At 73.0% G+C, this 57,671-nt stretch carries 44 protein-coding genes and 6 pseudogenes; 25 read left to right on the top strand and 25 right to left on the bottom strand.

Annotated features, from left to right (window positions below):
• Positions 1–241: 241 nt before the first annotated feature.
• From GV126_RS29145 to GV126_RS29130, 4 genes are all read right to left on the bottom strand, one after another.
• Positions 242–928 carry a site-specific integrase gene (locus GV126_RS29145; protein WP_159672321.1) on the bottom strand — a complete coding sequence of 229 codons (687 nt, stop codon included), beginning with the start codon at positions 926–928 and terminating at the stop codon, positions 242–244.
• A gap of 147 nt (positions 929–1,075) precedes the next feature.
• Positions 1,076–1,699 (bottom strand): site-specific integrase, encoded by a 624-nt coding sequence (locus GV126_RS29140; protein WP_159672319.1) that lies wholly within the window; start codon positions 1,697–1,699, stop codon positions 1,076–1,078.
• 270 nt (positions 1,700–1,969) lie between these two features.
• Positions 1,970–2,245, bottom strand: a complete 276-nt coding sequence (locus GV126_RS29135) for a DUF6207 family protein (RefSeq protein WP_236570155.1) — start codon at positions 2,243–2,245, stop codon at positions 1,970–1,972.
• Complete coding sequence (locus GV126_RS29130; RefSeq protein WP_159672317.1) at positions 2,246–2,629, bottom strand: hypothetical protein; 384 nt, start codon at positions 2,627–2,629, stop codon at positions 2,246–2,248.
• Positions 2,630–2,931: 302 nt separating this feature from the next.
• Here GV126_RS29130 and GV126_RS29125 point away from each other — a divergent pair.
• The 3 genes and pseudogenes from GV126_RS29125 to GV126_RS29115 all read left to right on the top strand — a co-directional run.
• Positions 2,932–3,250 (top strand): annotated as a pseudogene (locus tag GV126_RS29125) (oligopeptide/dipeptide ABC transporter ATP-binding protein); the annotation flags it as partial.
• A gap of 120 nt (positions 3,251–3,370) precedes the next feature.
• Entirely contained in the window at positions 3,371–3,757 is a 387-nt protein-coding gene (locus GV126_RS36755) for an effector-associated constant component EACC1 (protein WP_236570154.1), read from the top strand.
• The gene (locus GV126_RS29115) at positions 3,754–6,210 is read left to right on the top strand and encodes a caspase, EACC1-associated type (RefSeq protein ID WP_159672313.1); all 2,457 of its coding nucleotides are present in this window, start codon (positions 3,754–3,756) and stop codon (positions 6,208–6,210) included. Before GV126_RS36755 ends, GV126_RS29115 begins: the two co-directional genes overlap by 4 nt.
• Before the next feature lie 18 nt (positions 6,211–6,228).
• On the opposite strand, the pseudogene GV126_RS29110 reads toward GV126_RS29115, so the two are convergent.
• A pseudogene (locus GV126_RS29110) lies at positions 6,229–6,315 on the bottom strand (IS5/IS1182 family transposase); the annotation flags it as partial.
• On the opposite strand from GV126_RS29110, the pseudogene GV126_RS29105 reads away from it, so the two are divergent.
• Together GV126_RS29105 and GV126_RS29100 are read left to right on the top strand one after the other, a co-directional pair.
• Positions 6,308–6,526, top strand: a pseudogene (locus tag GV126_RS29105) (transposase); the annotation flags it as partial. The pseudogenes GV126_RS29110 and GV126_RS29105 sit on opposite strands and share 8 nt — an antisense overlap.
• Before the next feature lie 414 nt (positions 6,527–6,940).
• Positions 6,941–7,633: pseudogene (locus GV126_RS29100) on the top strand (DDE-type integrase/transposase/recombinase); the annotation flags it as partial.
• Between the two features lie 133 nt (positions 7,634–7,766).
• On the opposite strand, the gene GV126_RS29095 reads toward GV126_RS29100, so the two are convergent.
• Positions 7,767–8,643 (bottom strand): IS5 family transposase gene (locus tag GV126_RS29095; RefSeq protein WP_159672311.1). Its coding sequence is split into 2 segments (ribosomal slippage): positions 7,767–8,447 and positions 8,449–8,643, totalling 876 coding nucleotides; the frame shifts between segments, so codons are not numbered across the junction.
• A 116-nt stretch (positions 8,644–8,759) separates the two neighbouring features.
• On the opposite strand from GV126_RS29095, the pseudogene GV126_RS29090 reads away from it, so the two are divergent.
• The 6 genes and pseudogenes from GV126_RS29090 to GV126_RS29065 form a co-directional block, all read left to right on the top strand.
• A pseudogene (locus tag GV126_RS29090) lies at positions 8,760–9,698 on the top strand (Hsp70 family protein); the annotation flags it as partial.
• A gap of 173 nt (positions 9,699–9,871) precedes the next feature.
• Complete coding sequence (locus tag GV126_RS29085; protein ID WP_159672307.1) at positions 9,872–10,639, top strand: hypothetical protein; 768 nt, start codon at positions 9,872–9,874, stop codon at positions 10,637–10,639.
• Positions 10,640–13,388: 2,749 nt separating this feature from the next.
• Complete coding sequence (locus GV126_RS29080; protein WP_236570308.1) at positions 13,389–14,714, top strand: LVIVD repeat-containing protein; 1,326 nt, start codon at positions 13,389–13,391, stop codon at positions 14,712–14,714.
• Positions 14,715–14,853: 139 nt separating this feature from the next.
• Entirely contained in the window at positions 14,854–15,492 is a 639-nt protein-coding gene (locus tag GV126_RS29075; RefSeq protein WP_159672303.1) for a DUF305 domain-containing protein, read from the top strand.
• Positions 15,493–15,720: 228 nt separating this feature from the next.
• Positions 15,721–16,359 carry an HD domain-containing protein gene (locus GV126_RS29070; RefSeq protein WP_159672301.1) on the top strand — a complete coding sequence of 213 codons (639 nt, stop codon included), beginning with the start codon at positions 15,721–15,723 and terminating at the stop codon, positions 16,357–16,359.
• Positions 16,360–16,442: 83 nt separating this feature from the next.
• The gene (locus tag GV126_RS29065) at positions 16,443–17,363 is read left to right on the top strand and encodes an NADP-dependent oxidoreductase (protein ID WP_159672299.1); all 921 of its coding nucleotides are present in this window, start codon (positions 16,443–16,445) and stop codon (positions 17,361–17,363) included.
• 98 nt (positions 17,364–17,461) lie between these two features.
• Here the strand turns inward: GV126_RS29065 and GV126_RS29060 are convergent, their stop codons facing one another.
• Positions 17,462–17,647, bottom strand: coding sequence for a hypothetical protein (locus tag GV126_RS29060; RefSeq protein ID WP_185946863.1), 186 nt, complete (start codon positions 17,645–17,647; stop codon positions 17,462–17,464).
• A 10-nt stretch (positions 17,648–17,657) separates the two neighbouring features.
• On the opposite strand from GV126_RS29060, the gene GV126_RS29055 reads away from it, so the two are divergent.
• A complete protein-coding gene (locus GV126_RS29055; RefSeq protein WP_328707355.1) occupies positions 17,658–18,263 on the top strand; it encodes an MmyB family transcriptional regulator in 606 nt (201 codons plus the stop codon).
• Between the two features lie 46 nt (positions 18,264–18,309).
• Here GV126_RS29055 and GV126_RS29050 read toward each other — a convergent pair whose 3' ends face one another.
• The 6 genes from GV126_RS29050 to GV126_RS29025 form a co-directional block, all read right to left on the bottom strand.
• Positions 18,310–19,521, bottom strand: a complete 1,212-nt coding sequence (locus tag GV126_RS29050; RefSeq protein ID WP_236570153.1) for a L,D-transpeptidase — start codon at positions 19,519–19,521, stop codon at positions 18,310–18,312.
• Between the two features lie 573 nt (positions 19,522–20,094).
• Complete coding sequence (locus GV126_RS29045) at positions 20,095–21,789, bottom strand: DEAD/DEAH box helicase (protein ID WP_159672296.1); 1,695 nt, start codon at positions 21,787–21,789, stop codon at positions 20,095–20,097.
• A gap of 87 nt (positions 21,790–21,876) precedes the next feature.
• Entirely contained in the window at positions 21,877–22,080 is a 204-nt protein-coding gene (locus GV126_RS29040) for a cold-shock protein (RefSeq protein ID WP_028423304.1), read from the bottom strand.
• Positions 22,081–22,314: 234 nt separating this feature from the next.
• Complete coding sequence (locus GV126_RS29035) at positions 22,315–24,408, bottom strand: SpoIIE family protein phosphatase (protein WP_159672294.1); 2,094 nt, start codon at positions 24,406–24,408, stop codon at positions 22,315–22,317.
• A 212-nt stretch (positions 24,409–24,620) separates the two neighbouring features.
• Entirely contained in the window at positions 24,621–25,361 is a 741-nt protein-coding gene (locus GV126_RS29030) for a class I SAM-dependent DNA methyltransferase (RefSeq protein WP_159672292.1), read from the bottom strand.
• A 325-nt stretch (positions 25,362–25,686) separates the two neighbouring features.
• Positions 25,687–26,265 carry a TetR/AcrR family transcriptional regulator gene (locus GV126_RS29025; RefSeq protein WP_159672290.1) on the bottom strand — a complete coding sequence of 193 codons (579 nt, stop codon included), beginning with the start codon at positions 26,263–26,265 and terminating at the stop codon, positions 25,687–25,689.
• 235 nt (positions 26,266–26,500) lie between these two features.
• On the opposite strand from GV126_RS29025, the gene GV126_RS29020 reads away from it, so the two are divergent.
• From GV126_RS29020 to GV126_RS29005, 4 genes are read left to right on the top strand one after another with little or no spacing between them, the layout of a single operon-like run.
• Positions 26,501–27,124 (top strand): (2Fe-2S)-binding protein, encoded by a 624-nt coding sequence (locus GV126_RS29020; protein WP_159672288.1) that lies wholly within the window; start codon positions 26,501–26,503, stop codon positions 27,122–27,124.
• Positions 27,121–28,113: an FAD binding domain-containing protein gene (locus GV126_RS29015; protein WP_159672286.1), complete on the top strand. Its 993-nt coding sequence runs from the start codon at positions 27,121–27,123 to the stop codon at positions 28,111–28,113. The genes GV126_RS29020 and GV126_RS29015 overlap by 4 nt, the downstream gene beginning before the upstream one ends.
• A complete protein-coding gene (locus tag GV126_RS29010; protein WP_159672284.1) occupies positions 28,110–30,248 on the top strand; it encodes a xanthine dehydrogenase family protein molybdopterin-binding subunit in 2,139 nt (712 codons plus the stop codon). Before GV126_RS29015 ends, GV126_RS29010 begins: the two co-directional genes overlap by 4 nt.
• A complete protein-coding gene (locus GV126_RS29005; protein WP_159672282.1) occupies positions 30,241–31,383 on the top strand; it encodes an XdhC family protein in 1,143 nt (380 codons plus the stop codon). Before GV126_RS29010 ends, GV126_RS29005 begins: the two co-directional genes overlap by 8 nt.
• Before the next feature lie 833 nt (positions 31,384–32,216).
• Here GV126_RS29005 and GV126_RS29000 read toward each other — a convergent pair.
• Entirely contained in the window at positions 32,217–32,663 is a 447-nt protein-coding gene (locus GV126_RS29000; protein WP_159672280.1) for a DUF5997 family protein, read from the bottom strand.
• A 180-nt stretch (positions 32,664–32,843) separates the two neighbouring features.
• On the opposite strand from GV126_RS29000, the gene GV126_RS28995 reads away from it, so the two are divergent.
• A complete protein-coding gene (locus tag GV126_RS28995; protein ID WP_159672278.1) occupies positions 32,844–33,674 on the top strand; it encodes a LysR family substrate-binding domain-containing protein in 831 nt (276 codons plus the stop codon).
• Positions 33,675–33,736: 62 nt separating this feature from the next.
• Here GV126_RS28995 and GV126_RS28990 read toward each other — a convergent pair whose 3' ends face one another.
• Positions 33,737–34,615, bottom strand: a complete 879-nt coding sequence (locus GV126_RS28990) for an alpha/beta fold hydrolase (protein ID WP_159672276.1) — start codon at positions 34,613–34,615, stop codon at positions 33,737–33,739.
• 146 nt (positions 34,616–34,761) lie between these two features.
• Between GV126_RS28990 and GV126_RS28985 the strand changes: the two genes are divergently transcribed.
• Positions 34,762–36,738, top strand: coding sequence for an AfsR/SARP family transcriptional regulator (locus GV126_RS28985; protein WP_159672274.1), 1,977 nt, complete (start codon positions 34,762–34,764; stop codon positions 36,736–36,738).
• Positions 36,739–36,951: 213 nt separating this feature from the next.
• On the opposite strand, the gene GV126_RS28980 is transcribed toward GV126_RS28985, so the two are convergent.
• On the bottom strand, positions 36,952–37,428 hold the full coding sequence (locus GV126_RS28980) for an Lrp/AsnC family transcriptional regulator (protein WP_028423315.1): 477 nt from the start codon (positions 37,426–37,428) through the stop codon (positions 36,952–36,954).
• Between the two features lie 337 nt (positions 37,429–37,765).
• Between GV126_RS28980 and GV126_RS28975 the strand changes: the two genes are divergently transcribed.
• Positions 37,766–39,268 carry an FUSC family protein gene (locus GV126_RS28975; RefSeq protein ID WP_159672272.1) on the top strand — a complete coding sequence of 501 codons (1,503 nt, stop codon included), beginning with the start codon at positions 37,766–37,768 and terminating at the stop codon, positions 39,266–39,268.
• A gap of 316 nt (positions 39,269–39,584) precedes the next feature.
• Positions 39,585–40,622, top strand: a complete 1,038-nt coding sequence (locus GV126_RS28970; RefSeq protein WP_159672270.1) for a lactonase family protein — start codon at positions 39,585–39,587, stop codon at positions 40,620–40,622.
• A 279-nt stretch (positions 40,623–40,901) separates the two neighbouring features.
• Here GV126_RS28970 and GV126_RS28965 read toward each other — a convergent pair whose 3' ends face one another.
• From GV126_RS28965 to GV126_RS28950, 4 genes are all read right to left on the bottom strand, one after another.
• Positions 40,902–41,825, bottom strand: coding sequence for a sirohydrochlorin chelatase (locus GV126_RS28965; protein ID WP_159672268.1), 924 nt, complete (start codon positions 41,823–41,825; stop codon positions 40,902–40,904).
• Positions 41,826–41,980: 155 nt separating this feature from the next.
• Positions 41,981–42,982: an N-acetylglucosamine kinase gene (locus GV126_RS28960; RefSeq protein ID WP_159672266.1), complete on the bottom strand. Its 1,002-nt coding sequence runs from the start codon at positions 42,980–42,982 to the stop codon at positions 41,981–41,983.
• The gene (locus GV126_RS28955; RefSeq protein ID WP_159672264.1) at positions 42,979–43,656 is read right to left on the bottom strand and encodes a uracil-DNA glycosylase; all 678 of its coding nucleotides are present in this window, start codon (positions 43,654–43,656) and stop codon (positions 42,979–42,981) included. Before GV126_RS28955 ends, GV126_RS28960 begins: the two co-directional genes overlap by 4 nt.
• Positions 43,657–43,892: 236 nt before the next feature.
• Positions 43,893–44,978 carry a WD40/YVTN/BNR-like repeat-containing protein gene (locus GV126_RS28950; protein ID WP_185946873.1) on the bottom strand — a complete coding sequence of 362 codons (1,086 nt, stop codon included), beginning with the start codon at positions 44,976–44,978 and terminating at the stop codon, positions 43,893–43,895.
• Between the two features lie 370 nt (positions 44,979–45,348).
• Between GV126_RS28950 and GV126_RS37750 the strand changes: the two are divergent.
• A pseudogene (locus GV126_RS37750) lies at positions 45,349–45,846 on the top strand (Rv1733c family protein); the annotation flags it as partial.
• Here GV126_RS37750 and GV126_RS28940 read toward each other — a convergent pair.
• Complete coding sequence (locus GV126_RS28940) at positions 45,731–47,395, bottom strand: acyl-CoA dehydrogenase family protein (protein WP_236570152.1); 1,665 nt, start codon at positions 47,393–47,395, stop codon at positions 45,731–45,733. The pseudogene GV126_RS37750 and the gene GV126_RS28940 sit on opposite strands and share 116 nt — an antisense overlap.
• 257 nt (positions 47,396–47,652) lie before the next feature.
• Here GV126_RS28940 and GV126_RS28935 point away from each other — a divergent pair, with 257 nt between their 5' ends.
• Together GV126_RS28935 and GV126_RS28930 are read left to right on the top strand one after the other, a co-directional pair.
• Entirely contained in the window at positions 47,653–49,173 is a 1,521-nt protein-coding gene (locus GV126_RS28935; RefSeq protein ID WP_159672258.1) for a helix-turn-helix domain-containing protein, read from the top strand.
• A 599-nt stretch (positions 49,174–49,772) separates the two neighbouring features.
• Positions 49,773–51,326: an MFS transporter gene (locus GV126_RS28930; protein ID WP_438947879.1), complete on the top strand. Its 1,554-nt coding sequence runs from the start codon at positions 49,773–49,775 to the stop codon at positions 51,324–51,326.
• Between the two features lie 12 nt (positions 51,327–51,338).
• Here the strand turns inward: GV126_RS28930 and GV126_RS28925 are convergent, their stop codons facing one another.
• Complete coding sequence (locus tag GV126_RS28925; RefSeq protein ID WP_159672256.1) at positions 51,339–52,463, bottom strand: PP2C family protein-serine/threonine phosphatase; 1,125 nt, start codon at positions 52,461–52,463, stop codon at positions 51,339–51,341.
• 100 nt (positions 52,464–52,563) lie between these two features.
• Positions 52,564–53,757, bottom strand: coding sequence for a glycoside hydrolase family 64 protein (locus tag GV126_RS28920; protein WP_159672254.1), 1,194 nt, complete (start codon positions 53,755–53,757; stop codon positions 52,564–52,566).
• Positions 53,758–54,392: 635 nt separating this feature from the next.
• On the opposite strand from GV126_RS28920, the gene GV126_RS28915 reads away from it, so the two are divergent.
• Complete coding sequence (locus GV126_RS28915; protein ID WP_159672252.1) at positions 54,393–55,211, top strand: SAM-dependent methyltransferase; 819 nt, start codon at positions 54,393–54,395, stop codon at positions 55,209–55,211.
• A 121-nt stretch (positions 55,212–55,332) separates the two neighbouring features.
• Here the strand turns inward: GV126_RS28915 and GV126_RS28910 are convergent, their stop codons facing one another.
• Positions 55,333–56,253, bottom strand: a complete 921-nt coding sequence (locus tag GV126_RS28910) for a helix-turn-helix domain-containing protein (RefSeq protein ID WP_159672250.1) — start codon at positions 56,251–56,253, stop codon at positions 55,333–55,335.
• Between the two features lie 109 nt (positions 56,254–56,362).
• Positions 56,363–56,593, bottom strand: a complete 231-nt coding sequence (locus GV126_RS28905; protein WP_159672248.1) for a DUF397 domain-containing protein — start codon at positions 56,591–56,593, stop codon at positions 56,363–56,365.
• A 342-nt stretch (positions 56,594–56,935) separates the two neighbouring features.
• On the opposite strand from GV126_RS28905, the gene GV126_RS28900 reads away from it, so the two are divergent.
• Entirely contained in the window at positions 56,936–57,481 is a 546-nt protein-coding gene (locus tag GV126_RS28900; RefSeq protein WP_159672246.1) for a hypothetical protein, read from the top strand.
• Positions 57,482–57,671 lie beyond the last annotated feature (190 nt).

Here is a 57,671-nt window from a genome sequence, read left to right as displayed (position 1 = left end):
CGCAGAAGTCCCGAATCGCCTGCCGGTACGTGCGAATGTTGCCGCGCTGAAACCAGCGGCCTGCACCAGCTCCACCCACTCGTCCGCCAACTCCGCCGCCAGCCCCGCGCACTCGAACACACCCGGATTCACACTCACCACGGCCTGCTGCCCGTTCGTCTCGCTCGCGGCCACCGACCGCACACCGACCCGGGCCACGGCCGTCGGCCGGACCGGCTCGTGATAGTCGATCTCGGTGTACTCACCCCTGCGCGGCACGGGCCTCCTCCAGCTCCAGCGCGTGACGGGCGATCGTGACGTAGGAGGCACCGCCCGCCGCAGTCCACCCCCGGAAGGCTTCATCGACCTCCCGCATCGGATCCTTGAGGTAGCGCACGTACCGGTAGGTCGTGGCAGGGCTGGCATGACCGAGCCGCCGCTGGACGACCAGCAACGGGTTGCCGGTCATGTGATCCAGCAACGTGGCCATCGGCAACCGCTGGGCTGCCGCGTCGCGCAGGGCCTCGCGGGTCTGGAACATCAGCAGCCGCAACGCGAAGGTGTGCCGGAAGTCGTGGAAGACCCAGCAGCAGCGCGGCATCACCGGCGCCCGCCCATGCCCGGCCCACTGCTTCATGCGCTCCCACGCCCGCAACCGCCCCCGGTCCCAACCGGACAGCGTGAGTATCAGCCCGCCCCGCCCCACCAGCAGCGCCGGCGGATCCAAACCGTCGCCCGTCTCCATCACCGCAATCCGGCGCAACTCCGGCTTGAGTATCTTGACCGACTGCGTGATCGTGACGCCGTCCAGAACACCGCGCACTCGGGTGCCCTCGGCCTCCAACCGGTCCACGACGAACAGCTCGCGCTGACGCCGCCGCAGCCTGCGCTGCGCGGCAGCCACGATTTCCGGGCGCTCGATCAGCAGGTATGGTCCGAGCATCGCCATGGCACCGGCAGGGACGTAGACGGAGCGCGGCCGCCGTCCCTTCGCGCATTCGGCTAGGTCGACATCCCAGGTCGCCGGGCCGTCGGCCGCCTTCGAGACCGAGCTCCGGCAGCAGCAGCGTCGACCACTCCTCAATCCGCATGCCGGTCAGCAGCGCGAGCTCGCTCGCCGCGGGTTGCGCTGCGGACTACACCCACGAAACGGCTCGTCCAACTCGGCAGTTGGCAACAGGCTGCCAAACCTGACATCGCGACAGAACAGGTACTGCTCCAGCTCCATGTGCCGCACCCGGACCTCGTGCGACATCCTGCTGCCCAGCGAGGTCCTGCCCCGCACCAGCCTCCACGGCCGGGCGGCGACGTAGCCGATCTCCACGAGGTAGGCGTAGAGGCGGCCGATCGCCGCGGAGTCACGATCCCAGATGGAGTCCTCGACGGTGGTCCGGCCGTCTGCGCGACGCCACGCCTCGAAGTCCCTGATGTCCTGCTCGGTCGCGGAGCGAAGGTCCTGGTCCCACTTGTGCAGGAAGTTCAGCAGCATCAGGGCGGTGTGCGCGTACGCCTTCATCGTCTTGGGTGCCATGCGCTCCATCGCCAGACGGCGAAACCAGGAGCACAACGGTTCCACCGGGCGTATCGCCTCATCGAGCAGTACCGGCATCCCATCAGGTACCCGGCGCCGCTCCAGGAGCGCCGTCAATTCGCCCTGATCGAGCCCTGCGACCTGGCCGACCTTCCAGACCTTGCGCCGGTCGGTGAAGAAGAGCAGCACCAAACCTCCGCGAAGCCACCCGCAATGCAGCTGGGCAGCAGCCTGTAGGAGGTGAAGGCCACCCTAATGAAGGACAAACGGTGAGACACACTCTCGTGTCTGGTGAACCGTCGGCCTTGGGTTCCATGACCAGCCCACCGGGCAGCGCCCCGTCCGGCGGCAGCACACGCCGTGCCTCGGCGAGCATCGGCTCCAGGGGAGGGGTCAGTGCCACACCGCCACATCTACGCGGTTCAGGCCGCCCACCGCGCGCTGGTGCCCCCGAGCGGTCTACAACGCGTGACCATCCGGGAGGGCCTGGCGTAGGTCGAGGTAGCAGCGCAGCCGCACGCCCGGCTCGCCAGGATCCCGGGTAGTGCGCTCGACTGTCGCGGTTGCCCACCGTGCGGCGAGCGCGTTCTGGAACGCGAACGCCATCTCCTCGTCGGCGGCCGCGACCTCCACGACGACCAGCCCCGGCTCCGCCAGATGCGTTTCGTTGATCGATCCCATACCTGCCAGGACGGGCGGGTCCACGTCGGCGTTATGACCATGCAGGAGGTTCACTCAGGCGGGTCCGCTGCACGGCAAGGCGCTGACACCTCGTACGGTGGCGGGCGTGCCTGCCACCGACCCGCGAGCCACCTTGCCTTCCTCGTTGACCTGCAGGCCGACGTGGACCAGGACCTCGTTGAGGTCGTCGCGGCGCCGGGAGAACACCTCGGGCTGCTGCGTGTACAGCACCGGAGCCATCGCCTCGCTGATGAACCTGATCACGCAGTTCGACGCCTGGTCACGGTCCTGCCGCATCAGCAGCGCACGGGCCGGCCTCTCGCGCTTGTTCGAGCCCTCAGCGTCAGCAACGCCCGTCCGGGCCAGCAGGTGACCGATCTCCCGGCTGCTCAGGCCGTCGTCCGTGGCGGCGAGCACGTCGGCAACCGCGGTGACCATGGCGGAGGTTCAAGGGGCGTACTTGATGGAGGTGCCCATGGGCATGCCCTTTTCTGAGCCTGCTCCGTATGCAGGCCAGCCGACCAGGATGGCACGCACACGCGCTGCGGCGCCCGGGGATTCACCGGCTTCGACGCGCATGCAGTGCTGTCTCCCACTCACCCTTCGTGCCAGAAACGGTGAAACCGGTGGCCGGGGGCTTGCCGGCGTGGGACGGGCGGGTACGACATCTTCAGCCGCACGGGAGGGGACCGTGGTGCAGAAGACGGAGCCAGGGCGGGTGCTCGGTGGAGGCTATCGCCCACGCCCTGCTGTCCGCCGTGCCCGAGGTCGGCCTCACCGGGGACGCGCAGGCGCCGCGTCGCCAGCGGATCCGGCTGGCCGGTGACGTCCCGTCACCGATCGACCCGCCCTCCGGCTGCCGCTTCCGCACCCGCTGCTGGAAGGCGCAGGACAGGTGCGCGGCCGAGGAACCGCCGCTGGTCCGGCTCTCCGGTAATCACGAGGGCCACCCTGACCGCGTGCCACTTCCCCGAGGAGCCGTCCACCGGTCCCGCATGCCGAGGACATCGTCCTGGCCCGGCCCTGACGGCTCTGGAGGAGGGCGGTGCCGGCGGCTGACGGCAGGCCGGGGCGCGAGCCGTACCCCGTTCGGCGGAGCGTCCCGGTCGCGTGACGGTAAGATATGTGAGTGGCGCAGGGGATCCTGCTCGCGTGCTGGTCGGGGGACGGGGGAGGCGGATGGCGGGTTCTGCAGGGGCGACAGAGGTCGGGCTGTCGGTGAGCGGCGCCGGCGCCGAGGCACAGTCCCGGTCGCTGCGGGACTGGCTCGCGGCCGAGGACGCGTTACGCGGCCGGCTGCGGTGGCGGAGGACCGCACCGACGCCTGGGGACATGGGAGGCGTTCTCGACGTCTTGGTCGTGGCGCTAGGTTCCGGCGGTGCCGGAGCGGTGCTGGCGCAGTCGCTGGCGACCTGGCTGGCCGGCCGGCGCGCCGACATCACGGTCACCGTCCGTTCGCCGGAGGGCCGGGAGGTCACCGTGGACGTGCGCAGAGCCGCCGATCCCCAAGCCGTGGTGCGTGAGGTGACCAGCCTTCTCGACGCCGGCCACGGACGGGACGCATGAGCGGTCCCTGGTTCCCGGACCGGTCCACCACCCGTGTACTGCTGATCGGCACCGCGCACTACGACAACAGCGGTCTTCCCGGCATCGACGCCGTGGCGAAGAACCTGGAGTCCCTCGAACGCGCGCTCACCGATCCGGACGTCGGCCTCCTGGACGAACCAGACCATTGCCGGGTGCTGCTCGACGCCAGTGACCAGGCCGCTGTCGGAGCGGCCCTGGCCTGGGCCGTCCGGGAGGCGGACAGCCTGCTGCTGGTGTACTACGCCGGACACGGGGTGCTCGACGACGACGGGCTGCTGCACCTGGCGCTGCGCACCACCGATCCGGAACACACCGGTTTCTCCGCGGTGCCCATGGAACTGCTGAAGAGGAACATCGGGCGGGCCAGGGCCCAGGCCCGTGTCCTGCTGCTGGACTGCTGCTTCTCCGGCCGTGCCGTGTCGGCGATGGCTCAGCCCGACAGCCTGGTGTCGGGGCAGCTCGACATGACAGGTACCTACGTCCTCACCTCCACGACCGCCACGGCTCCCTCCCACGCGCCCGCCGGATCCGCGTACACCGCCTTCACCGGGGCTCTGCTGCGGGCGCTGAGCGTTCCGGAACCGCTGACCCTGGACGGCATCCACGAGTACGTCGACCGGGAACTGGCCGGACTCGGACTGCCCCGCCCCCAGTGCCGCTCGGTCGGAGCCGCCAGGCACCTGGCCTTGGTGCGCGGTCCGGTGGCCGAGCGCCGGCACGTCAGAGAGCGGCCCCAGGGCGAGGCGTCGTTCGACATCGTCCGTCCCGCGCAGATCACGAAGGGAAACGTCGGCGCGTGCCTGCTGCTCGCCGTGCTCGCCTTCGCCCTCGCCTGGGTGCTGGCTTGGGACGTCCTGCGCTACCCGGCGACCGTGGCGGCCGCGGCAGGGCTGTTCGTCTTCTGGCTGGGGTACGGCAGCATCGTCACCTCGTACTGGCGCCGGCTGGTGGTCGACGCCGACGGCCTGTCGGCGGAGGGCCGGAAGGGGGTGCACCAGCGGGCCTGGGAGGACATCGCCCGGCTGACGCTGGTCGAGCCGGAGTCGCCTCCCGGCCGGCTGTCGGCCGCGGCGCACCTCGTGATCCGGTTGCGGCCGGATACGGAGCTGAACAACGAGGTCCACCCACTGCCGAACGACGGCGGGTACGCCTGGCACCTCGGCACCTTCCGCCTGCCCACGGACGAGTTGCTCGCGGCGCTGCGGGCGTACGCGCCCGTCGGCATCCGGGTGGAGCGCAAGCGGTTCGCGCCGCCGGGCACGACCGCGTCGGCCCCGTCGGCGTCACAGACCGGCCCCGCCGCCGACTCCGCGGCCGACCCCGGCGAGTCCTATCGCGCCCCGCGTCGCCGCAGCGCGCTCGTGTTCCTGGCCCTCACCGCGGCCACGGTGGCGTCCGCGGAATACCTCGACCGTCGGAACACCCCTGCCGCTCTCACCGGCCACACCGACGACGTCGTGTGTGTCCGCTTCAACGCGAACGGCACGCTGCTCGCCAGCGGCGGCGACGACAAGAGCGTTCGGGTCTGGGACCCGCACACCCACCACAACACCCGTACGTTCACCGGTCACGAGTCGGAGATCGAGTCGGTGAGGTTCGCCGACGACTACACCGTGGTCAGCTGCGACGGTGAGACGTTGCGCTGCTGGGACGTGAACGACAGCAGAGATCCGGTCGTCATCACCACCTCCTGGGCGCGTCTGAACGGCTATGTGGCCGCCGGCCCCGGCGACCCCGCGGGCGACCACCGGCGACTGCTGCTGTGGGACGTGCGGACCGGCCGCCTGCAAGGCTCGCTGGCTGGTCATTCCGGCGCCGTCACCTCCTGTGCCTGGAGTGGCTCGGGCGGGTACCTCGTCACCGGATGCCTGGACGGCACCCTCCGGCTGTGGAACGCCGTCACCCGGAAGGCCACGGCCACCCTCAAAGGCCCCGAGAGCAGCGTCGACGCGGTCCTGTTCGGACCGGACGGCAACACGGTGATCAGCGCCGGAGACGACGGCACCGTGCGCATCTGGGACATCAGGACGGGTGGCGTCGTCGCCGTCTTCCGCACGGGAGAGGTCAAGTCTCTGGGATACGGGAACCAGGGCAGGACCCTCTACTGCATGAACAGCTCCGGGAAACTGCGTCTGTGGGACTGGGCCACCCGGAAGCCCGTCGCCGCCCTCCAGGTGGATTCCCTCTACGCCGACACCTTGTCGGCTTGGCAGGGAACCCTCGTCCTGGGCCAGGAGGGAACGGTGCGGCTGGTCGACATGGGCACCGGGCGCAGCCGTGCCCTCCCCGTGCCCTTCATGCCGTGGGGGGCCTCGACCGGCTTCCGGGTGTCCGGGACCGCGATCGCGTCCGACGGACTCACCATCGCCGCCGGGTGCACGGACGACCGCATCCGGCTGTGGAAGAGGGACTCCACCGGCGCGGTCTTCTGAGGGGGCGGCCGGGGTCCGGATGCCTCGCTTGCATAGCCAGCGGCGCAGGTGGTCGTAGTCGTAGCCCTTGTCCGCGTGCAGCTTGGCGGGCCGTCGCCGGTCCCGCGGCGGACTGACCACGAAGATCCACCTCGCCGCCGACGGCAGCTGCGGACCCCTGGCCTTTCATCTGACCGCCGGACAGGCCGGCGATGCACCCGCTTTCACGCAGGTGATGGCACGTCTGCGTGTTCCGCGCCGACGCCGGCGGTCCCGCGCCAGGCCAGGGGTGGTCTCGGCGGACAAGGCGTACTCCTCACGCGCAATCCGCGCACACTCCGGGCCAGGAAGGCGCCGACAAGGTCGCCGAACGCGCTGCCGGACACCTCCGCAGCCCCGGTACCTTGCTCGTACCTTCCCGCCTTCTCACCCGCCCTGCCCCCCGACCCCGAGTAAACGCCGCCGTCCGCGGTCACGCCCGGGCACTGCTCCAGGCCGCCGCGGCTCTTTTCGCCGCCGAGCGGCCCGCCCAGGTGGAACATCTGCGCCGGGCCCTGGTCGAAGTCAGCGAGGTGGTGGCCTGGGCTGTGAGTGCGGCCAGCACGCCGTGGGCGAGTATGGCCAGGGTGTGCCGGTACTAGGTGTGCTGTCCCGGGACGTTGGTGACACGCGTGCTGGGTGCTTGAACCGGTGAGGGCCTTCTGGGTTCGGTGTGGATTGCGACTCTACGACCGGTACTCAGGAGGCCCTCGTGTCCCACCGTAATGCCCCGCTGACCCCGACCGGCAGGCTGCGTCTGGCCCGGTGTGTCGTGGACGACGGCTGGCCGCTGCGGAGGGCCGCGGAACGCTTCCAGGTCAGTCACACCACCGCCGCACGCTGGGCCGGCCGCTACCGGCAACTCGGCGAGGCCGGGATGCAGGACCGCTCCAGCCGCCCGCACCACCAGCCGCGCCGTACCCCGCCCGCGATCGAGACCCAGGTGGTGCGCCTGGCCACCCGGTGCGGTATCGCCGCGTCCACCGCCCACCGCATCCTCGTCCGGCACGGTCTGCCCGCTCTGGCCGCCTGTGACCGGGCCACCGGCGAGCCGGTCCGCTGCTACGAGCGCTCCCGGCCCGGCGAACTGGTCCACATCGACGTCAAGAAACTCGGCCGCATCCCTGACGGCGGCGGGCACCGCACCCAGGGCCGCCCCGAAGGCCGACGCAACCGGACCGGTACCGGCTACGCCTACCTGCACACCGCCCTGGACGACCACACCCGCCTCGCCTACACCGAAGACCTGCCCGACGAGACCGCCGCCACCTGCGCCGGCTTCCTCACCCGCGCCACCGCCTGGTTCGCCACCCACGGCATCACCATCGAACGGGTCCTGACCGACAATGCCTGGGCCTACACCAAGACCACCTGGCGCCAGACCTGCCACCAACTGGGCATCAGCCCCCGCTCCCGTTCCGAAGGCGATCGCCGATGTCCTGTCGAAGCGGTCCGATCCGTTCGTGGAGGATCTGTTCCAGGAGCTCCTGGCCGGCTTGGGCATCGATCTCTGAACTGCCGCGGGCGAAGCGTGCCGATCACAGCCACTCGTTGATGGCCGCTACGAGGACAGTGGCCTCGTAGCGGACCGCGAGTTTGTCGTACCGGGTGGCGACGGCGCGGTGTCTCTTGAGGCGGTTGATCCCGCACTCGACCGCATGACGCTCGCGGTAATCGACCGGGTCGAAATGCGGTGGCCGGCCACCGTGAGAGCCTCGCTTCCTGCGGTTGCGCGCCTGGTCGGCCTTGCCGGGGATGGTGCAGCGGATCCCGCGCCGGCGGAGGTAGGCGCGGTTCTTTCGGGAGGCATATGCCTTGTCGGCCCGGACGCGGTCGGGGCGGACGCGTGGTCGGCCCGGCCCGATGCGGGGCACGCGGACCTTTTCCAGCACGGGTTCGAACTGCGGCGCGTCTCCGTGCTGTCCTGCCGTCACCACGATCGACATGGGTTTTTCGCCCTGCTCGACGGCGAGATGCAGCTTGGTGGTGAACCCACCGCGCGAGCGGCCCAGCCCGTGATCACGGGGCTCAGTGAAGATGCCGCCCGGTGGTTCCTTTCGCAGGCCGCCCTGCTTACGGGCCCCGGCCGCATGCTGATGGGCGCGACAGACCGTGGAGTCGACGTCCAGGTCCCACGTGATCGCACCCTGCACATCGGCCAGGGACTGGGGTCGGGTCAGGATGCCGTGCCAGGTGCCGTCTCGCTGCCATCGGCGGAACAGATTCGTAGACCCGGTCCCACGGCCCATACTCGACAGGCACGTCCCGCCACGGAACACCGGTCCGGACCCGAAACCGTATGCCGTCGATCAGCCGCCGTCGCGGCCAGACCGGCGGCCGCCCCGCCTTCGTTCCTTTCGGCAGCAACGGCTCCAACACCGCCCACTGCTCGTCCGTAAGATCTCCTCGACCCATGAACCGTGATCATCCAGCGCTCAAGATCCACTTTCGATACACGGCCTACGGCCTCGGACGGGTAGTGGAAGAGGACCCCGCAACCGTCCTCGTCTACGACCTGGGGGGGCACCTTCGACGTCTCCATCCTCACCCTGATGCCGGGCGTGCTGGACGTGCTCGGCGTCGGCGGCGACAACCTGCTCGGCGGTACGGACTTCGACAGCTGTCTGGCCGGTCGCCTCCAGGAGCTCCTCGAAGCGCGCGATGCCGAGTACGAAGCGCTGCCGGGCGACGCCGCGAAGATCCGCAAGGCGACGGAGCGCGCCAAGATCAAGCTGTCGGCGGAGTCCTCGACCGAGGTGATCGTCTCGCCACTCGGTGCTTCCGGCGTGGTCGTCTCGGAGACCGTGGACCGCAAGGAGTTCGAGGCTCTCATCTCTGACAGGATCGAGGAGACCGTCCGTCTGACCCTGAGCACCGTGGCCGGGGCATCGCTGCGCCCGGAGGACATGGACCAGGTCCTCCTAGTGGGCGGATCGAGCGCCATCCCGCTAGTGCGGGAGCGGCTGGCGGAGGTCTTCGGCCGCGAGAAGCTACGCATGAACGTGGACCCCATGACGTGCGTAGCACTGGGCGCGGCCGTCCAGTCGGCGCTCGTCCAGGAACTGGAATGCCCCGGATGCCGCGCGGCGTGCTCTCTGGACGCTGGCGCGTGCCCCGAGTGCGCCGTCCCGCTGGTGGGCGCCCCGACGGTGGAGTGCCCGACGTGCCACGCCCGCTCCCGAGGGCACGGGGGAGTGTCCCGTCTGCGCCTCCGACCTCACCGGGCTCGCCGCGGAACGGCCGACGCCACCCCCGGTTGTCTGCGGAGAGTGCGCGGAGGGGAACGACCCCAAGGTGCTGGAGTGCGAGCTGTGCGGAGCCGAGCTGCGCGGTGGCGGCGGCCTGAAGTGTCCGAAGTGCGCGCTCGTGAATCAGCCGGGCCTTGCTTCGTGCTCCTATTGCGATGCGGAACTGCCTGTCGCCGCACCGTCCGACGTGACGCCCCGCCCCATCGGCGTCCGCACAAGTGACGGCACATTGGAAATACTGATCGAGGCAAACACCCGCTACCCCACGGAACAGCCCGTCCGGCACGATTTCCAGGTCACCGCCAACCCGGGGGACATGCTGGAGATCGCTCTCGCACGAAGGTGACCTCCAGCCCGCCGACCGCAACGACCTCTGCGGTGTCGCCCTATACGAGATGATTGACGGAACCGCGGGTACGAAGGTGCTCACCATCGCCGCGCACTCGACCACGACCGGTCGATCCATGTGGAGACCCGGCTCGACGGGGCCTCGTTCAGTGCAGCCGCCTTTCGGCGCAACCCGATGCCCCCCGGAATTCCGCCGGCGGGCGCGGGAGGCACACGATCGGTTCCAGAAGTTCCTGCCCGACTGGCGCCACGAGCTCACGCAGGCGGAGAAGGCGGTCCTGGCCGAGACGGCGACCGTGCTGGAGCAGGTTGTCCGGGGCGAGGCACCCGGACGCTCCTTGGACACGCTCCTAGACGAGGCGGATGTACTGCTGGAACGTCAGCAGAACATCCGCTGGGCTTCGGCCCTCTCGTACCGCTACCCGGAGCACGTGGCCGACCTGATGCCCCAGGAGGATCTGGAAGCGATGCGGCGTCACCGCACCGACATCGAAGTGGCGCGTCAGGCTGCAGACTTCGAGCGCGGGCACAAAATCGCTGATGAGGTGATGAGCATTCGGCACCGGCTCGGTACGGACTTGTTCCGGGTAATGAACGCCCTGAGTTTCGCCTCGCACAACGGAGTGAACGCCGCGCTCCAACAGCGCATCCAGCAGGCCGGCGACGGACTGACGGAAGCCGTGCGCCGAGGGGACTTCGCGGGCGCAGACGCGGCCAAGTCCCGCATCACCGACCTCTATCAGGACGTGCGCCGGGCGCTGGACGAGTTCAGCCCCCCGGAGCGCAAGACCGTGCATCCACGGAAGATGGCGTGACGAGCCGGCGCAGGCGCCGGGGCCTGACCCGTCCGGCGAAGAGGGCTGTGCCTGCGGCCGACCTGCTCGGCCGCGACTTCACCGCCTCTGAGCCCGGCACGCGGTTGGCCGGCGACATCACGTTCATCTCCACCGACTAGGGCTGGCTCTACCTGGCGACCAGGCCACTCGCGAGATCGTCGGCTACTTGATGGCCGACCCCACCGGGCGAGCCTGGTCGTCGACGCGCTGGCGATGGCCGCCGGCCGCGGCCGGCTCCGGCCCGGCTGCATCGCACACTCCGACCGCGGCAGCGAGCACACATCCAAGGAACTCCGCCGTGAACTGTGCAGGCTGGGGCTGCGACAGAGCATGGGACACACGGGGTCCTGCTTCGACAACACCGCCGAGTCCTTCTTCGCGGTGCTGAAGGAAGAGATCGGCACCCGCCGCTGGCCCGACCGGGCCACCGACCGCGTTGAGATCTTTGCCTTCAACGAGACCTTCTACAACCGCAGGCGGCTGCGGAAACCACCCTCACTGGGGCTACCTCACCCCGCTGGAAATCAGGCAGCGACACGAGCAAGGACACGCCCTCGCACCGTAGCGTCTGCCCTGCCAAGGACGCTGAGAGAATCCCTCCACGGGACAGCGGGTCGTAACCGATCCCACGCGAAGATCGGCGCGCTCGGCGCACCAGCCGCCCCACTGGCGGTTCGTCGTCACCTACCCGTGAGCAAGCGCTTGGCCCTGACGACCCATCGACGGATGTCGTACCGGGCTCGACGTCCTCGCCCGATAAGGCGGAAGGCAAGGAAGCAGACGAGATGGCCAGAATCACGACGGGGTACCGGGCGCTCAGCATGCGCGGGTCTGCTTGACGGTGTCAGCGCTTTCGCGGCGCACACCTTGGCCGGCGCTTGCTCATGCAAGGGTTACGACAACAGTCGTACGAGCGTGATCAGTACCACGAGGGCTCCGAGAACCACTGCGGCGATCCGCCGGAGACGCTGTGGCGAGGACAGGACGACCACTCTGGGTGAACTGGTCGTCGGTACGACGTAGTAGACACGGTGCGGGTGCTGCGGTGCTACTGCGCGGGCCAGTTTCAGGTGCTTGAACGTGGCCTGCCGCGCGATCTCACCTTTGGCCGGTGTCAGGTACGGTTGTACGGCGCGGCGGAACTCGCTCGTTACGTCTGCGGGCACGGGGTGGTCGTCGTTCAGATGCATCGGGTGCCAGTGGCCACTTTCACGAGCTGCTTTGCGAACCCGATTTGGCACGCCTGTCTCAGGCTCCCGCACCGTGTCCTTTTTCGGCGCCCGGGAGATGGTGCCCTCAGTCCACGTCACGATTCGGCCGGCGCCTCTGCATTCTGTGTGGTCCTGTGTTCCGGTGTGGTTACAGTCGGGGCAGCTGCGCTGTCCTCTGCCGCCGCACTGGGAGCAGGTGACACGGCGCCTGCCATGGCAGGTGGCACATGCGGCGTCCCGCTCCCCGCAGCGTCGGCACAGACCACGTTCGTCTACCGGGCTGCGGTCCTCGGGGAGCTGCCGGATCTTGTTTCCGGTGCCGTCGCAGCGCAGACAGGAGTCCACACCGCGGCAGGCCGGGCAGATCATCAGCTCCTCACAGGGAAGATCGCCCCGGCCGCTGCAGCGGGGACAGGGCACCTTGCCGTTGCTGCACGAACACGACTTATCAGCCCGCGTTCCGCGTCGCACCAGCTTCAGCGTGAGTCTTTCTTCTGGGCTTTTCGGTGGCGCCACGTGGTATTTGCTCAGGACGTCGTACACCGGCCGGTTCGACAGATCGATGGAGCCGTAGTGCTCCTGCTGGCTTTCCTCCCGGGTCTCGATGCATCGCACGGTCTCACCCTCCAGGAGGGAGAGCCAGGTGATCTCTACCGTGTCCGGCGGTCTCAGTTTGGACGTTCCCGCTTGCTCCTGGACATGTTGCCGTACAGCGCTCAGGACGTCGTTCTCGCTCAGCACACCGCATCCCCCTGCTGTCCGCCTAGGTCCTCCCACAGTCCATGTTGTGGACGGGAAGCCAACTGGGACAATAGCGAACGAGCCTCACGACCGTGCAGCGATGATCGGCCTCATCCGGTATGCCTGATATGTCCGCTCTGGTTGACAGGCCGCCGCTAACGTCGCGGCTGAGCCCTTCCGGGCCCTCTCGACCCCGCCAGGCCATGATCGATCTCTTGTGATGACTCGGTATCATTGGGGTGCCTTGACGGAGTTTGGTGGACACCAACAAGGACAACCCGAACCGTCAGGTGCGGCTGAGCTTCTTGGCCTGACGTCCGGCGGCTGTCCCGCGCAAACTCGCAACGTCATCAGCTGAGCCCCGGGGTAGGGACGCGCTGGCAGCCGCCGCATCTGCTGCCACCCTCTGACGGGTTTCGCCGGGCCACGGTCCGGGCGATGCCGGCGCCGCGGTGGGAGCCCTCCTCCGGCCCGGGAACGCGGACTCGTACACGGCCGCCGACGACATCGTCGCCACTCGCCGGACCCCGGCCCAGCTGCTCGGGAAGGGTGAGCTGCGGCTTTCCCGGTTCCGCGCCGCCGGTCGTGTCAACCTGTAGGCAGGAGGCGCGAGTTGCGCGCGTATGTCATGAGCATGACTAGATGTGATCATGACAAGCCTACTATATTGCATGGGTCCGTGACGCACTGTGACAGGAGGCCCTGCGTTGCAAGGCTCGACACTCGCGCGAAGAGCGCGCCGCGCACTCAAGGCGGCGGTACTCGCCGGCGTACTCGTGGTCACGTCCTTCGGGGTGGCCGGCCCGTCCACTGCTCAAGACCGTGACCTCGGCGTCGACGAAATATCGCACAGTGCGAACATCAAGCCTCTGGCGAACGTACCGAGGCAGGGTCCGCTCGCCAATGCCACGCACAGCGACCTGGCGTTCTACGGCGACTACGCCATTCAGGGCACCTACGCCGGGTTCACGATCTACGACATCAAGAACCCCAAGAAGCCGGAGATCGTCTCTCAGACGGCGTGCAACGGCGGCCAGGGCGACCCCACCGTCTCCGAGGACGGCAAGCTGCTGTTCGTGTCGGTCGACACTCCGCAGTCGGATCCGTCCTGTGCGAGCACGAACTCCAACGCGGCCAACCCGAACGCCTGGGAAGGCATCCGCATCTTCGACATCAGCGACAAGCGCAACCCCACGTACGTGAAGTCGGTTCGGACCGACTGCGGTTCCCACACGCACACGTACGTTCCCGCTGACGGCAAAGACACGGCCTACCTCTACATCTCGTCGTACGGCCCGTCCCCGGCGTTCCCCCACTGCCAGCCTCCGCACGACTCGATCTCGATCGTCGAGGTTCCCCTGGACGACCCGGACTCCGCGTCCGTGGTCGCCACGCCCGTGCTCTTCCCCGACGGCGGCGCAGGCGCCACCGCGGGCTGCCACGACATCACGGTCTTCCCCGAGAAGGATCTTGCCGCCGGCGCCTGCATGGGCGAAGGTGCTCTGATCGACATCTCGGATCCCACCAAGCCGTACGTGATCACCAGCGCCACCGACGCGAACTTCGCCTTCTGGCACTCGGCGACGTTCACGAACGACGGGAACCGCGTCGTCTTCACCGATGAGCTCGGGGGCGGCAGCGCGCCGACCTGCAACGAGCAGATCGGGCCGAACCGCGGGGCCGACGCCATCTACGACATCAAGGGCGAGGGCGACAACCGTCGGCTGGTGTTCCGCAGCTACTTCAAGATTCCGCGCATGCAGCAGCAGACGGAGAACTGCGTCGCCCACAACGGCTCGCTCATCCCGGCCAAGCACCGCGACATGATGGTGCAGGCCTGGTACCAGGGCGGCGTGTCGGTCATCGACTTCACCGACCCCGACCACCCGAAGGAGATCGGCTACTTCGAGCGCGGCCCGCTGTCCAAGGAGACCTTGCAACTCGGCGGCTCCTGGTCGGCGTACTGGTACAACGGCCGCATCTACTCCAGTGACATCACCAAGGGCCTGGACGTGCTCCAGCTCACCGGAGCGCCGAACAGTGCCCACCGGGTCCGGCTGGACTTCATGAACGCGCAGACCCAGTACAGCTACAAGCCCTGATTCCGCCCATGCCCCGGCGGGCGGCACGTCCGCCGGGGCCGCACCGTACCCGCACATGCAGCAAGCCACACGTTCGGCCCGCCGCGTGGGCGGCTCCCAGGGGCGCCGCGCGGCGAGGCAGAAGGGAACAGGGGCACACATGAGGTACCGCAGAGTTGCAAGTGCGCTGCTGACAGCAGCCTGCCTGCTCGGCGCCGCAACCACGTCCGCCGACGCGGAGGCTGGGCAGACACCCGTGGCCGCGGCGGCCGACTCCGCCCCGGCGTCGACGAACCCGCAGGTCGAGTCGAACAACGCCGATGCCGACTTCGTCGCCATGATGATCCCGCATCACCAGCAGGCGCTCATCCTCAGCCGGCTGGCCCCGTCGCGGTCCAGTGACAGCGATGTGCGTGCGCTCGCCAACCGGATCGACGTCGAGCAGGGCCTCGAGATCTACATGATGCAGTCCTGGCAGGAGTGGAACGGCCTGGAGAAGACGGACCCCCAGCAGTCGTACGAGGAGATGCTGCGGGATCCGATGATGGTCGAGATGATGGGGATGGCCACCCCCGAGGAGCTCGACCGGTTGAGCGCGGCCACGGGCAACGCCTTCGACGTGCAGTACCTGCGGCTGATGAGCAAGCACCACAACGGCGCGATCGGCATGCTGACGGAGGTGCTCACCAACGGGACCGACGAGACGATACAGACGTGGGCGACCGACATGCTGGCCACCCAGTACGCCCAGGTCCAGATGATGCAGAAGATGCTGGACGACAGGACGCAGACGTCCTGACCCACGGCGTGGGCACGGCCTGACCCGGGGCCTCGTGCCGCCGGGTTCAAGACGGCCCCTCTCCCGGGGGCCTACCGGGCCACCGACGGCCGGCGGATGGCGGATGTCCGTATCCAGGTGGTTCACGGCCGGAGCCGGGTGGCGCCGAGCATGACGCGGTCGGCACCGTTGAAGGTGAGGGAGATGCCCTCGGCCGCTCGGCTCCACGCACCGGAAAGCGCCCACATCATGACCGACACCATCGCAGGGGTGGACATTCCCCGTACGACGGCCGTGGCGGACGCCACGCACGTCCTGCAGGAAACGACCGGGCCCCTCCTCTTCCATCACTCCCGGAGGGTTTTCCTCTTCGGCACCCTGCACGCACGAGCACTCGGCCTCGAACCCGATCCGGAGCTGCTCTACCTCTCCGCGATGTTCCACGACACCGGCCTTTTGACCCCGTTCTCCGACACGGAGCAGCGTTTCGAGCTGGACGGCGCCGACCACGCGCGCAAGTTCCTGCTCGACCGCGGATTCCCGGAGAACTCGGCCGACGTGGTCTGGGCTGCCGTCGCACTCCACACGACGCCGGGAATTCCCGGCCGGATGGGCGCGGAGGCGGCCGCCACGCACTACGGCGTGCTGACCGACGCGGTCGGCTGGGGGCTGGACCGGCTGGATCCCGGCCAGGTGGACGACATCGTCGCCGCGCATCCCCGCGGGGATTTCAAGAAGGAATTCCTGCAGCTGTTCGTCGAGGGGCTCAAGGACCGTCCCGACACCACCTACGGGACCGTCAACGCCGACGTCCTCGAGGAATTCGTCCCCGGTTTCCGTCGCACCAGCATGGTGGAACGCGTTCTCGACGCCCCCTGGCCGAAGTGACCCGGGGGACGGAGGACCGGCTCCGCCTGCAAGGACACCAGCCGGAGCCGGAGACCAGAGACCAGCCAGAGAGAGGAATCGTCGTGCGAGCCATCGTCGCCAAGGACCGACAGGCAGGTGTCAGCGGGCTGACCCTGAGCGAGCTGCCCCCTCCCCACGCCGCCGAGAACGACGTGGTGGTGCGGGTGCACGCGGCCGGCTTCACCCGTGGAGAACTGGACTGGCCCGGTACCTGGTCCGACCGCGCGGGGCGTGATCGCACCCCCAGCGTGCCCGGACACGAGGTCTCCGGCGTCGTGACGGAACTGGGGTACGGACCCACCGGTCTCACCATCGGCCAGCGGGTCTTCGGACTGACCGACTGGACCCGCAACGGCTCTCTGGCCGAGTACGTCGCCGTGGAGGCCCGCAATCTCGCGCCGCTGCCCGCCGACATCGACCACACCGTGGCGGCCGCGCTGCCGATCTCCGGACTGACGGCCTGGCAGGGCCTGTTCGACCACGCCCGGATCGCGGCGGGCCAGACCGTCCTGATCCATGGCGCCGCCGGCGGCGTCGGCTCGATCGCCGTGCAGCTCGCGCACCAGGTGGGAGCCCGCGTGATCGGCACCGGCCGGGCCGCCGACCGGGACACTGCCCTCGCGCTGGGCGCGCATGCCTTCCTGGACCTGGAAGCCGACCGGCTGGAGGACGCCGGCGAGGTCGACGTGGTGTTCGACGTGATCGGCGGTGACGTCCTCGACCGCTCGGCCGCACTCGTACGGGCCGGCGGCACACTCGTCACGATCACCCGGCCGCCCACTGTCCGGCCCGCCGACGGACGGGCGGTCTTCTTCGTCGTGGAACCCGACCGCGTGCGCCTTGCCGACCTCGCCCGGCGGGTCCGGGAGGGCCGGCTCCAGGTGCGGGTCGGCGCGGTGCGACCGCTGGACGAGGCGGTCGCCGCCTTCACTCCGGAGCGGCGCGTCGCCGGCAGGACGATCATCCGGGTCGCGGAGGACTGACGCCGAGGACGCGGCCGGCCCGGACAGGCGGGACAGGCGCAGGGCGAGGCATCGATCTGGGCGGCGCGCTTCGGCACTATGGCGGCCACCGCAGCGTCTCAGTCGCGCCGCAGCAGGAAGCGGGTGAGAGCGGCGGTGACGACCAGGACGGCGGCGACGGCGAGGAGACCGAGACGCATGCCCGGGAGCGAGAAGCCGCCGCCCGCGCTGACCAGCAGGGTGCCGAAGAGGGCCTTGGCCGCGGTCGCGCGTGGTGCCGCCGGTGTCGGGCTGGGTGCGCCCACGGGCGCGACCGTGGGGGTGGGCGCGCGCGGCGCGGGTGGTCGTTCCTCGTCGCTGCCCGCCTACGTGGTGAGCCGCCACAACCGCGTGCTGGCCGCCAACCCACCGGGCCGGCGACTGCTGCCGGGGCTGTGGGACTGGCCGGAGGAGCAGCGCAATCTGACCCGGTACCTCTTTCTCCACCCGGTGGGCCGGACGCTGTACGCGCCGTGGGAGGAGACGGTCGCGCACTCGGTGGCCCATCTGCGGGCGATCGCCGGGGCCGACCCGGCCGACCCCGAACTGACGGCGCTGGTGGGCGAGCTGCTGTTGAAGTCCAAGGATTTCGCACGGCTCTGGGAGCGGTACGACGTCTGTGAGCGCGGCGGCGGCAGAAGTCGTACCGCCATCCGAACGTCGGCCGGATGCACCCTGACGTACGAGGTGATGCGCCGGGCCCGGACGGGCGGCCAGCGGATGGTGGTCTACCAGGCGGCTCCCGGCATCGCGGAGGAGCAGGCGATGCTCCGGCTGGAGCCCGCGCCCGGCCGGTGGGAGGCGGTGGCGTCCGCGGGCGGCCCGGAGGAGCCGGTCACCGAGCCGCTCGTCCCGCGTCCGTCCGTCGCCACCGCCCCGTAGCCGCCGCCGACCCCGAGTGCGCCGTACGGTGTCAGGCCGTGCGGTGTCAGTGGGTCGCGCTGCCCGCGACCCACTGGCTCCACGGCATGTTCCAGTCGCTGAGGCCGTTGTCCGGCGCCAGCGTGGTCTTGTCCGCGGAGTTCTTGACGATCACGACGTCACCGGTCATCGAGTTGTCGAAGAACCACGCGGCGGGCTGTTCGGCGTCGCCACCGCCCCTGACGTCCCGCAGGCCTACGCAACCGTGGCTGGTGTTGACGTTGCCGAAGACGGACGGCGCGCCCCAGTAGTTGCCGTGGATGAACGTGCCCGAGTCGGTCAGGCGCATGGCGTGCGGCACGGCCGCGATGTTGTAGGACGGCGTGCCGTCCTTGTTCGTCAGACCGACCGTCGCCGCGTTCATGCGGGTCTGCTGGAACTTCTCGGAGATGACCATCCGGCCGTTGTAGGTCGGGTGCTCCTCGCTGCCGGACGAGATCGGGATGGTCCTGATCGTCTTGCCGTCCCGTACGACGGTCATCTGCTTGGTCTTGGCGTCGACCGTGCTGATCTGGCTCCGGCCGATCGTGAAGGTGACCGTCTTCTGGACGCCGTGCAGGGTCATCTTCACGGTGACGGTGGAGCCGGCCTTCCAGTAGGTGCGGGGGCGGAAGTCCAGGCGGTGATCGTTGAACCAGTGGCCGACGACCTGCTGGCCGCTGCTGGAGCTGACCTGGAACTCCGACTCCACGGCGGCCTTGTCACCGATCGCCTTGGCGAAGGTGACCGACACCGGCATGCCCACGCCGACGGTCGAGCCGTTCTCGGGGGAGACGTGGCCGATGAAGTCGTTGGCCGGGGAGACCGTGGTGATCGTGGCGTTCGCGTCGGTGGCGCGGCCCTGGGCGTCCTGGGCCTCCGCGGCGATCTGGTACTTGGTGGCCCGCTGCAGAGGGCCGGTCGGCTGCCAGGAGGTGCCGTCCGCGGACAGGGTGCCCCGGACCTCGGTACCGGTCGCGACGGCGGTCATGGTCACCTTGGTGAGCTTGCCGTCGCTGACGGTCACCTCGACGGGGGCGTTGATCCCGACGCCGTAGGCACCCTGCCCGGGCGTGATCTTTATCCGGGCATCCGATGTGTCCTGGGCGGGCGCCTTGGCCGCAGGCGCCTGCGCTGCCGGGCGGGTGCCGGTGCCGCTCGTGTCGCCGGTGGCGGCACTACTGGTACCGCTGAGGGCGGTGAGTGCCAGAACGCCGCCGAGGGCCCCAGCTCCGGCCATCAGCCCGGTGCGTCGTGTACGTGCCGTGATCAAACGCTTCTCCCATGCCACTGGTACGTCGAATCCTGGGGCTGACCGCCACAGGACTACCAACAGCATTCAAACCTCATATAGGCGTTCATCCATCCCGAATCGGACGAACTGTGGCGAGGGCCACGCAACGCGGCGGCGTTCCAGCCGACGCCGCCGATCGCACCCGCCGGCACAGGTACGGACAGGGGCCGAGCAGGCACAGTCGCAGTGCAGTCGGAGCCGTGGCAGCCGCTAGCCCACCCACCGGCGCAGCAGTTCCTCACGTTCCGCTCGGCGCGGCGATCCGCCCTCGCACGCGCGGCCACACTCCGGCATGGCCGCCGGCGTCGTAGCCATCGTCGCGGCGTCCGCCGTGAGGCGAGGACAGGAGGGCACGAGGGCACGCGGTCGTGACGTTCCCGCGCCCCGCCCGCCCCGGACCGGGCATGCCGGTCGTGGCCGGCCGCCGGTCGGTCCACGGTGCGGGGCGCGGCGACCGGTACATGCGTGGCCGCGGCCGCGGTGACCGCCACCGCCCGTGGCCGCAGTCGCGCGGCGACGCTAGCCGGCGGAAGCCCGGGGGCCGCCTCGGCGGTCCGAGTCCCGGCCGCCGGTACGGGCGGCGCCGCCCGTGGCTCCGCCGCGCGCCGTCTGCTGACCGGAGCCGCGGGCCGTCTGCCGGCCGGAGCCGCGCGTGGCCCTGCCGGAGGGCGTGCCGGTCGCCGCCGTGGCCTCCGTCGTGCCCCGGGTGCCCGCACGGCGTGCCGGAGCGCGGTCGCCGGTCGCGGAGGAGCCGTTCGCCGCTGCCGTTCCTGTCGTGGACCGGCGTTCCGCGCCCCGTCCTCCCGCCGTTCCGGCGCCACGGCCGGCCGCCGCGCCGCCCCTGCGGCGGCGGCCGGACCGTCCGCCGGGCTCAGCGGAGCGGGCCCGGCGGGGAGCCTCCGGTGCGGCCGGCTGGGGGACCTCGATGGTGACGGGCACCCCGGAAGGCTCACGGGCGCCCGTGACGGTGGCCAGGTGGGTGTCACTGGACGTGACGCGGGCCGTGACGGGGCGGATACCCGCGGCCGACATGAGCCGGGTGACGTCCCGCTTCTGTTCGGGCAGCACGAGCGTGACCACGCTGCCGGAGTCCCCGGCGCGGGCCGTGCGACCGCCGCGGTGGAGGTAGTCCTTGTGGTCCGTGGGGGGATCGACGTTGACGACGAGGTCGAGGTTGTCGATGTGGATGCCGCGCGCCGCGACGTTCGTCGCCACCAGGGCAGTGACCTGGCCGTTCTTGAACTGTTCCAGGGTGCGGTTGCGCTGCGGCTGGGAGCGGCCGCCGTGCAGGGCCGCCGCGCGGACACCGGCCGCCAGGAGCCGCTTGGCCAGCCGGTCGGCGGACCTCTTGGTGTCCAGGAAGAGGATGACCCGGCCGTCGCGGGCCGCGATCCGCGTGGTGACGGCCCTCTTGTCGGTCTCGTCCAGGAGGTGGAAGACGTGGTGCTCCATGGTGCTGACCGCCCCCGCGGACGGGTCCACGGAGTGCACCACGGGGTCGGACAGGAACCGCTGCACCAGACGGTCGATGTTGTGGTCCAAGGTGGCCGAGAACAGCATCCGCTGTCCGTCCGGCCGCACCTGCTGGATCAGCTTGGTGATCTGCGGCAGGAAACCCATGTCGGTCATCTGGTCGGCCTCGTCCAGCACCGTGATGCGCACGCTGTCGAGGACGCAGTCGCCGCGCTCCACGAGGTCGTTGAGGCGACCGGGGCTGGCCACGACCACTTCGGCGCCCCGCCGCAGCGCAGCGGCCTGCTTGGTGAGGGACAGCCCGCCGACCACGGTGGTCAGCCGGAGGCCCACCGCCGTCGCGTAGGGGGTGAGCGCGTCCGTCACCTGCTGGGCGAGTTCACGGGTGGGCACCAGCACCAGGGCGAGCGGCGCCTTGGGCTGCGCGCGCAGTCCGGCCGTGCGGGCCAGCAGCGCGAGTCCGAACGCGAGGGTCTTGCCCGAGCCGGTGCGCCCCCGGCCCAGCAGGTCCCGGCCGGCCAGCGAATTGGGCAGGGTGGCAGCCTGGATGGGAAAAGGGGTGGTCACACCCTGCTCGGCGAGTGTCTTCAGCAGGCCCTCGGGCAGATGCAGAGCGGCGAAGTCCTCGACGGGGTCCAGCGCGGGTGTGGTGTTCTCCGGGAGTCGGAACTCCCTGGGCGACGACACGGACGGTCGGGGGGATGAGGCGCGCCGGTTCGGCTTCTGGGGTCTGCGGGACATGCAGGTGACAACCTTCCTGGAGACAGCACAAACCGGGGTCCGCACCACGACGGTGCGGACCCCGGCGAGCGGATACGCGTCCGGCGATCAGGCGGGGACGATGTTCTCCGCCTGCGGGCCCTTCTGGCCCTGCGTGACGTCGAAGGAGACCCGCTGGCCCTCCTGCAGCTCACGGAAGCCCTGGGTCTGGATGTTCGAGTAGTGCGCGAAGACGTCGGGACCGCCGCCGTCCTGCTGGATGAAGCCGAAACCCTTTTCGGCGTTGAACCACTTCACGGTTCCCTGTGCCATGACATGCTCCTTATGTAGGCAGAGGCCCCATCCGGAGAATGCCGGAAAACAAATAATGCGCCTGAGGGAAGCAATCCGGTCAGGCGCACATAGGTTTCATGGGTACCACAACTGCAACTCCGTCAGCCTAGCACAGGTCGGCGGCCCGTGGTGGATCATGGGGCGCGGCGGGCGGTCGAGCGCGCGGCGGATCACGGGCCGTGGGCGGAGGAGTTCACCGGGCGCGGGAGGAGTTCACCGTGCGTCGGCGGCCGTGACCGACTGGGCCTGTGCGATCAGCAGGGCGACGTCGTCGTGGTCGTCGGTGTCGCGCAGGGCGTCCAGGAGCCACTGGCAGGTGGCCTCCAGCGGGCGGGCCGGCTGGTCGAGGGTGTGCAGCAGGGTGTCCAGGCGTTCGTCGATGGGGTGCCGGCGGGTTTCGACGAGGCCGTCGGTGTAGAGGACGAGCCGGTCGCCGGGGTCCAGGGCGAAGGCGACGGTGCGGAAGGGGACGCCGCCGACGCCGAGGGGGGTGCCGGTGGGCAGGTCGAGGAGGGCGGGGGATCGGCCGGTGCGGATGTGGACCGGCGGCAGGTGTCCCGCGTTGGCGATGCGGCACTGGTGCTGGTGCGGGTCGTACACGGCGTACAGGCAGGTGGCGATGTAGTGCTCCAGACCACGGGTGATCTTGTCCAGGTGCCGGAGGACTTCGTGCGGTGCCAGGTCGAGGTCGGCGTAGGCGCAGGTGGCGGTGCGCAGGCGGCCCATGGCCGCGGCGGCGTCGATGCCGTTGCCCATCACGTCGCCGACCACCAGCGCGGTCTTGTCGTCGGCCAGCGGGATGACGTCGTACCAGTCGCCGCCGACCTCGGAGGAGGACTGGGCGGGCTGGTAGAGCGAGGCGACCTGGAGACCGGTGAGGCGCGGGTGGCTGCCGGGCAGCAGGCTGCGCTGGAGGGTCTCGGCGGAGTTGCGCACGCTCTCGTGCCAGCGGGCGTTGTCGATGGCCACCGCCGCCCGGTTGGCCAGCTCGCAGGCCAGGAGCACGTCGTCCTCGTCGAAGGGCAGCGGATTGCGGGTGCGCAGCAGGTCGAAGGCGCCCAGCACCTCGTTGTGGGCGATCAGCGGCACCGCGAGGTAGGAGTGGACGCCGGCGCGGGCGAAGGCCTCCGCGGCCTCGCGGTCACGGGCGATGCGCAACAGGTCCTCCCGGCCGGTGTGCGCGACGACGACCGGCCGCCCGGTGTGGACGCACCGGGTGAGCAGCCGGTCCGGCCCGTAGGCGGCGAGCTGCCCGGCCGTGTGGGCGGCCGCGGTGGCTTCGGAGGGGTGGGCCGTGGCCACGGCCAGCCCGCGGAACAACTCCGGGCCGTCGTGCGCGCCGGAGGAGCGGCGGAAGGCCAGGACGGCGTCCAGCACGTCGACCGCCGCGATGTCGGCCAGCACGGGCACCGCGACGTTCGCCAGTTCCTGCGCCGTCTGCTCGACCGCCAGGCTGGTCCCCACCCGCGCCGAGGCGTCGGCGATCAGCGCCAGACGGCGCCGGGCCCGGTCCGCCTCGGTCGCCGCCCGGTGCCGTTCGGTGACGTCGATGACGGAGTTCGCCACGCCGATCACCCGCCCGTTGGCCGCTTCGAGCCGGTAGTACGACACCGACCAGGCGTGATCGTGGTCCGGATCGGCCGCGGTGCGCCCCACGATGTACTGGTCCAGCAGCGGCGTACCCGTCACCAGGACCTGCCGCAGAGCGGACTCGATCGTGTCGATGCCGGAGAACGAGAGGATCTCGCGCGGGCGGCGGCCGATGTGGTCGGCCGCGGGTACGCCGTTGGTGCGTTCCAGCGCCGGATTGACCAGCAGGTAGCGCAGCTCCGTGTCCAGCAGCGCCACCCCGATGGGCGACTGCGACACCAGGCCCTCGCTCAGCGCCAGCTTGGTCTCCACCCGCTCCAAAGTGGCCTGGTCGGCGGCGATGCCCAGGGCGTAGACGTCGCCGAGGTCGTCCAGCAACCGCATGTTGCGGAACTCCACCAGGCGGGTACTGCCGTCCTTGTGCCGGATGGGGAACGCGCCGGCCCAGCTCGCGCCCGTGCCCATCACCTCGGCGAACAGCCGCATCACCAGCTCACGGTGCTCCTCGTGGACCAGCAGCCGGGCCGCGTACTGCCCCAGCGCCTCGTCCGCGGTGTAGCCGAACACCTCGCTGGCCTGGGGGCTCCAGAACACGATCCGCCCCTTGCTGTCCAGCACCACCGCGCACACGCTGAGCAGATCGAGCAGCCCTCCCGGCGGCAGCGGCCCCGCCCGGCCGCTGTCCCCCGCCTCCCGCAGCGATTCGTCCTCTCGCATGCTCCGACTCCCTCCGTGACGACCGCCCGAGAGCTGCGCCGCCGTGAGCCGAGGCTGTGCGCGCCATGAGCCGAGGGCTGTGTCTGCCGTGAGCCGTCACCTCCATGCTGCTCCCGGCACCGGGCTCCCACGAACGGAAGTGGCCGGGCGGAGAACGGAAGTGTCCGGGGACGGACCGTCCGAAAGGGGCGCCGGCTGGAGCGCCGTGCGCCTCAGGCCGGCTTGCGCCACACCGAGATGTGCTTCCGGGCGTCCTGGGTGAACGGCGTCCCGTCCCAGTCGGCGACGCGTCGTTCCAGCTCCAGACCCGCCAGCCGGGCCATCAGGTCCAGCTCCGCCGGCCACGCGTACCGGTGCCGTGAGGCCTCGCGGCGGTAGCGGCCGTCGTCCCCGTCGCGCGTGAAGTGGTGCGAGACGAGGATCTGCTCGACGGGGTCGATGGTGTCGAAGCCGAGATGCCGCTCGGAGACGTCGAACGGCACCGCGACCTGCCCCGGGGGCAGGAAACGCAGGGGCGGCACGTTCAGTTCGATCACGAACCGGCCGCCGGGCAGCAGGTGGCGGGCCGCGTTGCGGAAGCACGCGACCTGCTCGTCCTGGGTGAGCAGGTTGGAGATCGTGTTGTAGACGAGGTACACCAAGGTGAACTCGCCGGGCACGACGGTCGTGGCCATGTCGCCGATGGTGACCGGCAGCGTGTCCTCGTCGATCTTGCGCCGCAGCACCGCCGCCATGTGCTCGGACAGCTCGATGCCGGCCACCGGCACGCCGCGCCGCCGCAGCGGCACGCCCACGCGCCCGGTGCCGATCGCGAACTCCAGGGCCGGGCCGCTGCCGGCGAGTGCGGCGAGGAAGTCGAGGGTCGGTTCGAGGACGGCGGCGCAGGACAGCTCCGTCTCCTCGGCGTCGTAGCGTTCGGCGGTCTCTCGGCTCCACAGTTCACTGCTTGTCACGGTCGGACACCTTGCCCGCCGCCGCGGGCGCTGTCGACGGATTTTCCGTCCGCGCGTGTGCCGTTCGCGCGGCGGGTGGGGACGGGGCCGTGGGCCGTGGGGGAGTGCCGTCCGTGCGGCCGAGGCGGTGGGGCGCGGCAGGGGCGCGTGCCCCGCGACGTGTCCTGGGGCCGGTGGCGGGCGTACGCGGTCGGCGTCCTGCCGCGCGCAGGCGTGCGCCGGAGGGGTCAGGGTGTGCGCGGGAGGCCTCCGGGGTGGAGCGCACGCCGTCGGCTCCCTGGTGTCACAGGCGTGCGCCGTCGCGTCGGCGCGGGGGCGTGCGCCGTCAGTGTCCGGGTGCTCCCGCGCGCAGGCCGTCCATGACGAGATCCAGCAGACGCGTCGCGCGCGTCTGCCAGTCGCCGTGCGGGTCGAGCTGCCACAGGCCGGCGATGGCGAGCATGAACTCGTCGGCCGTCACGCCGGGGCGGATGGTCCCGGCCTCCTCGTTGGCGCGCAGCAGGCGCTCCGCCGCGGCGGCCACCGGCCCGGGGCCCGGTTTGGCCGGGCTGCCGGGCGCGCTGGTGGCCTGGCGGATCGCGTCCGCCAGGCCGGCCTTGGTCATGGCGAACCGGGCCAGGTCGTCCATCCACGCGCGCAGCGCCTCGTCGGGCTCCCGGTGCTCCAGCAACCGGACCGCGCTGTCGGCGACCTGCTGCATCTCGTGGCGGTAGACCTCCAGGACGAGCGCCTCGCGGTTGGGGAAGTTGCGGTAGAACGTGCCCTGCCCGACGCCCGCCTTCCGGGCGATCACGCTGAGCGGGGTGTCCGCGCACCGGGTCAGCTCGGCCACGGCCACTTCCAGGATGGTGGCGCGGTTGCGCTGTGCGTCCGAGCGCAGGGGAGCGCTCTTCTTCTCCGGCACCGGTCCTCCCTTCGGGCGCGTCTCCGAACCCGGTCTTGCTAAGCGGACAGCTGTCCGGTACTTTGGCGATAGTGGACAGCTGTCCGCTTCGCGTCCACCATAGTGGCGGGTGGTGCTTTTCCGCCACGTACCGTGCGTTTTCTTGTCCAGACTGTCTGTTTCCCTTCCTTCCGACGTCCTGACGATTCCCGTTGTGACCTGGGCGTGTTCCCCGGATACGCGAAAGAAGCTGATCATGGAACCAGCACCCTCGCCGACCTACAGCACCATCACCTTGAACATCAACGGCGAGAAGCACGCGCTCTCCGTCGACCACCGCACCACGCTCCTCGACGCCCTGCGGGAGCGTCTCGATCTGACCGGTACGAAGAAGGGGTGCGACCAGGGGCAGTGCGGCGCCTGCACCGTCCTGATCGACGGGCGCCGGGCCGTGTCCTGTCTGCAGCTCGCGGTGGCGGCCGAAGGACATGAGATCACCACCATCGAGGGCATGGCCGAGGGCGAGCGCCTGCACCCGGTGCAGCAGGCGTTCCTCGACCTCGACGGCTACCAGTGCGGCTACTGCACGCCCGGCCAGATCTGTTCGGCCGTGGCGATGATCGAGGAACACGCGGCCGGCTGGCCGAGCGCGGTCACCGACGACGTCCGTCCCGAGGCGGGGCCGCCCCCGCTGACCGCGGAGGAGATCAGGGAGCGGATGAGCGGCAATCTGTGCCGCTGCGGCGCCTACGTCTCGATCGTGCAGGCCGTCGCCCGCGCCGCCGGGGCGCCCACCCCGCAGCCGGCGCAGGCGGTGCCTGCTGCCGCCGGCAACAGCGGCTCGGACAACGCCACTGCCGGCAAGGAGGCCGCGGCATGAGGGAGTTCGGATACCACAGGGCGCACGACGTCGCCGGCGCCGTCGCACTGCTGGGCGCCGACCCCGACGCCCGATTCCTCGGCGGCGGCACCAATCTCGTCGACCTGATGAAGACCGGCGTCGAGCGGCCCACCCGCCTCGTCGACGTCCGGGAGCTGCCGCTCGACGGGATCGAGCCCACCGAGGACGGCGGCCTGCGCATCGGCGCGACCGTCACCAACAGCGACCTGGCCGCCCACCCCGAAGTCCGGCGCCGCTACCCGGCGTTGACGCAGGCGGTGCTCGCCGGAGCCTCCGGGCAGCTGCGCAACATGGCCACCGTCGGCGGCAACCTGCTGCAGCGCACCCGCTGCGGCTACTTCACCGACGTGAGCCAGCCGTGCAACAAGCGCGTCCCCGGCAGCGGTTGCCCCGCCGTCCAGGGCGTGCACCACAACCACGCGATCCTGGGCGCCTCCGAGCACTGCGTGGCCGTCCACCCCTCCGACATGGGCGTGGCCCTGGCCGCCTTCGACGCCGTCGTCACCTACGAAACGGCGGGCGGGCCCGGCCGGTTGCCGCGGGCCGACTTCTACCTGCCCGCCGGGGCCACCCCGCACCGGGGGACGGCCCTGCCGGCCGGCGCGCTGATCACCGGCGTCACCCTGCCGCCCCTGCCGGTCGCCGCCCACTCCCGCTACCGCAAGGTGCGCGAGCGCGCCTCCTACGCGTTCGCGATCGGGTCGGTCGCCGCCGCGCTCGACGTCCGCGACGGTGTCGTGCACGACGTGCGCCTGGCCTTCGGCGCGGTCGCCTCCCGCCCGTGGCGGGCACGGACGGCCGAACAGGCACTGGCCGGGGCACCGGCCGACGCCGACACCTTCGCGGCCGCCGCGGACGCCGAACTCGCGGCGGCGAAACCGCTGCCCGACAACGGATACAAGGTGACCCTGATGCGCAACCTCGTGGTGGCCGTGCTCACCGAACTCGCCGAGGAGGCCGCCCGATGACCACGACCCCGACTCGGACCCGCACTCCCGCCCGCGGCTCCACCGGCACCGCGTACACCCGCGTGGAGGGCCGCGAGAAGGTCACCGGGGCCGCCCGCTACGCCGGCGAGATCCCCTTCGCCGACCTCGCCCACGGCTGGCTGGTGCTCTCCACCGTCGCCCATGGCCGGATCCGGTCCCTGGACACCGACCCCGTCCTCGCCATGCCGGGCGTCCTCGCCGTCCTGCACCACGAGAACGCCCCCCGGCTGAACACCGACTACGTCGGCATGCTGGGCAAACCCGACCCCACCTGCGCCGTCTTCCAGAACGACCGGGTGCCGCACCTGGGCTGGCCGGTGGCGCTGGTCGTCGCCGAGACCCCCGAACAGGCCCGTGAGGCCGCCGAATCGCTCGTCGTGCACTACGAGCAGGAACCGCACGACATCGACTTCTCCCCGGCGCGCACGGACACCTACCCGGCGGACGGCCACATGCCGGCCGTGACCGAGAAGGGCGACCTGGAGGCCGAACTCGCCGCCTCCGCCGTCGTCGTCGACGCGGAGTACACCACTCCCGAAGAGCACCACAGCATGATGGAGCCGCACGCGGCGACCGCCCTGTGGGCCGGCGGCCGGCTCGAAGTGGTTGACTCCAACCAGGGCGCCACCTGGGTCGTCGGCGAACTCGCCAACCTCTTCTCGCTCGACCCGGCCTCCGTGCGGGTCCGCTCCGAACACGTCGGCGGCGGCTTCGGCAGCAAGGGCGTGCGCGCCCACCAGGTGGCCGCCGTGATGGCCGCCACCGAACTGCAGCGCCCCGTCCGCGTCGTGATGACCCGCCGTCAGATGTTCTCCCTGACCGGTTACCGCCGCCCCACGGCGCAGCGGGTCCGGCTCGGTGCGGACGCCGACGGCCGGCTGCGCGCCCTGGAGCACCGGTCCCTGAACCTCACCTCCCAGGTGCACGAGTTCGTCGAGTCCAGCACCGCCCCCTCCCGGGTGATGTACGACGCCGACGCCCACCACACCGCCCACCGCCTGGTCCGGCTGAACGTCCCGACACCGACGTTCATGCGCGCCCCGGGCGAGGCACCCGGCTCGTTCGCGCTGGAGTCCGCGCTCGACGAACTCGCCGAGAAGTGCGGCCTGGACCCGATCGAGCTGCGCCTGCGCAACGAACCCGAGCGCGGCCCGGTCTCCGGACTGCCCTTCGCCAGCCGCAACCTGGCCGCCTGCTTCCGGGAGGGCGCCCGCAGGTTCGGCTGGGCCGACCGCGACCCGCGCCCGGGTGTGCGCCGTGAGGGACGCTGGCTGCTGGGCACCGGCACCGCCGCCGCCTCCTTCAGCGCCGGAGCCGGCCCGTCCACCGCCACCATCACGGCGGAGGCGGACGGCACGTACACCGTGCGGATCGCCGCCGCCGACATCGGGACGGGCGCGCGCACCGCGCTGACCCTGATCGCCGCCGACGCGCTGGAGGCCCCGCCGGACCGCATCCGGATGCGGATCGGCGACAGCGACTTCGGACCGGCCATGATCGCCGGCGGGTCCACGGGCACCCGCTCCTGGGCCTGGGCGGTGCGGGCCGCGGCCGCCGAACTGCGCGAGCGGCTGGCGCTGGGCGCGGACATCCCGCCCGAGGGCATGACCGTACGGGCCGACACCACCGAGGCCCTCGGCACTCTCGCCGGCAAGGAACGGCACTCCTACGGTGCCCAGTTCGCGGAGGTCGCCGTGGACGTCACCACCGGCGAGGTACGGGTGCGCCGCATGCTCGGCATCTTCGCGGCCGGCACCATCGTCAACCCGCTCACCGCCCGCAGCCAGCTCGTCGGCGGCATGATCTGGGGCATCTCGATGGCACTGCACGAGGAAGCCGTCCGGGACCGGGCCAGCGGCGGTGTGTACGGCCCCGACCTCGCCGGCTACCACGTCGCCACGCACGCCGACGTGCCACTCGTCGAAGCCGACTGGGTGGACGACCACGACCCGGAGGACCCGGTCGGGATCAAGGGCATCGGCGAGGTCGGCATCGTCGGTGCCGCGGCGGCGATCGCCAACGCCGTCTGGCACGCCACCGGCGTCCGCCACCGCGACCTGCCCATCCGGCCCGACCGAGTCCTGCAGGCCGCCGCAGAGGTACCGCATGCTTGACATCGCCGAGGAACTGCACCGCTGGACGCAGGAGGGCCGGGACTTCGCCGTCGCCACCGTCGTCTCCGTCGGCGGCAGCGCACCGCGGGATCTCGGCGCCGCCCTCGCCGTCGACAGCGACGGCACCGTCATCGGCTCGGTCTCCGGCGGCTGCGTGGAAGGAGCGGTCTACGACCTGTGCGTCCAGGCGCTCCAGGACGGCACCACGGTCGTGGAGCGGTTCGGCTACAGCGACGAGGACGCCTTCGCGGTCGGGCTGACCTGCGGTGGAGTCATCGAGGTCATGGTGACCCCGGTCGGCGCGCAGGCACCGGCACGCACGGTGCTGCGGGCGGCGCTGTCGGCCGCCGCCCGCAGCGAGCCGGCGGCCCTCGCCCGGGTCGTGCGCGGCCCGGGCGACCTGCTCGGCACCGCGCTGCTGGTGCGGCCCGACGGCAGCAGCGAGGGCGGCCTGGGCGGCCACCCCGACCTGGACCGTGCCGCGGCCGCCGAAGCGCGGGCCCTGCTGGACGCCGGCCGCACCGCCACGGTGGAGATCGCCGAGGACGGATCACACTGCCCGGGCGGACTGACCCTGCTGGTGGAGGTGAACGTGCCGCCACCCCGCATGAGCGTCTTCGGGGCGGTCGACTTCACCGCGGCGCTGGTGAAGGCGGGCAAGTTCCTCGGCTACCACGTCACCGTGTGCGACGCCCGTCCCGTCTTCGCCACCCGGGCACGCTTCCCGGAGGCCGACGACGTCGTGGTCGACTGGCCGCACCGCTATCTGCGGAGCACCCCGACCGACGCGCGCACGGTGCTGTGCGTGCTCACGCACGACGCCAAGTTCGACATACCGCTGCTGACAGAGGCGCTGCGCATGCCGGTCGCCTTCGTAGGCGCCATGGGCTCGCGCCGCACCCACGCCGACCGCGAGCGGCGGCTGCGCGAGGCCGGCCTCGGCGAGCGGGCGCTGTCCCGGCTCAGGTCCCCGATCGGCCTCGACCTGGGAGCCCGCACCCCGGAGGAGACCGCCGTGTCCATCGCCGCGGAGATCGTCGCCACCCGGCGCGGAGGCACCGGCGTCCCCCTGACCGGCGCGGCCACCCCGATCCATCACGACCGCACCGGACGGGGCGGCACCCGCGCGGCCTGACCGGCACCACCGCCCCGGGCCCGCGCGGCCTGACCGGCACGCCCCCCGCGCCCGCGCGGGTAACGACCGGGGGCGGGGAAGCTCTCCAGGGCTTCGGCGAGCCCGGCGGCGTCGGTGCCGATCTCGCGGTACGCGGAGAGAGGAGTTGCCGCACTCCCCGCTCGGTGAGGTGGAGTTCCTTGGCGACCACCGGCGCCGGGTGTCCCTGGGCCGTCTCCTCGGCCGCCCTGCGTTCCTGGGGGGTGAGCGTGTCGGTCTGCGCGTACCGCAGCGGCAGCGGACGCAGACCGGCGGCGGACAGCGCCTCCCGGGCCCGGTCGGCGAGGGCCTCCGCTCCGCAGTGGACCGAGGTCTCCAGCCCCCGGTACAGCCGGTCCGCCGCCTCCGCCCGGCCGGTGCGGGACAACGCCGGGCCAGGCGGAGTCCTGGATGCCCCCTGGCCGACCAGCGCACGGGCCAGTTCCTAGGCGGCCGGTGAGCGTTCCAGGCGGTCGACCGCCTCCGCGTACAGTCCCAGCGCGGCGGGCCCGCCGGTCACCTCGGCCAGCGTGTGCGGGGCCTGACCGATCGCCGACGCCGCGCCGAACCCCCGCTCGCCGCACCGCCTCCCGGGCCGGCTCCGCCGCCCGCTCCGGTTCGGTCGGGGCCGCCGCGCACGCCAGCCGGAGCTGCCACGGGCGCCGGGCGGGGGTGCGCCACTCCCCGCCCGTCCAACCACCGGCCGACGTCCGTCAGCAGCCGGGCCGCCGCGTCGTGGTCTCCCTCGGCCAGCAGCAGTTCCGCGTACACCGTGCGCGGATCGGGAGTGCTGCGTCAGCGGCTCATCTCCGGTGTCAGGAGTGTCGCGCACCCCCGTGCCCGGCGTGCTCGGCGCCGCGCTCGGCACGGTCGGACGCACGCTGGGCGCGCTCGGAGTTCCGCTTCTTCAGGCGGGCCGCCTCCTTGCGGACCTCGGCCTGCGTGGCGCGCTCCTGCTCCAGCCACTCGGGCCGCTGCTGTTTCAGGGCCTCGATCTGCTCGGTGGTGAGCGCCTCGGTGACGCCGCCGCGCGCGAGGCCGGCGATGGACACGCCCAGCTTGGCCGCGACCACGGGACGCGGGTGGGGACCGTTGCGTCGCAGCTCCCGCAGCCACTCGGGCGGATCGGCCTGCAGCTCGTTCAGCTCGGCACGCGTCACGACGCCCTCCTGGAACTCGGCGGGCGTGGCGGGCAGGTACACACCCAGCTTCTTCGCCGCGGTGGCAGGCTTCATCGTCTGGGTGGTCTGGTGCGACTTCATGGTGTCCAGCCTATCGACCGTACGGGTGAGGTCCCGACCACTGGGACGAGCCGGCGCACGGCGGACGGCCACCGGCCGACGACCACCGGCCGACGACCACCGGCGGACCGGGCACGACCGACCGCGGACCGGGCACGCCCGGCGGCGAAGGGGGTCGGCCGGGCCGGGTAACCTGGCGGGGTGACAGGCTCGGATACCTCCCCCACCTTCCGGCTCGCGTACGTCCCCGGGGTGACGCCCGGAAAGTGGATGCGGATCTGGAACGAGCGCCTGCCCGACGTCCCGCTCACCCTCGTCCAGGTCCCGGCCGCCGACGCGTGCGGGGTGCTGCGCGAGGGCGCGGCGGACGCGGGCGTCGTACGGCTGCCGGTGGACCGTACGTTCTTCAGCGCGATCCCGCTCTACACCGAGACCACGGTCGTCGTCGTCCCCAAGGACCACCTGGTGACGGCCGCCGACGAGGTGTCCCTGGCGGACCTGGCCGACGAGGTGGTCTTCCACCCCCTGGACGACGTCCTCGGCTGGGAGCGGCCGCCCGGCGAGCCCGCCTTCGAACGCCCGGCCACCACCGCGGACGCCGTGGAGCTGGTGGCGGCCGGGGTGGGCCTGCTCGTCGTCCCGCAGTCGCTGGCCCGCCTCCACCACCGCCGCGACCTCACCTACCGGCCGGTCGTCGACGCCCCGCAGTCCAGCGTGGCGCTGGCGTGGCCGGAGGAGGCGACGACCGACCTCGTCGAGGACTTCATCGGGATCGTCCGCGGCCGTACGGTCAACAGCACCCGGGGACGGTCCCGGGCGGCGGACCGGTCCCAGGACGCGCCCGCCGGGGGCGCCCGCCGGAAGTCCGCGGCCGGCGCGCCGGCGAGCGGAACCTCCCGCACCACCGGCGGCTCCCGCACCGCCAAGGGCGGCAAGGGCACGCAGGGCGGCAAAGGCGCCCAGGGTGGCAAGGGCGGCCGAGGGGCGCGGGGCGCCCAGGGCACACGGCGGGGCAGGACCGGCCGCCGCTAGTCCGTCCTGCCCGCCTCCCGGGGCACGGCCCTGCGAACAGGTGCCCCCGCGCCCCGGCCCGCTCATCGCCGCAGCAGGTGCCGCAGCGCCGTCGTCACCTCCTTCGGGGCCTCCTCGGCCATGAAGTGGCCGCAGCCGACCGTGGTGTGGCACAGGTCGGGCGCCCAGGCCCCCCAGAGTGCGGCGGCGTCGTAGCCCAGGGCCGCGCCCCAGTCCTGCTGCAGCACGGTGACGGGCATGGACAGCTGCTTACCGGCGTCCCGGTCGGCCCGGTCGTGCGCGACGTCGATGCCCGCCGACGCCCGGTAGTCCGCCACGATCGACGGCACGGCCGCACGCGAGGCGGCCAGGTAGGCCGCGCGCACGTCGGCGGGCAGCGCCTCGGGGTCCTTCGTCCAGACGTCCAGGAAGAACCCGAAGAAGTCGTCCGCCGCGGCGGCGATCATCCGCTCGGGCAGACCCGGCGGCTGCGTCATCAGGTACAGGGGGAAGGCGACCGCGGCCGAGGCCCCGTGCAGCACGTCCCACATGTCGAGCGTGGGCAGGATGTCGAGCAGCGCCAGATGCGTGACGGCCCGCGGGTGGTCCAGGCCCGCGCGGAAGGCCACCAGCGCGCCGCGGTCGTGCCCCGCCAGGGCGAACCGCTCGTGGCCGAGCGCGCGGGCCAGCGCGACCACGTCCGCGGCCATGGTGCGCTTGGCGTACGCCGTGCCGTCCGCGTCGGCCGGTTTGTCGCTGGCGCCGTATCCTCGCAGGTCGGGACAGATGACGGTGTGGTCGGCGGCGAGGTCGGCGGCCACGGGCCGCCACATCAGATGGGTCTGCGGAAAGCCGTGCAGCAGCACCACGGGCGTGCCCGAGCCACCGACGGCGGCGGTCAGCGTCACCCCGTCGGCGACGGGCACACGGCGCAGGTCGAAACCGGGAAGGGTGAGGGTCATCGGCGGTCCTTTCGAGCGGTTCACGATCCGGGCCGGTCGGTCGGAGCGGTCGGCCCGCACCGAGCCTGCCGTGCCCGAATCAGCGGACGATCAGCACGCCCAGCGGACCCGGTGAACGGGAACGCGGCACAGGAGGGAGCAGCGGCATGGACACGGCCGAGGTCCGGTTCGGCGTGCTCGGACCGGTGACGGCCGAGCGCGACGACGGCCTGCTGGACCTGAAGGGGCCGCGGCACCGGGCCGTGCTGGCCCGGCTGCTCGTGGCCCGCCGCCGGGTCGTCCCCGTCGCCCGGCTGGTGGCCGACCTGTGGCCGGAGCCGCCCGCCGGAGCCGTCGGCGCCGTGCAGACCTTCGTGGCCGCCCTGCGCCGTGCCCTGGAACCGGACCGTCCGCCCCGCGCACCCGCCCGCCTGCTGGTCACCGACGGCCCGGGCTACACGCTGCGCGCCGCCCCGGACGCCGTGGACGCCTGGTGTTTCGAGACGGCCGTGACCGAGGCGGCCGGCCTGCCGCCGGGCCAGGCACTCGACCGCCTGCGGGCGGCCCTGGCCCGGTGGCGCGGGCCCGCGTACGCCGAGTTCGCCCACGAGCCGTGGAGCCGGGCCGAGCGCGCCCGGCTGACTGAGCTGCGCCTGCGCGCCGAGGAGCAGCGGGCCGGCGCCCTGCTGGCCCTGGGCCGGCCCGACCAGGCGGTGCCCGACCTCGACGCGCACGTCACCGAGCATCCGTGGCGGGAGGAGGGCTGGCGGCTGCTCGCCCTCGCGCTGTACCGCGCGGGCCGGCAGGGCGACGCCCTCGCCGTGCTCCGCCGCGCCCGGACCACCCTCGTGGAGCAGCTCGGCGTGGACCCGGGCCCGGCATTGCGCCGCCTGGAGGCGGACGTGCTGGCCCAGAGCCCCGCCCTGGAGGCCCCCGCGGAGGCGGCGGGCGCGGCGAGCCTGTGGCACCGCGCGGCGCAGGCGTACGACCATGCCGTCGGTGCCGGCTCCCGCGCCCGCCTGGAGTTGACGGTCGGGCTGCTGCGGGCACTGGCCGTGACCGGCGGCGGGGGCCTGGCCGCCCCCCGCGACCAGCGCACTGCCGTGGTCGCCGCGGCCGAGGAACTGGGCGACGCCCGGCTCACCGCCCGCGTCATCGGCGCCTACGACGTCCCCGCGGTCTGGCCCCGCTGCGACGCCCCGGGGGCGGCCCGGTGGATCGTCGCCGCGGCCGAGCGGACGCTGGCCGCCCTGCCCGCCGGGACACGCCACGCCGCCGCCCGCGGCCGGCTGCGGGCCGCCGCCGCCCTGGAGATGCGCGGCACCCGCGCCCCGCGCGGCCCGGAGGCGGCGGCCGAGGCCGAGGCGCTCGCCCGCCGGCTCGACGACCCCGCGCTGCTCGCCTTCGCCCTCAACGGCCGGTTCATGCAGTCCTGCGCACGGGCCGGGCTCGCCGCCCGCCGCGACGCGATCGGCACCGAGATCGTCGCCCTCTCCCGCCGCCACGGGCTCGACAGCTACGAGGTGCTCGGCCACCTGATCCGGATGCAGGCCGGCGCCGCCCTCGGGGACGAGGCGGCGGCGGACGCGCACGCCACCGCCGCGGACCGGCTCGGCGAACGGCACGAACGCCCGCTGGTGGCGGTGTTCACCGGCTGGTACCGGGCGATGCGCACCGGCACCGAGGACGCCGTTCGGGCCGCCGCCGCGCTCCTCGACGGCGCGGGCATGCCGGGCCTGACCCGGGGGCTGGTGCCGCTGGCACTGCTCTGCCTGCGCCTGCGGGGCCGCCCCCACGCGGTGGCCGAAGCGGCCCGAGCCGTCGACCCGGCCGCGGACTGGGGCCCCTACCGCGCCTGGGCAGAGCCCTTCGCGCTGCTGGCCGCGGGCCGCCGCGCCGAGGCCCGGGCAGCCCGCGACGCCCTGCCCGAGCCGCCCGCCGACCTGCTGTACGAGGCCCTGTGCTGCCTGGACGCGGCACTCGCCCTGGAGTTCGGCGACCGGCCCGCCCTGGAGCTGGCCCGCGCCCGGCTGCGGCCGGCCGCGGCGGAACAGGCGGGCGCGGGCAGCGGGCTGCTCAGCCTCGGCCCGGTCGAGGTGTGGCTGGCGGAGATCAGCGCGGCACTGGAGGCGCCGGGGCAGTGAGGGCATCTCGGCGCTGGGCGCGCGGGGGCGCTGAGGCATCGCGGCGCTGAGGTCACCGCGGTGCTGGGCGCGCCGGAGTGCTGCGGTCACGGCCGAGGCGCTCGGGCACGCCGCCTCGCTCGGTTGCTCTCACCCCACTGCCGCGTTCCTCCACCGGGGCCGCCGATCCGCCGGCCCCTCACCCGGCCGCGGTCCGCCGGCGTCCGCGGCGGCTCACGCCGGTGCCGTACGGCCGATCGACTCCACCAGCGGCAGCAGCCGGTGCGGGACGCGTTCGCGCAGGGCCACCTCGGTGCGGGTGCGGACCACGCCCGGCAGGCTGATCAGCTTCTGGATGACGTCCTCCAGATGGGCGTTGTCGCGCGCCACGACCCGGGTGAGCAGATCACCGCCGCCGGTGATCGAGAACGCCTCGACGATCTCCGGCACCCCGGCCAGCGCGTCCCCGACGTCGTCGAGGTGTCCCTGGGTGACCTCGATGTGCACGAACGCCAGCACCGGGTGGCCGAGCGCGGCGGGGGAGAGGACGGGGCCCGTGCCGGTGATCACGCCGTCCCGCTCCAGGCGGTCCAGGCGGGCCTGGAGCGTGCCGCGCGCCACGCCGAGGATGCGGGCGTACTCACGCACGCTGGTGCGCGGCTGTTCGAGGAGCAGCCGCAGGATGCGGGTGTCGAGCGCGTCCACGGCCATGGCGGGCCGGCCTCCTCCGGGTCGGTGAACGACGCCGACTGTACCAATGGCTCAGCAGACCGGGACCTGGATGTGCCGGTGATCCTCGTCCAATGGCTCGCTGCCGGTCCTTTCGTAGGCCGCGACACTGGACCAATGGCCCAGTGATGTGGGCAACACTTGAGCCAGCGGCCGGGATGATGTGTCATGGAGGGGTCGATGGCGCTGCGGAGGACCGCGGCGCCTTTTTCGTGCCGGTGTGCCATCCGGCGTTCGTCGTCGGCGAAGAAGTCGTCGGCGAAAAGAAGTCCGTCGGCGAAGAACCTGAGAGAAGAACCTGAGAAGGGGGCGGTAATCAGTGCTGAAGAGGGTGTTCACGGCTCCGGATCCGGGCCGGGCGCGGCTGAGGTTCGCGGCCCGGGCCGTCCTCGGGATCGGCCTGGCGGTCGTCGTCTGCGGGCTGGCCGGACACTCCCTTCCGGGCGCCGTCACCGGCGGGCTCGCCGCGCTGCTGGCCCTGTTCACCGTCGCGGACCGCACGGTGCGCGGCCAGGCGGTGACCACCGCGCTGCTGCCCGTCGTCGGCCTGCCCGTCCTCGCGGCCGCGTCCGCACTGCACGACCACCCGGTGGCCCGGGACCTGGCCTTCCTGGCCGTGGTCGGCGCGGGCGTCTACGCGCGCCGCTGGGGACCGCGCGGCCACAGCCTCGGCGTGTTCGCGTTCATGACCTTCTTCGTGGCGCAGTTCCTGCACGCCACCCCCGGGCAGCTGCCCGAGTTCGCCACCGCCGTCGTCCTGGCGGTGCTCACCGCGGCCGCGGTCCGCTTCGGGCTGTGGTGCTACGAGCGCCGGCAGCCCCCGGCCCCGGCGGCGCCCGCGCCGCCCGGCGGCACCGGACTGGCCCGGGTGACCACCCGGCAGGCCGTCCAGGCGGTCGCCGGTTCCGGCTTCGCCCTGGTGGTGGGCCAGCTGGTGTCCGGACAGCGCTGGTACTGGGCCGTCGGCGCCACCTGGTGGGTCTTCGTGAACACCGCCTCGCGCGGGGAGACCCTGGTCCGCGGCTTCCGCCGGGTGCTCGGCACCCTGCTCGGCATCGGACTCGGCGTGCTTCTCGTGGTCCCGCTGCACGGGGTCGCCGTGCCCACCGCCGCCCTGGTCGCCGTGTGCGTCTTCGGCATCTTCTACACGGCCGCCGTCTCCTACACCTGGATGATGCTCTGGGTGACGCTGCTGGCCGAGTCGCTCTACGGCCTCCTCGGCGTCCTCACCCCCGGCCTGCTGGCACTCCGGCTCGCGGAGACCGCCGTCGGCGCGCTGGGCGCCTGGCTGGCCGTGGTCTTCGTGCTGCCCGTGACCACGCACGCGGTGACCGACGGCTGGATCCAGCGCGCGCTGCGCTGCGTGCACGCCTGCACCGCCGAGGCCGCCGCCCGGCTCGCGGGGGACCAGAACGCCGACCCGGCGCTCCGCGTGGCCGAACTGGAGCAGCTGCTTGCCCGGGTGCGACAGTCCGTCGCTCCGCTGGTGCACCCGCTGAACCCGATGCTCGGCCGCAAGCGGCGCGCCCGGCAGGTGCTGGCGCTGCTCGACGACTGCGCCCGCGAGATCCGCGGCCTGGCCGCCGTCGCCGCCGATCCGGAGGCCTCGCACGACGCCCGTCTGGCCGCGGCCTGTTGGCGGGTCCAGGCGGCGGTGGAGGCGCTGACGGGCGGGGACGCCGAACCGGTCGCCGCCACCGCCGCCGCCCGGCCGGCCGCCGAGGAGGCCGCGCTGGCCCACCTGCACGGCCTGGAGCGGGCGCTGGCGGAGCTGGCCGCGCCACTGCGCGCGTCCTCCGGCTCGCCCCTGGTCGGGGCCTGAGCCCGGCACGTCGGGGTCGGCACGCCCGCGTCGGCCTGTCCGGGTCGGCCCCTCCGGCTTGCCACGGCGAGGTCGGCACGTCGAGGTCGGCACGTCCGGCTCGCCACGTCCGGGTGATCGTCCCAGGCCCGTCTGCGGCCCGTTCCCGCGGGTCGATTCCCGAAGGCCCTTCCCGACGGCCGTTTCCGTAGGCCGTTTCCCGCAGGCCGGTGCCCGCCGTGCCGACCGGCGGGCACCGGGACACAGCCGTCTTGGTCTAGACCGCTCGCCCGGCTGCTAGCGTCACCTCCAGCGGGTCGACGGAGAGGGGACACAGGTGGCAGAGGGCGGCGGCAGGCGGCGGGCGTTCATCGGGTCGTTCACGGCGGCGGGAGGACCCGGCGTGGTCACCGCGGCCGTGGCCGAACGCGGCGGCGCACTGACCCTGCTGAGCAGCGTGGACGGTGTCCTCGACCCGTCCTACCTGGCCCTGTCGCCCGACGGCGGCACCCTCTACGCGGTCAGCGAGACCGCCGAGGGCGCGGTGGCCGCCTACCGGGTGAAGGGCGAGACGGTCGAGCTGACCGGCCCCCCGGGGCGGGTCGGCGGCAGCGGCCCCACCCATCTGAGCCTGGCCGGCGGACACGTCCTGACCGCCAACTACGGCTCGGGCAGCGTGAGCGCCGTCCCCGTCCGCGCCGACGGCCGCCTCGCGTCCGCCCCCTCCGCCGTGCTGCGGCACACCGGTTCCGGCCCGCACGAGCGGCGGCAGCGCGGCCCGCACGCCCACCAGGTGCTGCCCGACCCCAGCGGCCGCTGGGTGGTCAGCGTCGACCTCGGCACGGACTCGGTGCGGGTGTGCGCGCTGACCGGCGGCTCGCTCACGCTGCACCGGGAGATCGCGCTGCGCCCCGGCTCCGGTCCGCGCCACCTGGCGTTCCTCCCGGACGGCCGGCACGCCTGCGTCGTCAACGAACTGACGCCCTCCCTCACCCTCTGCCGCTGGGACGCGCGGACCGGCGTGCTCCAGTCCCTGGCCGAGACACCGGTCCTGCCGGACGCGCCCGCCGGCGACGCCTACCCGTCGGGCCTCGTCGTCGCGCCCGACGGGCGGTTCGTGTGGACCGCGACGCGCGGCGAGGACGTGCTGACCGTCTTCGCCGTCGCGGCGGACGGGGAGCGGCTGGAGCGCATGGCGACGGTTCCGTGCGGGGGCCACTGGCCGCGGGCGCTGACCTGGTACGACGGCTTCCTGTACGTCGCCAACGAGCGTTCCGGCGACGTGACCTGGTTCTCCGTCGACCCGCGGACGGGACTCCCGGAACAGGCCGGGGCGGTCGGGGTGACGGCGGCGTCCTGCGTGGTCTTCGACTGAGCCCGGCGGACCGGACCCGTGCCGGACCCGCTCTGCACGCGCTCCGTTCCCGCTGCCGAGCCCGTTCCGGTCCGAGGCGTGGCAGGAAGCACGGCACGAAGCGCATGCACGACGAAGGGCCCGCCCCCGACCGAGATGATCCGGGGGCGGGCCCTTCCAAGGGGTGCAGGGAGGCCGTACGGAGCTGTGCCGGTACGGAGCTGTGCCGGTACGGAGCTGTGCCGGTACGGGGCCCTGCGGCGCAGAGCCCGACGGCGCCCTACGGGCGGGTCGCGCGGGTCAGCGGACCGGCGCGCCCTGCGGCTGCTGCGGGGCGATGCCCAGCGCCGTCGTGTACTTGGCCAGCGCCAGCTTGCCGATCGCCGGGTAGGCGCCGAGGGCCTCGGCGACCGGGCAGTCCGCCTCCTTGGCGGCCCGCTCGACCAGCTCGGCCTCGATCTCCGGGCCGATCAGGTACGGCGCCAGCGCGAGCTGCTGGGAACCTGCCGAACGCAGCTGCTCGGCGACGGACGCGATCGAGCCCTCCTCGTCCAGGGCGGCGGCCATCACCGGCACGGCCAGGCGGGCGGCGAGCAGCATGCCGGTGATCCCGGCCGCCTGCACGGCCTCCTCGCCGCCGACCGCGGCGAGGATGATGCCGTCGGCCGCGGTCGCCACGGTGAACAGGCGGGCCCGGTCGGCGCGGGCCAGCCCGGCCTCGGACAGGCGGACGTGCAGCGCCTCGGCGAGCAGCGGGTGCGGGCCGAGCACATCGGTCAGTTCGGCGGCGACCCGGCTGTCCATGACGGCCTGGCGGACCCGGCGCAGCAGCGCACCGTCCGGGCCGGCCCGCAGCGGCACGACGATGGCGACCGGGCCCTCGGGCTCCTTGGCCTCCACACCGGCGGCCAGGGCCTGCTCGTAGCGGGCGGTGCGCTCGTCGGCCGCGTGCGCCAGCACGGACTGCACGCTCGGGAACTCCGAGCCGTCCCCGTCGAGATACCCGATCTGGGCGTCCAGACCGGGCAGCTCGGAGCGGGCGATGCTCACGACCTCCTCGGCGAGGCTGCGCGTGGCGGGGCCGGGCGTGCCCGGCACCGCGAGGACGAGCGCGGGCGCGCCCTCGGGAGCAGCCAGCGGTTCGGGGCGGCGGTGCCGTCCCGGCTGGCGGGGGCGCGGCATTCGTACTGGCAGGCCGGACGCGGGCCCAGTGGGGGAGCTCATGGCGCCGCATGTTACTGGCTTTCGGGCCCCTGCTGTTCGGGGAGGGTGCAGGTGAACGGTATCCGTCCGGTTTTGTCTGATGCGTCACTCGCTGATCGCAAACCGGCGGATGTGCGGCATCGGGACGGATACGCGCCCGCGTCCATCGGGCTCGGTCAACTGCCGTACGGCGGCGGGAGATACAGCATCGTGGCGTCCGCCGGCAGGGCCAGTGCGCCGCGGGCAAGGTCGGTCGCGATGCGCACCGAGCCGTGCAGCGGGTCACCCTCGGCGGCGACCTGGCGCGCCCGCGGCAGTCGTGCCGCCAACTCGTCGTTCAGCGGCGCGAGGAGAGGGTCGCCCATCTTGAACAGGCCGCCGGTGAGCGCGATGAGCGGCTCGCCCGTGGGCGGGCAGACCGCGGCGGCCGACCCGGCCATGCGCCGGGCAGCCGCGCGCGGCACGCCCGCCGCGACCGGGTCGTCGCAGGCGCAGGCGGCCACCTGGGGCGCGAAGGAGGCCAGAACGGCGGCGCGGTCGCTGCGCGGATACAGCTTGCCGGGCAGTTCCGGCATCGGCCCGAACATCTCCTCGGCGCGGGCCAGCAGCGCCGCCGAGCCGCCCGCCCGCCCGTCGTGGGCGCGCAGCGCGGCCTCCAGCCCGGCCCGCCCGATCCAGGCGCCGCTGCCGCAGTCGCCCAGCAGATGGCCCCAGCCGTCCGCGCGGCGCCACCGCGTCAGGTCGGTGCCGAGGGCGATGAGGCCGGTACCGGCGGCGAGCACCGCCCCGGGCCGCGGGCCGAGCGCGCCGACGTAGGCGGTGACCGCGTCGGCGGCCAGGGCGACCCTCCGCACGCCGAGTTCGCGCGCCAGCAGGCCGGGCAGCTCGGCGCGCAGGGCGTCGCCCAGGGTGGCGAGACCGGCGGCGCCCACGGCGGCCGTCACCGGCCGCGCCACCCCCGTCTCGGCCGCCAACGACTCGACCATGGGCACCAGTTGCCGCATCAGGTGCTCGGGGTCGATGCCCCGGGCGCCGGTGCGCACCGGCTCCTTGGACGCCCGCTGCGCCAGCGGCCCGCGCCCGGGAACGCCGACCACCACCCGGAGCCCGGAGCCGCCGGAGTCCACGGCGAGGAATCCCGCCGTCCGGTCCGCGCCGGAGGCCACCCGGTCCGTCACGGCAGGCGCCAGTCCACCGGCTGGCCGCCCTGCCGGATCAGCAGGTCGTTGGCGCGACTGAAGGGGCGCGAGCCGAAGAACCCGCGGTCGGCGGACATGGGGGAGGGGTGGGCCGACTCCACCGACGGCAGGTCGCCGAGCAGCGGGCGCAGGTTGCGGGCGTCGCGGCCCCACAGGATCGACACCAGCGGCTTGCCGCGCGCCGCGAGTGCGCGTATCGCCTGCTCGGTGACCTCCTCCCAGCCCTTGCCGCGGTGGGCTCCCGGCTTGCGCGGCGCGGTGGTCAGCGCCCTGTTGAGCAGCAGTACGCCCTGCCTCGTCCAGGGCGTCAGGTCGCCGTTGGACGGCTGGGGCAGTCCCAGGTCGCTGGTCAGCTCGCGGAAGATGTTGATCAGGCTGCCGGGCAGCGGACGCACCTCGGGCGCGACCGAGAAGGAAAGGCCCACGGCGTGCCCCGGGGTGGGATACGGATCCTGGCCGACGATCAGGACCCGTACCTCGTCGAAGGGTTGCTGGAAGGCCCGCAGCACGTTCTGCCCGGCCGGGAGGTAGGTGCGTCCCGCCGCGATCTCCGCGCGCAGGAAGTCGCCCATCGCGGCGATCCGTCCGGCCACGGGTTCCAGGGCCTTCGCCCAGCCCGGTTCGACGATTTCATGCAAGGGTCGTGGTGCCACGGGCGTCACCCTACTGCCGCGCCCGGCCGGGCGATCAAGCGGTGCCCGCATACCGACCGGAGACGACCGCACCTGCGCGGGCACCGGCCGGTTCGGACCGCCGCGCGACGCCTCGTCCAGGCCGGGTGACGATGCCCTGCCCGGGTCGGGCGGCGTCACCCTGCCCAGGCCGGGTGATGACGCCCGACCGGACCGGGCGGCGACGCCCTGTCCGGACCGGGCAGGGGCCGGAAGGCTCATCCCACCACCGCCGCGCGGACGCACAGCACGTCCGGCAGGTGTGCGGCCAACTGCTGCCAGCTGTCGCCGTCGTCCGCGGAGGCGTACAGCTCGCCGTTGCGGTTGCCGAAGTAGACGCCCGCCGGGTCCGCATCGTCCGTGCACAACGCGTCCCGCAGCACCGTGCCGTAGTGGTCCTCCTGGGGCAGGCCGGAGCTGAGCGGCTCCCAGCTCTTGCCGGCGTCCGCCGTGCGGAAGACGCGGCAGCGGTGGTCGGCGGGCACCCGGTCCGCGTCGGCGTTGATCGGGAAGACGTAGGCCGTGTCGCCCCGGTGCGGATGCGCCGCGACCGCGAAGCCGAACGTCGACGGCAGGCCCTCGCCGATGTCCGTCCAGTGCGCGCCGCCGTCGTCGCTGCGGTACACGCCCCAGTGGTTCTGCAGATAGAGCCGGTCGAGGTCGACCGAGTCCCGTGCGACCTTGTGGACGCACTGGCCGAACTCGGGGTTCGGGTCCGGCAGGAACACCGCCGACACCCCCGAGTTGGAGGGCGACCAGCTCGCGCCGCCGTCGGCCGTGCGGAACACCCCGGCGGTGGACACCGCGACGGTGACGGCCCGGGGGTCGCGCGGGTCCGTGATCACCGTGTGCAGGCCCTCACCGCCGCCGCCCGGCACCCACTTCGACCGGGTGGGGTGCTCCCACAGGGGTCGGACCAGCTCGAAGCTCTCCCCGCGGTCCTCCGAGCGGTAGAGCGCGGCCGGTTCCGTACCCGCGTAGACCACGTCGGGCTCCGCGGCCGCCGGGTGCAGCTGCCACACCCGCTCCAGCGAGGCCCCGGTGTCCTTGGGGAACTTGACCGCGGGCCGGGCCGGTTCGGTCCAGGTGCGGCCCAGGTCGTCGGAGTGGAACACGGACGGTCCCCAGTGCGCGCTGTCGCCGCCGGCCAGCAGGCGCGGCACGGTGCCGCGGGTGTCGATGGCGACCGAACACACGGCCTGGGCGTTGAAGTGGGGACGCTCGTCGAACTCCCAGGCCCCGCCCCGCCGGCGCCCGATGAACAGGCCCTTGCGGGTGCCCACGGCGAGCAGTACCTCGGTCATGCCGATCACCTCCGCGACATCGCGTCCAGGACGCCTTCGTCCAGACACCGGCCAGTTTGCACCCCGCCACTGACAGTCACCCCTGCGGCGACGTCGTCGCAGGTAGCACGGCCTGGTCGGGGCGACGGGGCGGCGAGCGCGGGCCGTTCTTCTGCCTGGCGGCGGGGCCGGACACGGCGACGGCACTCATGGGCGCGCCCGGTGGGGGAACCCGGCCCGAGTGCCGACGAGGCCGTCCGGTGCAGGGCGAGCGGCGACGAGCGCGTCCGGCGCACCGGACGAGTGCCGAGAAGGGCGTCGGCACAGGAAAGCAAGGTGGGGCACGCCCGTGCGTCGATCACGTCCGTGCGTTCATCACGTACGTGCGCTGATGAGGAGGAAGCCGTCGATGGGGTTCCGTGGTCCCCGGGTCCGGCTGTGGCGGTGGCGTCGCAGTCCGCTCCGCCGCCGCTGCGACGTGGTGGAGGCGTGGGTCGTGCTCGGCGTGTGGCTGGTGACCGTGCTGGCCGGGGTGGTCGCCGGATGGACGGCGGCCCGCTCGGCGGCGGACGGACTGGCCCGGCAGCGCACCGCGTGGCGGCCCACGACGGCTCTCGTCACGCAGCGGGCGCCCAGCCCGCCCACCGCCGACCCGGAGGCGGCCGTGGGGCAGAACGGGCAGGTCTGGGCGAAGGTGCGCTGGGGCGCGCCCGACGGCTCCCCGCACACCGGCCGGGCCCGGGTGCGGCCGGGCAGCGCGGCAGGCACCCGGGTCACCGTGTGGGCCGACGACCGGGGCCGACTGGTGACGCGACCCGCCACCCACGCCGAGGCCCGGACGCGCTCCGCGGTCGTCGGCGTTCTGGCGGGGGCGGGCGCCACCCTCGTCCCCTGCGCCGCCGGCCGTCGCCGACGCCTTCTGCGCGAGCCGGCTGGGCGGCGACGGACGGCGGGGCGTGCCGGACCAGCAGCGAGGCCTGCAGGGTGAGCGCCATCAGCTCCACCAGGCGGCGCGCGGCCGGCGGGGACGCCTCGGCCGACTGGTTCTTCAGGCGGGTCACGGCCGCGTCCAGGCGGGCGTCGGCGCCCCGGGCGAGCTCCAGCTCGGCGAACAGCGCCTCCGCGGTGCCCGGCTCGCGGGCCAGGGCCCGCCGCACGGCCCGGGCGGTGACGTTCCCCCACCCCCCCCCGATCGACAGCAGGGGCGCCTCGCGGGAGTGCCGGGGCATGCCGGACTCCTCCACGTAGCCGTTGCCGCCCAGGCACTCCAGCGCCTCCGCGGTGAACGCCGGGCCCCGCTTGGTCACCCAGTACTTGCCCACCGCGGTCGCGATCCGCCGGAACGCCGCCTCCGCCGCGTCTCCGCGCACCGCCCGGTCGGCCGCGCCGGCCAGCCGCAGGGTCAGCGTCGTGGCGGCCTCGGACTCCAGGGCGAGGTCGGCCAGGACGTTGCGCATGAGCGGCTGGTCGGCCAGCAGGGCGCGGAAGGCCCGCCGGTGCCGTGCGTGGTGGCCGGCCTCCACCAGCGTCTTGCGCATCAGCGCCGCCGACATCATCACGCAGTCCAGGCGCGTGCAGTTGACCATCTCGATGATGGTCTTCACCCCCCGCCCCTCGGGTCCCACCAGCCAGGCGACGGTCCCGTCGAACTCCGGCTCGCAGGAGGCGTTGGAGCGGTTGCCCAGCTTGTCCTTCAGGCGCTGGATGCGGAAGGGGTTGCGGCTGCCGTCGGGCAGGACGCGCGGCACCAGGAAGCACGACAGGCCGCCCGGTGCCTGGGCCAGCACCAGGAAGACGTCGCACATCGGTGCGGAGGTGAACCACTTGTGGCCGCGCAGCGTGTACACGCCCGGCTCGGCGGTCGGGGTGGCCGTCGTGGTGTTGGTCCGCACGTCCGAGCCGCCCTGCTTCTCGGTCATGCCCATGCCCGCCAGCAGGCCCGGTTTCTCCGTCGGCGTCCGCAGGCCGGGCTCGTAGACCCGGCTGGTCAGCAGGGGCTCGTAGACGGCGGCGAGGTCCGGCTGCGCGCGCAGGGCGGGGACGGCGGCGTACGTCATCGACGTCGGACAGCCGTGCCCGGCGTCCGTGTGCCCCCACACCAGGCCACCCGCGGTGCGGGCGACGTGCGCGCCGGGCCGCCCGTCCGCCCAGGGGGCGCCGGCCAGGCCCTCGGCGACCGCCGTCCGCATCAGGTGGTGCCAGCTCGGATGGAAGTCCACCTCGTCGATCCGGTGGCCGTACCGGTCGTGGGTGCGCAGCTCCGGCTCGTGCCGGTTGGCCTGCTCCGCCCACTCCTGCACCTCGGGGCTGCCGGCCAGCACGCCGAGCCGCCGCACGTCCTCCTCGGCCCACCCGGCGCCCTCCCGGCGCAGGCCCTCCAGCAGGGCCGGGTCGGCGGAGGCGTCGTACGGGGACAGGGGCGGGGGTTGGTTGGTCACGTCGTGCGCGCCGCGGCGAGCGCCATCCGGGCCCGCCCCGGGGCCCCCCCCCCCCCCACGGCAGCCTGGCGCCGCCCGCCGTCCCCCCCCCCCCCGGTCCCCCCGCCGGCGCGCCCCCCTCCCCCGCCCCCCCGCACCGCCCCCCCCCCGGCGCGCGTGCCCGTGCGCGACCGCCGCTGGTAACGTTCCCCGACCGACGAACGCCGAGGTCGGCGCGGTGACGACGACGGATCGAGACGGAAGAGGAGAGGGCCCGCATGGCCGGCCGAGAGCACGGGGCCGCCGGAGCCCGGGAGCGGGAACAGCGGCGGACGACGACCTGGGCCGAGGAACTTCTCGGGCAATTGCGGCCGGCGGGGCAGGACGTACGCCGGGTGGTGTCCTGGCTGGCCGGCGCGACGCACGGCACGGCCTGCCTCCTGGACGCCACCGGCGCCCGCCTCGCCGGCCGGCCGATCCCGCTGAACGGCCCCCTGCTCGCGGACGTCACCTCCGGCCGGCTGGCCTCCGCGGCGCTGGAGGACGCAGGCCGCCACCTGCGCGCGGTGCGGGTGGGAGGCCCGCACTCGCCCCCGCTCGCCGTGCTGGCCGTCTCCCGCACGACCCCCTTCGACCGGCAGACCGCGGAGATGGTCACGCACACCGCGACCGTGGTCGAACTGCTGCTGCGCGCCCGGCAGACCAGCGAGACCGGGCGCCGGCTGCGGGAGGCCACGTCCGCCCTGCGGCTGGCGATCCTGCAACTGCTGATGGTGGAGGACACCGTCTCGGCGCGCCGGGTGGCCGCCGGCCTGTGGCCCGGACTGCTCGACACGGACACCGCGCACCTCTACGTCCTGCAGACCCGCCCCGACGACCGCGAGCGACTGGCCGAGGAAAGCCTGGGCATCGCGGGCGAACAGGCGCTCGTCGTGCGCTGCCCGGCGGAGGACGGCCATGTGATCGTGCTCGCGCCCGCCGAGGCGACCGGCCGGGCGCTGCGCTCGCTCGTCGCCGGCCGGCCCCACACCTACCTCGGTGGCAGCACCCGGCAGAGCCTCGCGCGTACCGCGACGGCGTACGGGCAGGCCGTGAGCGCCCTGGCGCTCGCCCGGTGCCGCCCGGACGGCACGGCCGTGTACGCCGAGCGCACCCATCCCGAGCGGCTGATGGACCCCGGGGCGCTGTACGCCTGGTCGGCCCGGCTGTTGCGGCCGCTGGACGTCCTGCCCCACCACGTCCGCGCCGAACTGGTCGGCACCACACGGCTGGGCCTGGAGTTCACGGCGGTCCGGGCCGCCCGGATCCTCGGGGTGAGCCGGAACACCGTGCGGGCCCGCATGGATCGGACGGCCGGACTGCTCGGCGCGGACCTGTCCCGGCTGAGCGTCCGGGCCGCCGTCCACCTGGCGCTGAACACCCAGGCGGGCCTGGACACCACGGCCGCCGGGCCCGCCGCATCCGCCGAGGCCGCCGGGCCGCACGGCGTCGTCCGGTTCGGCGACCTCCTCGCCGCTCCCGCCCTGCGCGCCTGGGCGCACGAACTCCTCGGGCGCCTGGCGGCGGACCCGCGGGACCTGCGCGGCACCCTGCGGGCCTGGATCGCCGCCGACGGCAACGCCGAGCGCGCCGCACACATGCTCGGCGTGCACGCCCAGACCGTACGGGGGCACCCGCGGGGCGTGGAACCCGTCCTCGAACGCCGGCTCCTGGCCACCGGCAGCGATCTGTACGAGGTCGTGCTGGCCCATCTGGCGGCCGGCGACCTGGAGACGCCGGCCGTCGCCGCGGACGAATGAGGGCGACCGCGGGCAACGCGGACGCGATTGTGCACAGCTGAGTCCCGCGCCCGCCCGAACGGGCACCGGCACGGTTTCGGCCACAACCGTGATCCCATAGGTTCGACGCGCCAAGGAGGCGGGACCGGTGCGGGGGCCCGGTCCCGCCTGGGACGCGGATCACAGCCGCGCCCTCGTGCGCCCGGGCCACCGCCGCCCCTGTGAGCAACACCACCGCACCGCCGACTTCCTTGCCGGGCAAGCCCGTTGGCGCGCGCGGCGCCCGACCGCGGCCGGTGCGCGCACCGACCGTCCCGTGCCGTCTGTGAAGATGGGCAGCTGCTGTGCCCGTCCGGGAGGACGGGCAGCCGCCGTACCCGGCCGCGCCTCACCGTCGAGCCGCCCGACGCCGCCGGCGCCACAGCACGGAACGCCGTCCGGTCTCTCACGCAAAGCGTCTTTTCGTGGCCTCACCCAGCTCAGCTCCTCCTGCCCCCGTGCCCGCGACCGCACCGCGCCGCGTGGTCCTGCCCTCCCTCCGCCTCCCCGGCCGCCGGCCGGACCGCCGGGCGGCGACGGGCGAGGACCGTGCCCCGTGGCGGGCGCTGCGCCACCGCGACATGCGCCTGTGGTCGGCGGCCAACCTGGTCTCCAACGCCGGCACCTGGATGCAGCTGACCGCCCAGAACCTGCTCATGCTGCACCTGACCGGCTCCGCCGCGGCGACCGGCCTGTCCCTGTCCGTGCAGGCCGCCCCCGGGCTGCTGCTCGGGCTGACCGGCGGCGCCGCGGTCGACGCCTGGCCGCGCCGGCTCACCGCCTCGGTGAGCCAGGCCCTGCTCGCGCTGGTCGGCTTCCTCACCGCCGGGCTGGTCGTCACCGGCCACCTCACCGTCCCGGTGCTCATGGCGCTCGCGGCCGTGACCGGCCTGATCGCCACCGTCGACGCGCCCGCCTGCGCGCTGCTCGGCAACGACCTGGTGCCACCGAAGGACGTGCCCTCCTCGATCGCGCTCGGCTCCGTGGTCAGCGGCGCCGGACGCGTGGGCGGCACCGCCCTGGCCGGGGTGGTGGTCAGCTGGTGGGGCCCGGCGGCGGCGTACGCCGCGAACGGGGTGTCCTTCCTCGCCGTCGCCGCGGTGATCCCCTTCCTGCGCCCGCACCCCGCCGCCGGGCCGGGGGCGGCGGGCGACGGGCGCGGTGGGCTGCCCGGCGGCGCGAAACCCGCGCGGCGCGGTACCGGCGCCCGCGACGGCGTCGGGTTCTTCCTGCGCCGGCCACGGCTCGTGGCGCTGGCCGGGATCACCGCGCTCAGCAGCGTCTTCGGCCGGAACTACGGCCTGACCCTCGCGGTGCTGGTCACCGGGCCGCTCGGCGGCGCCGCCGGGGCCTTCGGTACGGTCTCCACCGTGCTGGCGGTGGGCGGCGTGGCCGGCGCGGTACTGGCCGGCCGCCTGCGCAGCCCCTCGGTGCGCCTGGTCGGCGCGCTCGCCGCCACCGGTGCCCTGCTGCAGATCGCCGCCGGGCTGTCCCCGAGCCTGTGGATCCTGTTGCTGCTCGTCGCGCCGATGGCCGTGATCGAATCGGTCTCCGACACCGCCGGTACGACGGTCCTGCAGACCGACCCGCCGGCCCACCTGCGCGGCCGGGTCCTCGGCGTGTGGCGCACCGCCTCCACGGGCTGGAGCCTCGTCGGCCCGCCGCTGCTGGGCCTGCTCATGCAGGTCGCCGGGGCCAGGGGCGCCCTGGTCATGGGCGGCGGCCTCATCGCCGGCGCCATCGGCGGCGGCGCCCTGCTGCGCGACCGCCGCGCGCGGCGCGATCGGGAGGCCCGGATTCCCGTCGTCCCGGTCACCCCCGGGCCGCTGCTCGCCGGCGCTCCGGTCACGACCGAGCGGGTGACGGTCGAGCCGGTGTCGGGCGCTCCGGTGACGGGCGCCCCGGTGACGGGCGGGCCGGTCACCGCCGAGTCCGCCGTGCCCGAGCCGGTCGTGCCCGCATCGGTGACGTTCGATCCGGTCGTGCCCGCACCGGTGACGTTCGAGCCGGTCACGGTCGGCTCCGTGCCGCCGGTGCCCGCTCAGCGGTCCGGGTCCCCCCGGCCGGCACCCGTCCCCTGCGCGGCCCCCGCCCACGACGACCTCTGCACCGGGGCCTGCGCCCCGGCGGCCTGACCCCGGCCGCGCTCAGGGAGCCGTGGACGGGCCCGAGGACGGACAGGGGGCGAGGACGAGCAGGGTGACGTCGTCGCGCACGCCCGCGCAGTGTGCGAGGAGATCGGCCAGGACACGGTCGGCGAGGACGGCCGGATCCCGGTCGGCCAGGCGGGGCAGCCGCTCCAGCAGCGGATAGAACGCGCCGTGGGCGTCCCTGGCCTCCAAGACGCCGTCGGAGGCCAGCAACAGCACATCGCCCGGCCGCAGCGCCACCTGCCGGCCGTCCTGGCGCGGCACTCCCTCCGACAGGCCGAGCCCCAGGGGCGTCCACGGCGCCACCTCGATCTCGGTGGCCCGCCCGTCCCGCAGCAGGACCGGCGGCGGATGCCCGCACGTCACCACGCGCACCGACCGCGCGTCGCCGGCGAACTCCAGCAGCGCCGCGGTGGCGAACAGCTCCGCGTGCCGCACCTGGGCCGAGTCCACCACCAGACGGCGGTCGAGGGCGGCCGCGACCGCGGTGAGATCCGGCCGGTCCAGCACCGCCTCCCGGAAGCTGCCGAGCAGCGCGGCGACCGTGGACACCGCCGCCAGGCCGTGCCCCCGCACGTCGCCCAGGACCGCGCGGACACCGTAGGGGCTCGCCCGCACGCCGAAGAAGTCCCCGCCGACCAGCGCGCCGCGCTGGGCCGCCCGGTACAGGCCGGCGCAGCGCACCGGGCCGACCCGCGGCGGCAGCGGCGGAACGACGGCGCGCTGCGCCGCCTCGGCGATCGTGCGCTCCAGGTCCAGCTGCGTGTCCCGGCGGCTGCGCACGAATGCCAGGACCACGCTGAGGACCGCGACGAAGCAGACGGTCTCCAGGTCGGTATTGCCGGGATGGCCCAGCCGGAACACCGGCACGGCCAGCAGGACCACCGCGACGGCTCCCATGAGCGCGGTCGCCAGCGGCCCGTACGACATCACGGCCAGCGGCGGGATGGCGCCCAGCAGGAAGCCGATGTCGACGGGGTCCGGGCTCAGCAGCGTCACCGCGCACACGACGACGGCCAGGGCCACCGGCAGCACCCGTACCCAACGCGGCGGCGGGGCGCCCCGCAGCCAGCCACGCCGGGCGGGATCCCGCCGCGCCCTGGGCCCAGGCAGCTTCCGCACACCACCACGCTGCTACGCCGCCCCGCCCGGCGCACGCCGACGCCGTGCCCGCAGAGGTGTGGGCGTCGGCGTGCCCGGAGGAGCGTGGGCGTCGCCGTGCCTAGAACGGCGTGAGCGTCAGGGTGATGCCGGTCGGTGCCGAGTCCTGGATGTAGGAGGCGAAGCCCGCCACGTCGTCGAAGGCGAAGCCGTAGGCCCGGCCGTCCGCGGTCGCCGCGTGCATGGCCTTGGCGTAGTGGTTGGTGAGCGCCGTGCGGTAGAAGGCGGAGGCGTCGGTCACCGGCTGGGCGGCGGCGGACAGCAGCGTCGAACGGTTGAACCCGGCGCCGAGCACCGCGGCGACGGGGCCGGTCGTCCCGTCGTTCGGCGCGGCCAGCGCGCCGTCGCAGAACAGCACGTCCCGGGTGGAGGGCTTGTCGAAGGCGACCTGGGCCGGCCCGGTGAAGGTGAGCCTGCCGCCCCGCACCCGGCCGGTGAAGGTGCCCGCACCGGTGGTGACGGTGAGGTCCTTGCCCGCGTAGGTGGTCCAGACCTCGTCGATGTACGGGGCGAAGTAGTCCTTGGGGAACAGCCCGGCGTCCAGCCCGTGCCCGGGGGCGATGATCCGGGTGTCGTCCACGACGAGCCCCGCGAACTCCCCGGCCTGCCGCACGGCGGCGAAGGCGGCGGCCCGCCCGCCGTCGCGCACGGTGCCGGTCGTCTGGTCCTGGGCGCCGGTGAGGCGGATGCTCAGCGGCACGCTGAACATGTCGACCATGGTGGTGTTGCAGAACATGCCCGAGGCGTTGTACGTGAACTCGGCGCAGTCGTGCAGGACCGGATAGTTCGGGTCCGAGGACACCCAGCCCGCCGGATACTGCAGGGCGGGGTTGCCGTTGCCGTCGGTGACGGCCCGCAGCTTGAGCTTCTGGCCCAGCGACACGTAGATCCGGCCGGACATGTACGGCAGGGACAGCGTGGTCCGGCCGCCGCCCGCCAGGGGTATCGCGTAGTCCGTGAAGCCGTCCGGGCCGTTGTCCGAGACGGCGATCGGCGCGAGCGTCCCGTCGGGGGTGACCCGCACCTGCCGCCCGTCCTGGTTGCCCACGATGTACACGTGGACGGAGTCGTCGGCGAAGGACCCGCTGTTGTTGACGATCGCCAGCGGAAGTCCGCCCGCCGCCGCGGACGTGCGTGCGGGGTCGGCCAGGGCGTGCGGGGCGATCGCGGCGACGACGGGCGCCGCCACCGCCGCGCCGCCGAGGGCGGCCAGGAACTTCCTGCGACCGAGGGTGCGCTGATGACGAGGTGCCATGTGGGGGGTGTCTCCTTGCGCTCGGCAAAGGGGAATGAACGCCCGGCGGCAGCGCTGAGAGCGCTCTCACCACCGGTGCGGGTCCCGAATGCTACGCAGCGCCGCCGCCCTCGCCAACGGGCCGCCGCGGCTCGGCATCCCTTTTCGTCCGCGCTTGTTCGCAAATCCGGTCGAAGACGCGGTGACGCTTAACGAGTCGTTAAGGCTCCTTTAAGGCGGGGCTTTTCACCATCCGGCGACCACCCGGGAACAGGCGCGGACGCAGACGTGCGCGCGCCCGCCGGGCGGCGTGCCGGCTCCGCCGCGGGCCCGGTGCGCACACACGTTGTTCCACCTGGTCCATGACGAGCAGCAGCACGGCCATGAGCGGCAGCAACAGAACAGCGACGAGTACCACGGCGCCCCCCTGGTCCGGTCTTGACGACGGCTTCTGCGGCGCACTGGGCGAGTACTCATATCGGGGCGCTTGATGGACTCCACGGCGTGAAGAATTCGTGACGATCGGGCACTTGGGGCGTGTGCGCCCGGTGGTCGCCGTTCCGCCCTCTGTTTCGGCGGACCACGGGATCCGTAGGATGTACGCTCTGTCGCACCGGCCCAGTTGGCGCGGTGGATTCGGCGAATCTGGGGGAGCGATGCCTACGGAGAACAAGCTGTCCACGAAGATCGACGAGAATGTGCCGACCGCCGCGCGCATGTACGACCATTACCTCGGCGGCAAGGACAACTACGCGGCGGACCGCGTGGCCTGCGAGGAACTCGACAAGGTCGTCCCGAGCACTCGCCGGCTCGCCCTGAACAACCGTCGCTTCCTGCAGCGGGCCGTCAGGACGATCGCCGAGGAGTACGGCATCCGGCAGTTCCTCGACCACGGCTCCGGCCTGCCCACCCAGGACAACGTCCACCAGGTGGCCCAGCGCATCGACCCGCAGACACACGTGGTCTACGTCGACAACGACCCCATGGTGCTGGTGCACGGCCGGGCCCTGCTGCAGCAGGACGAGCGCACCGCGGTGATCCACGCCGACATGCGCAGCACCGACGAGATCTTCGCGCACCCGGACACCCAGCGCCTGATCGACTTCTCCCGGCCGGTGGCCGTGTTGTTCAACTCGGTGTTCCACTGCATCCCGGACAGCGACACCGACGGTCCGCTCGCGGTGGTCCGGCGGGTCCGCGAACGGCTCGTGCCCGGCAGCATCATGCTGATGTGCCAACTGGTCAGCGACGACCCCGAGGTGCGCGCCTTCGTCACCGACTTCATGGCCCAGGCCACTCAGGGCCACTGGGGCCGGGTCCGTGAGGAGAAGGACGTGGCCGAGTGGTTCGAGGGGCTGGAGATCCTCGAACCCGGCCTGGTGGAGGTGTCCACCTGGCGGCCCGACAGCGAGGTGGCCCCCCGTCAACTCACCCAGGAGTGGATCGAGTTCGGCGGCATAGGCATAGTCCGCTGACCGGACGGGCCGGGACGTACGCCGCCTGCTGCGGATGACGAACGTCCCCGCGGATCACCGACCGTGGTCCACGGGGACGCTCGCGGGGATGCCGACCCTCGATCGGCCGGGAGGCGCGCGCTCAGGAGGTTCCGTAGCGTTCCTTCGTCGTCCTGCGCAGCAACTCGATCGACTCCTGGGGAGTCAGCGCCTCGTCGGCCAGCCGGTCCAGGGCGATCCGGTACTCCTCCGTCTCGTCGCGGTCCTCGAGGAAGTTGGCGCTGCGGATGTGCTCCAGGTACACCACGTCGGGCAGGTCGAGACCGCCGAACCTCAGGTAGGTGATGGGGGTGTTGGGCGCGGACGCGTTGGTCACGTCCAGCGGCACGATCTGCACCGTCACATGGGGGCGCTGTGCCATCCGCACGAGATGCTCCAGCTGTTCCCGCATGACCTCGCGGCTGCCCAGCACTCGCAGCAGCACCGACTCGTCGATGACCGCCCACAACTGGGGTGCGTCGGGACGCGTCAGCAACTGCGCGCGGCGGGTGCGCAGTTCCACACGCCGCTGGACCTCGCCGGCGGACGCGGTCGGCAGGCCGCGCTCCACCACCGCCCGGGCGTACGCCGGGGTCTGCAGCAGGCCGGGGACGTACTGGATCTCGAAGGTGCGGATCGCCTCGGCCGCCTCCTGCAGCCCGACCAGCCGGTCGAACCACTCGGGCATCAGCCGCTTGTCGTAGCGCTGCCACCAGCCCGGCTCACCCGCGCGCCGCAGCAGCTTCAGCATGACCGAGCACTCGTGCTCGCCCGTTCCGTACAGCCGCAGCAGGGCGCGGACGTCACCCTCCGCGGGAGGGCGGCGGCCCTTGCCGGACTCGATGCGCGAGAGTTTCGCGGCACTGAAGCCGAGTGCGCGTGCCGCCTGCTCCTGGGACATGCCGGCGTCCTCGCGGAAGCCCGCCAACTGGACGCCGACCAGCATCTTCAGCAGCGTCGGGGCCGGCTCGGACCGGTCCAGATACGGTTCGAGACGGGAGAGGCGATGCGGCTCGGCGGACATCCTGACTCCCCAGTGGACCGGCAGACTCGAGACCTACACTATCGCACCCTCCCGCGGCGGGGTGCGGTCGTCCGCCGAAGAGGTCCCAAGCCGCCAAGTCCCTTCCGGTTCACAGCAGATGGTCGAACTCGCCGTCCTTGGCGCCCGCCAGGAACGCCGCCAGTTCCGCCGGTGTGTAGACCAGGGCGGGACCGTCGGGATCGCGTGAGTTGCGCACCGCGATGCCACCGCCGGCCAGGGCGGCGATCTCCACGCAGTTGCCCGTGGCGTTGCTGTGCCTGCTCTTGATCCAGCGGGCGTCCAACGAGCTGGCCCGCACTCCGTTCTGCACTGGTGGCACCGCAGTCTCCTTGCTGTTCACGTTCCGCCGTGAGCCGCGCCCGGTCTGTCGACGGGGTCGGCCGCATCTGGCCGAACTCTTCCCCGTCCCGCGCACTTTCACGAGAAATTTCGCCTGCAATTGCACGCGGACGCTGTCAGCGTGGATAATAGCCAGGGCGTCAACCCCCATAGCGACGCCGGTCGGTGACGTGGCATCAGGAGCGATGCCGTGTGCCCCACCGCCCGTGACCAGCGGGTCCGCACCACGCGGTGCCCGCACGGCCGGTGCCGGATCGCCGACCCGCATGCCCTGCCTGAACCGCCGTCCCCCCATACGACCGCCTCGGAAAGGCCCGACGCCATGCGCACCGCACCGACGGAGCAGCCGAGCACACACCGCGCCAGCAACGCCCTTCCCTCGGGCGGCAGGGCCGCCGCGACGCCACTGACGGCCCTGGACCAGGTGCCCTGGAGCGAGATCAGGGACTCCACCGGCTCCGCCGCCGACATCCCTCGGCTGCTGCGCACCCTGGCCGGGGACGACGCCGACGCCGCCCGGGCCGCGCTGGAGGAGCTGCGCACCCGGATCTGCCAGTACGGCTTCGTGGTGGAACAGGCCACCGCGGCCACCGTCCCGTTCCTGTGGGAGCTGGCCCAGCTGCCGCAGGTGACCTGCCGGCCGCAGATCATCCAGCTGCTCAGGAGCATCGCCGACGCCCGGCAGTGGGAGTCCGTCGCGGCCGTCTACCCCAAGCTCCTCAACCACCGGGAGAATCCCGTGGTGTGGGAGCGGCGGGCGCGGCAGGCCGTCCGGGCCCGGCGCGGTGCGCTGCACGCGCTGCTGGCCGAGGAGGACGGCGAGGTCGCCCGGGCCACCACGGAACTCGCCGACGCCCTGGCCGAGTGAGCCCGCATCTGCCCTGACGGCCCGCACCACCGCCGGCGGGCGTCGCCCCCCCCACCGGGCGGGGGCGCCCCCCCCGGCCGCGGACGCCGCGGGGGGGCAGGGGCCGGGACCGGCCCACCCCCGGCGCCCCCCCCCCCCCCCCCCCGGCGCGCCAGCCCCCCGCCCGCCCGCCCCCCCCCCCCCCGCCCCG

It is taken from the genome of Streptomyces mexicanus, assembly GCF_902506575.1.
Lineage (GTDB): Bacteria > Actinomycetota > Actinomycetes > Streptomycetales > Streptomycetaceae > Streptomyces > Streptomyces mexicanus.
Note: the sequence above shows the minus strand (reverse complement) of the source record. Positions and strands in the feature narration are given on the sequence as shown.

What these genes read in the sequence shown, in the direction of transcription:
- GV126_RS29145 (WP_159672321.1), bottom strand. Translation starts at nt 928, where the DNA reads ATGGCGATGCTCGGACCATACCTGCTGATCGAGCGCCCGGAAATCGTG.
- GV126_RS29130 (WP_159672317.1), bottom strand. Translation starts at nt 2,629, where the DNA reads ATGGTCACCGCGGTTGCCGACGTGCTCGCCGCCACGGACGACGGCCTG.
- GV126_RS36755 (WP_236570154.1), top strand. Translation starts at nt 3,371, where the DNA reads ATGGCGGGTTCTGCAGGGGCGACAGAGGTCGGGCTGTCGGTGAGCGGC.
- GV126_RS29115 (WP_159672313.1), top strand. Translation starts at nt 3,754, where the DNA reads ATGAGCGGTCCCTGGTTCCCGGACCGGTCCACCACCCGTGTACTGCTG.
- GV126_RS29085 (WP_159672307.1), top strand. Translation starts at nt 9,872, where the DNA reads ATGATTGACGGAACCGCGGGTACGAAGGTGCTCACCATCGCCGCGCAC.
- GV126_RS29075 (WP_159672303.1), top strand. Translation starts at nt 14,854, where the DNA reads ATGAGGTACCGCAGAGTTGCAAGTGCGCTGCTGACAGCAGCCTGCCTG.
- GV126_RS29070 (WP_159672301.1), top strand. Translation starts at nt 15,721, where the DNA reads ATGACCGACACCATCGCAGGGGTGGACATTCCCCGTACGACGGCCGTG.
- GV126_RS29050 (WP_236570153.1), bottom strand. Translation starts at nt 19,521, where the DNA reads ATGGCCGGAGCTGGGGCCCTCGGCGGCGTTCTGGCACTCACCGCCCTC.
- GV126_RS29045 (WP_159672296.1), bottom strand. Translation starts at nt 21,789, where the DNA reads ATGTCCCGCAGACCCCAGAAGCCGAACCGGCGCGCCTCATCCCCCCGA.
- GV126_RS29040 (WP_028423304.1), bottom strand. Translation starts at nt 22,080, where the DNA reads ATGGCACAGGGAACCGTGAAGTGGTTCAACGCCGAAAAGGGTTTCGGC.
- GV126_RS29035 (WP_159672294.1), bottom strand. Translation starts at nt 24,408, where the DNA reads ATGCGAGAGGACGAATCGCTGCGGGAGGCGGGGGACAGCGGCCGGGCG.
- GV126_RS29020 (WP_159672288.1), top strand. Translation starts at nt 26,501, where the DNA reads ATGGAACCAGCACCCTCGCCGACCTACAGCACCATCACCTTGAACATC.
- GV126_RS29015 (WP_159672286.1), top strand. Translation starts at nt 27,121, where the DNA reads ATGAGGGAGTTCGGATACCACAGGGCGCACGACGTCGCCGGCGCCGTC.
- GV126_RS29010 (WP_159672284.1), top strand. Translation starts at nt 28,110, where the DNA reads ATGACCACGACCCCGACTCGGACCCGCACTCCCGCCCGCGGCTCCACC.
- GV126_RS29005 (WP_159672282.1), top strand. Translation starts at nt 30,241, where the DNA reads ATGCTTGACATCGCCGAGGAACTGCACCGCTGGACGCAGGAGGGCCGG.
- GV126_RS29000 (WP_159672280.1), bottom strand. Translation starts at nt 32,663, where the DNA reads ATGAAGTCGCACCAGACCACCCAGACGATGAAGCCTGCCACCGCGGCG.
- GV126_RS28990 (WP_159672276.1), bottom strand. Translation starts at nt 34,615, where the DNA reads ATGACCCTCACCCTTCCCGGTTTCGACCTGCGCCGTGTGCCCGTCGCC.
- GV126_RS28985 (WP_159672274.1), top strand. Translation starts at nt 34,762, where the DNA reads ATGGACACGGCCGAGGTCCGGTTCGGCGTGCTCGGACCGGTGACGGCC.
- GV126_RS28980 (WP_028423315.1), bottom strand. Translation starts at nt 37,428, where the DNA reads ATGGCCGTGGACGCGCTCGACACCCGCATCCTGCGGCTGCTCCTCGAA.
- GV126_RS28965 (WP_159672268.1), bottom strand. Translation starts at nt 41,825, where the DNA reads ATGAGCTCCCCCACTGGGCCCGCGTCCGGCCTGCCAGTACGAATGCCG.
- GV126_RS28950 (WP_185946873.1), bottom strand. Translation starts at nt 44,978, where the DNA reads ATGACCGAGGTACTGCTCGCCGTGGGCACCCGCAAGGGCCTGTTCATC.
- GV126_RS28935 (WP_159672258.1), top strand. Translation starts at nt 47,653, where the DNA reads ATGGCCGGCCGAGAGCACGGGGCCGCCGGAGCCCGGGAGCGGGAACAG.
- GV126_RS28930 (WP_438947879.1), top strand. Translation starts at nt 49,773, where the DNA reads ATGCGCCTGTGGTCGGCGGCCAACCTGGTCTCCAACGCCGGCACCTGG.
- GV126_RS28920 (WP_159672254.1), bottom strand. Translation starts at nt 53,757, where the DNA reads ATGGCACCTCGTCATCAGCGCACCCTCGGTCGCAGGAAGTTCCTGGCC.
- GV126_RS28915 (WP_159672252.1), top strand. Translation starts at nt 54,393, where the DNA reads ATGCCTACGGAGAACAAGCTGTCCACGAAGATCGACGAGAATGTGCCG.
- GV126_RS28910 (WP_159672250.1), bottom strand. Translation starts at nt 56,253, where the DNA reads ATGTCCGCCGAGCCGCATCGCCTCTCCCGTCTCGAACCGTATCTGGAC.
- GV126_RS28900 (WP_159672246.1), top strand. Translation starts at nt 56,936, where the DNA reads ATGCGCACCGCACCGACGGAGCAGCCGAGCACACACCGCGCCAGCAAC.